Origin of the sequence: Pseudomonas anatoliensis (assembly GCF_017976235.1) — a bacterium.
GTDB classification, from domain to species: domain Bacteria; phylum Pseudomonadota; class Gammaproteobacteria; order Pseudomonadales; family Pseudomonadaceae; genus Aquipseudomonas; species Aquipseudomonas anatoliensis.
This window is the reverse complement of sequence record NZ_JACVHC010000001.1, coordinates 1-57,671: the sequence shown is the minus strand read 5'-3', so window position 1 is coordinate 57,671 and position 57,671 is coordinate 1. Positions and strand designations below refer to the sequence as shown.

Sequence of the window (57,671 nt, the reverse complement as noted above, 5' to 3'; positions counted from 1 at the left end):
TTGAACACCTGCTCAAAACCCATCGATTGCAGCAGACGGGTGATGTCATCGTGGGTGGTGACGACAGTCGGCAGCAAACCAACCTTCTGCCGCGACAGGATCGACAGCTTGGCCAACAGGCCCAACGTCGTGCTGTCGATGCTGCGGGTTTCGGTCAAATCGATCACGATCGCGTTGAAATTCAGCGCGGTGAAGATTTTCTCAATAGTCGCATCCAACGCCGAACACAGGGTCAGGCGAACTTCACCGACGAACTTCAGGACGAAGGTGCCATCCTGCTCGGCGAACTGGATTCTACCGGTACTCATTAAAGATTCCTGCTCAACACCAACAGGGCGATATCATCCGGCATCTCCCCCAGCGTGGCCAATCCAAATACTTGCCGCAGACCATCCAGGCTGCCGCCCGCCGACTTCACCCGTTCAGGCAAAGCGGCTTCTTTTTCCTTGAGCGTAGGTTCTGGCAAAAGATCCAGAATGCCGTCAGACATCAGCGTCAGGCTGAACGTCGGTGGCAGCTCAAGCACGTGATCTTCGTAGGTGGCTTCGTTGAAGAGGCCCACCGGCAGACCGCGCCCTTCAAGATATCGAACACTGTCAGGCGTGTACAACACAGGCAACGGCAGATGGCCGCCGATGCTATAGGTCAACAAACCGGTCTCCTCGTCGATGACTCCACCGACCATTGTGACGTGTTTACCCAGCTTACAACTGATCAGCCCCCGGTTGATATGACCAAGGACTTCCGAAGGCTTGAATTCCGGCAAAGTGCCGTTGCGCTTGGATTCGAACAGCAAGCGCGTGGTCATGAACTTCAGCAGCACGGTGACGAAAGCTGAAGAGGCGCCATGACCCGATACATCCGCCAGATAGAACGCAACCCGGCGCTCGTCGACACGGAAATAGTCGACGAAATCACCCGACAGGTACAACGACGGGATGATCTGGTGGGCAAACTTGAACTCGTCGATGCTCCACGGGCTTTCCGGCAGCATGTTCATCTGCACTTGGCGACCGGCGTTCTGGTCTTCCTGGAGCAGGTTCAGGCTGGCTTCGAGCTCGCGGTTGGCCTTTTCGAGCTTCTCGCGGTAGCGCTGGTTTTCCAGCAGCAGGCGCGCACGATCCAGGGCCCGGCGCACAGAGTGCTCGAGCACAGCCAGATCTTCGAGAGGCTTGATCAGGTAATCCGCCGCGCCCAAGCGCAGCGCCTCGACCGCGTCGTTCATCACGCCGGCACCGGAAACCACGATCACCGGCGTTTGCGGTGACAGCTCGGTGACCTGACGGATGAGTTCGAGACCGCCCATCTGCGGCATGCGCAGATCGCAGATGACCAAGTCGGGCTTGTCTTGCTCGAATACCTGAAGACCCTGTTGGCCGTTGCTGGCCTGCAGGACGCTGAAACCACTGTCTTCCAAATAGGCCGCGAGGCTCGCGCGCACTACTTCGTCATCATCGATTATCAGCAGCGTGGCACTGGTTTTTGGCATGTGGGCAAACGGCGCCAGAATTAGGTTGGCGTAGTTGGCGGGGCAACGGCCCTGCGCAGACTACTGGATTCGCTTTCTAGCCTCTCTGCTGCACCGCTTTCGAGCGTTGGCTCCGTACACGGTTGCACCAGAGGTGCCCTTCTAAGGCGCAGACGGTACTCCCATCCGCGGGGCGTTTCAAGCATGCGCCGATGGTCGCTTGACGACTTTACTTGTCAAATCACCGAGAGTTATAAGAACTGCTCAAACCGTAACCCAATTGAAGGTCAGAACCATGAGTCAAACCGGTCGGGACTACAGCGAAAAGCGCGATTTCATCCGCATGCGTGTCGATGCCGATGTCGTGTTGATTCATGAAGGGGATCAGGTCTCGGCCGTGTGCATCGACCTCTCCAGCAGTGGCATGCAGGTTGAAGCACCGCGTAGCTTCAAGGTCGGTGATCGTTTATACGTGAGCATCGACTCCGAGCATTCGGCACTCAGCGGCCTTGAAGCCGAGACCGAAGTGGTTTGGGTCAAGGCTCAGGAAGGTGACAGCCAAAAGCTTGGCCTGAGCATCCTGAAGATGAAATAAGCGCTCACAAAAAAGGCGACCCGAGGGTCGCCTTCTTTTTTCACCGGTCGAAATCAAAAATCGTCTTCAACCTCGCCATCCTTCACCTTGAACTCGCGATTCTGCAAGTAGGCGTTGCGGATGAAGGTGTACTTGTCGCCGCTGATCAGCTTCTCGCTGGACAGCAGGCTGGCGCGGGTGTCGACGATGTTCAGGCCGAATATCGAGTTACGCACGGGCACATCGTTGATGTAGCGGTACATGCCGGTGAAGCCGTCGACATACTTGGACGGTGCGTCACGCAGGGTGCTCGGGCCCATCAGCGGCAGCATCACGTACGGGCCGCTGCCCACGCCCCAGTAACCGAGGGTCTGACCGAAATCTTCGTCGCTGCGGGTCAGGCCCATTTGGGTGCCGACGTCGAAGAAGCCGAGCAGGCCGAATGTGGTGTTGAAGATCAGGCGCGCTGTGTCGACGCCAGCCGCGGCAGGTTTGGCCTGCAGAATGTTGTTCGCCAGGTTGGTGACGTCACCGACGTTGCGGAACATGTTGTGGATGCCGTCTTCGACAAATTGCGGCGTCACGAACTCATAGCCCTGCGCCAAAGGCTTCAGTGCATAGGTGTCGACGAAGTCGTTGAACTGGAAGATCGGACGGTTGACGCTTTCCCAAGGGTCTTCTTCCGTTGCCGCTTGAGTGGCGAACGGCGCCAGCACCAGGCCGGCATATACACAAAGCTGAGCGAGCGAAGGGCTCCAGCGCATAGAAAAACTCCTTGGATTGGTACTGGCACAGGCATCTCGACCTGAGCGGTAAGGCGGCTAGTATAAGCGCAAAAGTCCTTTTGAGCAGTCCGGGAATGAAGCGACTTGTAGGAGTTTTCCGAGCCCTCGATTCACACCGCTGTCATCCAACTGTCATCGGCAAGTTTTAGCCTGATGGGTATTTCAGGGACGTAGCCATGTCACACGCCGAAACCTTGCCCTTCGCCCCGCCCGGCCTGAACGCCATACTGTTCGGACTCAGTGGTTGCCTGGTGGATTTCGGTGCCCGCGCCCGACAACAGAGCACCGCCCTGCCCGAACATGCCGCGACCACACCGGGCGCGCTCGAAAGTCTGCAAAGCTTGCAGCGTCAGCAAATTCCTTGCGCGTGGCTCGATGACCTGCCCCCTGCCCTTGCGCAACCGCTATCGACGGCCTTACCGGCGTGGATCAAACCTGCGCAACATTCGGCAACAATCAATCCATGGCCCGCCCCCAATGCCTGCTGGCAGGCGCTAATGGACTTGAACGTTGGCAGCCTGGACGGTTGCGTACTGGTCAGCGGCGAGCCGCGATTGCTGCAATCTGGCCTCAATGCCGGGTTATGGACAATCGGCCTGGCATCCTGCGGTTCGCTGTGCGGTCTGGCGCCGGGGGAGTGGCAAGACTTGAGCCAGAACGAACGCGAACAGTTGCGCGGCAAAGCGACGATGCAGCTGTTCGGCCTCGGCGTGCACTCGGTGATCGATCATCTGGGCGAGCTGGAAACTTGCCTTGCGGACATCAGCCTGCGCCGCCTCAAAGGCGAAAAGCCCTGATCGGGATCATGCAGGGTGATCGAGAGTGGATTAATCTAAAGGTCAGCCATAGACCTTTGGCGCGTGGCTGCGGTCAATGCCAGTGCCTCTCGATAAAAAGGAAACCACCATGCCCGCTCAAGAACTTCAAAAACAGCTCGATACCCTGCGCGAGCAGCTGGATCAGAATCCGCCGCTGTCGGAAGCCGAACGGGAAGATCTGCGTGCTCTGATGGTGCAGGTTGAATCTCAAATCCAGCTGGAGGCTGCAACCCAGGACGCCAGCATCGTCGATGGGGTGAATCTGGCAGTCGAGCGTTTCGAAGTCGATCACCCGACCATCGCCGGCACCCTGCGCAACATCGTCAATACGTTGGGCAGCATGGGGATCTGATTCCCCGACGGACAAAAAAGCCCTGCCAGCGATGGCAGGGCTTTTTCATTTTTACAATCCAAAGATCGCAGCCTTCGGCAGCTCCTACAGGTGATCCCATGCAGGAGCTGCCGAAGACTGCGATCTTTTGATCTTTATTGACGAACCAGACGATGGTTCGGCAACTGCACGCTCTCGGTGCTGCGATACGGGTTGATATCCAGCCCACCACGACGCACATACCGCGCAAACACCGTCAACTTCGCAGGTTTCAGCAACCGTTGCAGGTCGAGGAAAATCCGCTCGACGCACTGCTCATGAAAGTCCGAGTGCTGGCGGAAGCTGACGATGTATTCCAGCAGACTGGCGTGATCAAGCGCCGCGCCGCGATACTCCACCACCACACTGCCCCAGTCCGGCTGACTGGTCACCGGGCAATTGGACTTGAGCAGGTGGCTGTGCACGCTCTCCTCGACGACGCGCGAATCATCGCAACGCAGCAGTTCCGGACGCGGATGCTCATAGTTGCTGACGCTGATCTCCAGGTCATCAATGCACACACCCGGCAACGCCACCACACCTTCGGCTTCGACCTCTTTGAGGCTGCGAACCCGCACGCCGACCGGTTTGCCGGCCGCGGCCGACAGATCCTTGACCAACGTCGCTTCCAGCGTGGCGCTATCGGCGAACGGCGTCTGGTTCAGCGAGTTCAGATACAGCTTGAACGACTTGGATTCGATGATATTCGGCGAGTCCGCCGGAATGCTGAATTCGCCGATGGCCACCACCGGTTTGCCCGACGGCAACAGCCACGACAGCTCGAAGCAGTTCCAGAAATCCACGCCTTTATACGGCAGGGTTTCGGCGGTCAGGCCCAGCTCCGCCCATTTCGCGGTGCGCGGAATCGGGAACAGCAAGGACGGCGTGTAGGTGGCGATGTATTCGCTGGATTTGCCCAGCGGCGAGTGTTCGGCTGCGGGATGCATGGCGGAAACCTGACTGAAGAATCAGCGGATTCTACCAGTCTTTGCGCCCGCCTTTGAGTGCTTACTGACTGACAGTCAGTTTGCCGACCATACCGGCCTGATAATGGCCAGGGATGTTGCAGGCAAACTCAAGCCCCGTAGCCTTGCTGAAGGTCCAGGTCAACTCAGCGGTTTTACCCGGTTCGACCAGCACACTGTTCGGGTCGTCATGCTTCATGCCATGGCCCATCGCCGCGTGATCCATACCCGCCATGTCGTGGGACATTTCCTTGATGGCGGTAGGCGTGAGCATCCCGCTCTGCTGCATCTGCAACATTTCCTTCTGGTGACTGGCATGCATCGCCGCGTCACCGAGGTTGAATTCGTGCAGTAACTGGCCTTTATTCACCAGCACAAAGCGAACGGTCTCACCGGCCTCGACCTTGATAGCCTTCGGTTCGAACGACATATCGCCCATCACCACTTCAATACTGCGGGTGGCTTTGCTTGCCGCGGCCGGTTGACCGAAATCGTAGGTGTGCCCTGGCGCGGCCGACACTGGCGCGCTCAATGCCAATAAACAGGCGGTCAACACCAGGGATTTACGCAAAAACATGGTCGTACTCCAACAAGATAAGGTTCAGCTTGTGGGAAACTCTAACCGGCCTGCGCTGGCATCTACCTGACAGGCAGATTACAACTTTGTCAGGTTGGCGGATGCCGCCTGCTGTCACGGTATAAAGCTTTCGTTGCTACACACCGAATCACATTGAATCAGCCCGAGTCGCCCATGAAACTGTTGATCGTCGAAGACCAAGCGAAAACCGGCCAATACCTGCGTCAGGGCCTGACCGAGGCCGGCTTCAACACCGAACTGGTGGCCGACGGCGACAGCGGTCAGCAACTGGCCTTGAGCGGTGATTACGCATTGCTGATCCTCGACGTGATGCTGCCCGGGCGCAATGGCTGGCAGATCCTGCAAGCAGTGCGCAGTGCTGGCCTGGATACGCCGGTACTTTTTCTGACGGCCAAAGATGCGGTGGAGGACAGAGTCCACGGCCTCGAACTTGGTGCCGACGACTACCTGGTCAAACCGTTCGCCTTCTCCGAACTTCTGGCCCGGGTGCGTAGCCTGTTGCGTCGGGGCAGTGCCACACCGCAGGAAACCAGCCTGCAATTGGCCGATCTGCGCCTGGACCTGATCCGCCGCCGAGTCGAACGCCAAGGCCAGCGCATCGACCTGACCGCCAAGGAATTCGCCCTGCTGGAAATGCTTCTGCGCCGCCAGGGGGAAGTGCTGCCCAAATCGCTGATCGCCTCGCAGGTCTGGGACATGAATTTCGACAGCGACACCAACGTCATCGAAGTGGCGATCCGGCGCCTGCGCCTTAAGGTCGACGACGAATTCCCCAACAAACTGATCCACACCGTGCGCGGCATGGGTTATGTGCTTGAAGAGCGCCCAGCCTGATGCGCCGGTTGTCGTTGAGTTCACGCCTGGCATTGTTGTTTGCTGCCTGCACCGCTGTGGTCTCACTGTTTGCCGGGGTGCTGTTCAACCGCGCCAGTGAGGCGCATTTCATTGAGCTCGACCAGCAATTGCTCGACGGCAAACTGATCGGTCTGCGCCGCGCCTTGCAGGATGTTCAGGCCGGTGAAAGTGAGGCGCGACTCGCGGATGAACTCAGCCGTCAGGCCGATCTGTCGTTGCGCATCACCGGCGGTGACGGAAAACGCTGGTACGACAGCTCGATCAAGGTGCCAGATGTCTTGCCGCAACAATCCGGCCTGTCGACCGTGAGCAATAACGACACCGAGTACCGAGTGCTCAATGCCCCGCTCTACCCGGATAAACCCGATTCGCCACAATTGACGCTGTTGTTGGACATCACCCATCACCAGCACTTTCTGCAACGCATGCAACATCTGATCTGGCTGACCGTCGGGCTTTCGGCGCTGGCTACTGCGTTACTCGGTGCCTGGGCAGCGCGCAGCGGCTTGCGTCCATTGCGGCGCATGAGTGCGGTGGCGCGTGGGATTTCGGCGCAATCGCTCAATGCCCGACTGTCGGAAGCGCAAATGCCTCCAGAGCTCGCGGAAATGGCCCACAGCTTCAACGCCATGCTCGCACGCCTCGACGACTCGTTTCAGCGGCTCTCGGCGTTTTCGGCCGACATCGCCCATGAACTGCGCACGCCACTGTCGAACCTGCTGACCCACACCCAGGTCACCCTCACCCGCCCGCGACCGATCGAGGATTACCGCGAAGCGCTGCACAGCAACCTCGAAGAACTGCAATGGATGGCGCAACTGGTCAATGACATGTTGTATCTGGCCAAGGCTGATCACGGTTTGCTGATACCCAAGCGTGAACCACTGGCGTTGGCGGATGAGGCGGATGCGCTGCTGGAGTTTTTTGCGCCACTGGCCGAGGACTGCGCAGTGACGCTGAGCCGTGAAGGCACTGCGCAAATCGAAGGTGACCGCAGTATGTTGCGCCGAGCGCTGTCGAATCTGCTGGATAACGCGCTGCGATTTACACCAGCCTCGGGAGAGGTTCGCTTGGTGATCCAGGACCTGCCGAATGCTGTGCGTGTATCGGTCGAGAACACCGGCGAAGGGATTTCAGCGGAACTGTTGCCGCGATTGTTTGATCGTTTCTATCGGGCCGATCCGGCGCGGCAGGAAGGTAGCAGCGAACATGCGGGCTTGGGATTGGCGATTACTCAATCGATCGTTCGGGCCCATGGTGGGACGATTCATTGCGAATCGGATCGGGGTTGGACGCGGTTTGTGATTGAGTTGCGTAAAGAAGATTGAAACTGTAGGAGCTGCGGCACGCTGCGATCTTTTGATCCTAAAGATCAAGATCAAAAGATCGCAGCGTGCCGCAGCTCCTACAGTATTTCGCGTCAGTGCTTACGAATATCTAAGCGCATGCGCCGGCTCGATCTTCGCCGCCCGCCACGCCGGATACAGGGTCGCCAAAAAGCTCAAGACAAACCCGGCGGAGCAGATCAGCAGCACATCGCCGCCCTGCAATTCAGACGGCAGATTGCTGACGAAATACACATCGGAGCTGAAGATGTGCTGCCCGCTCACTCGCTCGAACCAGCCCACCAGCTCACTGACATTCAGCGCCGCGATCACGCCCAGCACACCACCAATCAGCGTGCCGACAATGCCGATCACCGTGCCCTGCACCATGAAGATCGCCATGATCTGCCGGGGCGTGGCGCCGATGGTGCGCAGGATCGCAATGTCCGCGCCCTTGTCGTTCACCACCATGATCAATGTGGCGATGATGTTGAACGCCGCCACCGCGACGATCATCAGCAGCAACAGGCCGATCATGGTTTTTTCCATCTTCATCGCACTGAACAGACTGCCCTGAGTGTGGGTCCAGTCGTCCGCCTTGAACTCGGCGCCAAGACTGGCGGCGATGTCGGAAGACACTTTCGGCGCGGCGTACAAGTCTTTGACTGCCAGACGCACGCTCTGCACCTGATTCGGCTCCCAGTGCTGCATGGTCGCGGCATCGGCGACGTGGATCAGGCCCATCGAGCCGTCCAGCTCGGCACCTACCTTGAACACGCCGACCACGTTGAGTCGCTGCATGCGCGGGGTAATGCCGCCCGGCGCGGTGCTGACTTCCGGCACGATCAGGGTGATTTTGTCGCCGACATTCAGGCGGAAACGGCGAGCGGTGATTTCACCAATGACCACGCCGAACTCGCCAGGTTTGAGTGCGTCGAGACGGCCCTGCACGATGTGCTGGGCGACGATCGACACTTTGCCTTCCTGGGCCGGATCGACGCCGCTGATCTGGATAGGCTGCATCAACCCCTTGTAGGAGAGCATGCCTTCCATCTCGGTGAACGGCACGGCGGCGGTCACTTCGGGATTTTTCATGGCCGCGGCGGCTACCGGCTGCCAGTCGTCAATCGGCTTCACGCCAACGATGGTCGCGTGCGGCACCATGCCGAGGATGCGCGAGCTCATTTCACGCTGGAAGCCATTCATTACCGACAACACCACGATCATCGCCAGCACGCCAAGGGCGAGGCCGATCATCGAGGTCATCGAAATGAACGAAACGAAGCGATTGCGGCGCTTGGCGCGGGTATAGCGCGTGCCGATAAAGATCGATAACGGTCTGAACATTCGCTGGGGCACCGTATAAAAATAAAAGACCCGACGCCTTTTCAGACGTCGGGTTTCAGCCAATCAGATGGGCGTCAGGCAGCCATTTTGCAAATGCAGAACGCGATCCATCTGGCGAGCCAGGTTCATGTCGTGAGTCACCACCAGGAACGCCGTGCGCATCGAGGTGCTGAGTTCCAGCATCAAATCCTGAATGCCCTGGGCGGTGTGGGAGTCGAGGTTGCCGGTCGGCTCATCGAGCATTACCAGCCCCGGCTTGTTCACCAGTGCCCGGGCAATTGCCACACGCTGGCGTTCACCGCCGGACAGCTCGGAGGGTTTGTGTTCCAGGCGATGGCCCAGCCCCACTCGCTCCAGCAACGCAGTGGCACGCTGACGCGCCTCAGGGATCGACGTCTTGCCGATGAGCAGCGGCATGCAGACGTTTTCCAGTGCGGTGAATTCCGGCAGCAAGTGGTGGAACTGGTAGACGAAGCCCAGCGAACGGTTACGCAGCAGACCGCGTTTCTTCTCGCTCAGCGCCGACAATTCTTCGCCATCGAGCCAGACACTGCCCTTTGTTGGCGTGTCGAGGCCGCCCAGCAGGTTGAGCAAAGTACTTTTGCCCGAGCCCGAGGTGCCGACAATCGCCACACGCTCGCCCGGGTTCAACTCCAGTTGCAGACCGGCCAGCACTTCTACCGATTCCGGGCCTTCCTCGTAGGATTTGCCCAGGTTGCGGCAGCTCAAGATTGCTTTTTCACTCATGCCCGACTCACTCATAACGTAGCGCCTCCGCCGGCTGGGTGCGCGCGGCACGCCAGGCGGGATACAGGGTGGCGAGGAAACTCAAAACCAATGCAGCGGCGCAGACCATGACCACGTCCTGGCTCTGCACCTGCGACGGAAGATAATCAATGAAATACACGTCAGCATTAAGGAACTTGTGCCCGAGCAGCCCTTCGAGGGCCGAGATCGCAGCGCTGACGTTGAGCGCGGCGAGAATCCCGAGCACCGCGCCGATCGCTGTGCCGACCACGCCAATGACCGTGCCTTGCACCATGAATGTGCGCATGATCGTCCCCGGCGTGGCGCCGAGGGTGCGCAGAATGGCGATGTCGCCCTTCTTGTCGTTCACCACCATCACCAGCGTGGAAATGATGTTGAACGCGGCCACCGCAACGATCAGCAGCAACAGCAGACCGATCATGGCTTTTTCCATGCGGATCGCCTGATACAGATTGCCGTGTGTGCGGGTCCAGTCACGGGCGTAGAAACGGTCTTCGCCAAGTTGCTGGGCGATGTTCCATGCCTCACGCGGTGCCTGAAACAAGTCGTCGAACTTCAGACGCAGGCCCTGCACCTGATCAGGCTTCCAGCGATGCATTTTCGCCAGATCCTGCAGATTGGTGACGCCCAGATAACCGTCGAGCTCGCCGGCGCCGACATGGAAAATGCCGACCACGGTGAAGCGCTTCATGCGCGGAAACATACCGGCCGGGGTCACGCTGACCTCCGGGGCGACGAAGGTGACCTTGTCACCCAGACCCACGCCGAGCTTGGTCGCGGCCTTGTCGCCGATGACGATGCCGAAGCTGCCCGGCGTCAGGTCGTCGAGTTTGCCCTGCTTCATGAAGTTGTCGATGATCGACACATTGCGTTCAAGCGCAGGGTCAATGGCGTTGAGCAACACCTTGGAGACCTGACCGTTATTGGTCAGCAGGCCCTGCATCTGGGTGAACGGCGCGACGGCGGCCACCTGCGGGTTCTGCTTGACCTTGGTGGCCAGGCTTTGCCAATCGTTGATCGGATCAGTGGATTCAATGGTCGCGTGGGGCACCATGCCCAGCACGCGGGTGCGCATCTCATGATCGAAGCCATTCATCACCGAGAGCACCACGATCATCACGACTACGCCAAGGGCGAGCCCGATCATCGAAGTCAGGGAAATGAATGACACAAAATGATTGCGACGCTTTGCACGGGTATAACGCGTGCCGATAAATACGAAGAGAGGTCTGAACATGTCGGGGCTTGTTCGGAGGGAAAAGGAACGTCCTTGTGGCGGGGGTCGATAACCAGCTTTACACTCAGACCACCGCCGCTACCATGGGTTCGCCATGTCGACATTAGATGAAGAAGATCGCCGCGAATACTACCGTATCGAGGACACGATCGCACTGGAAATTCGGCCCCTGTCCGCTCCCGAAGCCGCAGGCCAGGAAGTGTTGCAGGATGCTTCCCCTCTATTCAACCTGCTCAGCGAACTGCACCTGAGCGAATTCGAGTCGCAGCACCTGTTGCGCCAGATCAGCGAACGCGATCGGGCCATCGCCGCGTTCCTGAAATCCCAGAACAAGCGCATCGACTTGCTCAGCCAGGTGGTCGCCCTCACCGTGCTCGGCCAGATCGGCGAGCCGCAACCGGTGATCATTTCCGAGGGCGGCATCGACTTCCAGCACCCGACGCCCATCGCCACGGGGGCACACCTGTCGATCAAGCTGGTGCTGATGCCCCAGGCGCTCGGCCTGTTGCTGCGTGCCCGCGTCACCCATTGCGACCGCAAGGGTGAGGGTTATGACGTCGGCACCGAGTTCGAACACTTGACCGATGCCCAGCGCCAGTTGCTTGCCCGCTACATATTGCAGAAGCAGGCCCAGGAACGTCGTCTGGCCCGCGAACAAAACGAATCAGGCATTTAAATTAAGGAAGAACCGTGACCCTCATCTACGGCCACCGCGGCGCCAAGGGCGAAGCACCGGAAAACACCCTGACCAGTTTTCAGGAATGTCTCAAGCACGGCGTGCGCCGCTGCGAACTGGATCTGCACCTGTCAAAGGACGGCGAGCTGATGGTCATCCACGACCCGACCCTCAAGCGCACCACCGACCGTCGCGGCAAGGTCGTCGAGCAGACTGCCGCCGATCTGGTGACGTTTGACGCGCGCAAGGGTGGCCCGGGCTGGATCAAGCCGTGCCCGATTCCGACGCTGGAAGAGTTGTTCGAGAAGTGCGATTTCGAGCACTGGCAGCTTGAAGTCAAAAGCGCTTCACGCACTCGCGCTGCCACCACCGTGTTGGCAATTCGGGAAATGGCGCAACGCCACGGCTTGCTCGACAAGGTGACCATCACCTCGAGCTCGCGGGAAGTGTTGAAGGCGGCGCTGGATCTGGTGCCGGACGTGTCGCGCGGTCTGGTCGCCGAGTATGCCTGGCTCGACCCGTTGAAGGTCGCGCAAAGCTACGGCTGCGAGATTCTGGCGTTGAACTGGACGCTGTGTACGCCTGAGCGCCTGCAAAAAGCCCAGCGTCAGGGCCTGCATGTGTCGGTGTGGACCGTCAACGAGCCTGCGCTGATGCGCAGACTCGCCGACTTCGGCGTTGACAGCCTGATTACAGACTTTCCCGGTTTGGCCACTGCCACCCTCGAGAATTGCTGAAATCGGTCTCCCCGGCCGGCTCAGGCCACCGGCCGGAGCCCGTCAAAAAAGCCGGTTGAGGCCGTCGTACGCCGCTACCCGATAGGCTTCAGCCATGGTCGGGTAGTTGAACGTAGTGTTGACGAAGTACTTCAGCGTGTTCAGCTCGCCCGGCTGGCTCATGATCGCCTGACCGATGTGAACGATCTCCGACGCCTGATAACCGAAGCAGTGAACGCCCAGCACTTCCAGGGTTTCACGGTGGAACAGGATCTTCAGCATGCCTTGCGGTTCGCCGGCAATCTGCGCTCGCGCCATGCTCTTGAAGAATGCCTTGCCGACTTCGTATGGCACTTTGGCCTGAGTCAGCTCCTGCTCGTTCTTGCCGATCGAGCTGATCTCCGGAATGGTGTAGATGCCGGTCGGCACGTCGTTGACGAAGCGCCAGCTATTGTTATCAACAATGCTGCCAGCGGCCGAACGGCCCTGGTCGTGAGCAGCACTGGCCAGGCTCGGCCAGCCGATCACGTCGCCCGCGCCATAGATGTTCGGCACGCAGGTGCGGTAAGCCTCATCGACTTCGATCTGGCCACGGCTGTTGACCTTGACGCCGATGTTTTCCAGACCCAACTGATCAGTGTTGCCGGTACGACCGTTGCACCAGAGCAAGGCATCGGCCTTGATCTTCTTGCCGGACTTCAGATGCAGGATCACGCCGTTGTCGACGCCTTCAACGCGATCGTAATCTTCGTTGTGGCGCACGGTGATGTTGTTGTTGCTGAAGTGGTAGCTCAACGCCTGGGAGATTTCCGAGTCGAGGAAGCTCAGCAACTGACCGCGGTTATCCACCAGTTCAACCAGCACGCCCAGACCACTGAAGATCGACGCGTATTCGCAACCGATCACGCCGGCGCCGTAAACGATCAGTTTGCGCGGGGTGTGGCCGAGGCTGAGGATGGTGTCGCTATCGTAGATACGCGGGTGGTGGAAATCGATGTCCGCCGGGCGATACGGGCGCGAACCGGTAGCGATGATGATGTGCTTGGCCACCAGTTTCTCGACCACGCCATTGGCGCAGACCACTTCGATGGTTTGCTCGTCGGCGAAGCTGCCGGTGCCGAAGAACACGTCGACACGGTTACGGGCGTAGTAGCCAGTACGCGAGGCTACTTGTTTGGAAATGACTTTCTCGGCGCTTTTCAACACGTCCGGGAAGGAGAACCAGCGCGGCTCGCCGATGGCCCGGAACATAGGGTTGGTGTTGAACTGCATGATCTGCCGCACCGAGTGACGCAGTGCCTTGGACGGGATGGTGCCGAGGTGGGTGCAGTTGCCGCCGACCTGGCGACGGCTGTCGACCATCGCGACCTTGCGCCCTGCTTTGGCGGCGTTCATTGCCGCGCCTTCTCCCGCCGGGCCGGAACCCAGCACCACCACGTCGTAGTTGTAGACAGCCATGCATACTCCTCAGAACAGGCCGCAGTGCCAGCAGCACCGGCGGCTAAATCACGCCGAACGGCGGCGTGAAGGAACAATTGGGGGTCAGTAAAGAACCCGGACACAGTCTATAGAAGCGTCAACGCCGCGCACATTAACCCTTGGTCGCGTCGTAGGCTACTTTTGCCTGCACTACAACGCCAGCTTTCGTATTGCTCTCAGTCAATTTTTTGCGCCAGCGAGTCGATCGAAAGCCTTGCTGGTGCGGATGACAAAACCTGTATCGGCACGAATGACAAAGAATGCACCAATGTCATGTTTTTCGGCATAGGCCCACGCCCTTTCAGGCCCGAGAATCAGCAACAGCGTCGATAGTCCATCGGCCATCAACGCTGAAGGATGAATGACCGTGACCGACGCCAGGTCGTGTAGGACGGGCGCGCCACTGCGTGCATCGAAGGTGTGGGAATAACGCCGACCGTCCTGCAGGAAATAGTTGCGGTAGTCACCCGAAGTGGAAACGCCGTAGCCGTCGACATTAATGATGCGCTCGGCGACCTGCTGATCATCGCGAGGCGCTTCCAACGCGATGCGCCATGGCGAACCGTCGAGTTTTTTGCCCTTGGCCTTCAGTTCGCCTGTGGCTTCAACGAGGTAATCGTCGATGCCCATGGCCTCGAGCCGGGTGGCAATCGTGTCGACGGCATAACCGGCGGCGATGCTGTTGAAGTCGACTTCGACGGCGGCGTCCTTGCACAACTGCTCGCCATCGATGCGCAGATGCTGGTGACCGACCCTGCGCAACACCTCAGCCAACGCAGCGGCGCCCGGGACCTTTTCTTCGCGACCTTGCGGGCCGAAACCCCAAAGATTCAGCAGCGGCTCCACGGTCAGGTCGTAGGAACCTTCGCTTTGCTCTGACAGCTGTTCGCCCACGCGGACCAATTCGAGGATAGGCGCGGGCATTCTCTGACACGTATTGGCGGGCAATGCGTTGAAGCGTTCGATGTCCGAGTCACTGCGATACGTGGACATTTGCCGCTCGATTTCACCGAGGATGCCCTCCACTTCGCTGCGCAATCGCGTGGCATCCGCCTGACCTGCATGGCGCACGTACTTGATCGAATACGTGCTGCCCATGGTCGCGCCGCCAAAGTTTTCAAGGCTGTCGCCGTTGCCGCAGCCGGACAAAACAGCGACCAGCACCACAAGCCCTCTGCACCGTCCAGTTAACAAATCTTCATCTCCCTGCAAAACCACGGCGGCCATTATGGGCTACAGAGCGCGATCGCTCCGAAACGGATGCAACGCCTTCATACAAATTCAATAGTGAGTATCTGCAAATGTCCTCGACCACGGGCAACGGCAAAGCGATTTTTCGCGTTGTCAGCGGCAATTTCCTCGAAATGTTCGACTTCATGGTCTACGGCTTCTACGCCACGGCCATCGCCAAAACCTTCTTCCCGGCCGACAGCGCCTTCGCATCCCTGATGCTGTCGCTGGCCACGTTCGGCGCCGGCTTCCTGATGCGTCCATTGGGGGCGATTTTCCTCGGCGCTTACATCGACCGTCATGGCCGGCGCAAAGGCCTGATCATTACCTTGGCAATGATGGCCGCCGGCACCGTGCTGATCGCCTGCGTCCCCGGCTATGCAACGCTTGGCGTGGCAGCACCGTTGCTGGTGCTGTTTGGTCGCCTGTTGCAGGGTTTCTCCGCTGGCGTCGAATTGGGCGGCGTGTCGGTCTACCTGGCCGAAATCTCCACCCCCGGCCGCAAGGGCTTTTTCGTCAGTTGGCAATCTGCCAGCCAGCAGGCTGCCGTGGTATTCGCCGGCCTGCTCGGTGTCGGTCTCAATCACTGGCTGAGCCCGGAGGAGATGGGAGAATGGGGCTGGCGCGTGCCGTTTCTGATCGGCTGCATGATCGTACCGGTGATCTTCGTCATCCGTCGTTCGCTGGAGGAAACCCCGGAATTCCAGGCGCGTAAACATCGCCCTACCCTGCGCGAAATCGTCCGTTCGATCGGTCAGAACTTTGGCATTGTCATCGCCGGCATGGCGCTGGTTGTGATGACCACCGTGTCGTTCTACCTGATCACCGCCTACACCCCGACTTTCGGCAAATCCGAACTGCATCTGTCGGATCTGGACGCCTTGCTGGTGACGGTCTGTATCGGCCTGTCGAACTTCTTCTGGTTGCCGGTAATGGGTGCGGTGTCCGACAAGATCGGACGTAAACCCCTACTGCTCGCGGCGACAATTCTGGCGATTCTGACGGCTTATCCGGCGCTGTCGTGGCTGGTGGCCAATCCGAGTTTCAGCCATCTGCTCATCGTCGAACTGTGGTTGTCGTTCCTGTATGGCTCTTATAACGGTGCGATGGTGGTGGCGCTCACGGAGATCATGCCGGTGGAAGTGCGTACGACAGGATTCTCGCTGGCCTACAGCCTGGCGACGGCAACGTTCGGTGGTTTTACGCCAGCTGCGTGTACTTATTTGATTCATGTGCTGGGTAACAAAGCTGCGCCGGGGCTCTGGCTCACGGGTGCGGCTGCACTTGGGTTGATTGCGACGCTGGTGCTGTTTCGTGGCAACAGGCATGAGCTGCGTACTGCGCAAGCGGCTGTGGTCGGCGGAGCCTGACAGGACGCCATCGCTGGCAAGCCAGCGATGAGGGCATAAAGCAAAGATCGCAGCCTGCGGCAGCTCCTACAGAAATCAAATGCGATCTCCTGTAGGAGCTGCCGCAGGCTGCGATCTTTTGATCTTCCCCAAACAAAAACGCCCCGACACAAGTCGGGGCGTTTTCATGTGCAGCTAAGGCTTAGCGCGGGAACGCTGGCGGGTTTACACCGGCCATGTCTTCCATCACGCGAACCACCTGGCAGCTATAACCGAACTCGTTGTCGTACCAGACGTACAGAACAACGCGGTTGTCCTGAACGATGGTCGCTTCAGCGTCGACCACACCGGCGTGGCGCGAGCCAACGAAGTCGGTCGAAACCACTTCCTGCGAATTGACGAAGTCGATTTGCTTATGCAGATCGGAGTGCAGCGCCATGTAGCGCAGGTACTCGTTCATCTCTTCACGGGTGGCGGCTTTCTCAAGGTTGAGGTTGAGAATGGCCATCGACACGTTCGGCGTTGGCACACGGATCGCGTTACCGGTCAGCTTGCCGGCCAGTTCAGGCAGGGCCTTGGCAGCAGCGGTGGCAGCACCGGTCTCGGTGATAACCATGTTCAGCGCGGCGCTACGGCCACGGCGATCGCCCTTGTGGAAGTTGTCGATCAGGTTCTGGTCGTTGGTGTACGAGTGAACGGTTTCGACGTGACCATTGATGATGCCGAACTTGTCATTCACAGCTTTCAGCACCGGCACGATGGCGTTGGTGGTGCAGGAAGCGGCGGACACGATCTTGTCTTCAGCGGTGATTTCACCGTGGTTGATGCCGTGAACGATGTTCTTCAGCTTGCCTTTACCCGGCGCGGTCAGAACAACGCGGTCGATACCCGGGCACGCAAGGTGTTGACCCAGGCCATCAGCGTCACGCCATACACCAGTGTTGTCCACCAGCAGCGCGTCTTTGATGCCGTACTGGGTGTAATCCACCTCAGTCGGGTTCTTCGCGTAGATCACCTGGATCAGGTTACCGTTGGCGGTGATGGTGTTGTTTTCTTCGTCAATGGTGATGGTGCCGTTGAACGAACCATGGACCGAATCGCGACGCAGCAGGCTGGCGCGTTTGGTCAGGTCGTTGTCGGCGCCTTTACGCACGACGATGGCACGCAGACGCAGACCGTCGCCACCACCGGTTTTTTCGATCAGGATGCGCGCCAGCAGACGGCCGATACGACCGAAGCCGTACAGCACAACGTCAGTGCCTTTGCGGGCCGAGGCGTTTTGCTGGCCAACCACATCAGCCATTTCTTCACGAACGAACTGCTCGGCGCTGCGGCCATTGCCTTCGTTGCGGAATTTGAACGCCAACTTGCCCAGGTCTACTGAAGCCGCGCCGAGCTTGAGCTCGCTCATGGTTTTGAGCAGGGGGAATGTTTCGTGGACGGAGAGTTCGCTGTCGTCGGAAGAACGGTGGCGCGCAAAGCGGTGAGCTTTGAGAATCGCGATGACAGACTGGTTGATCAGGCTGCGGCCATAGATCGAGCTCACCACGTTGTTATTGCGGTAGAGCTGACCGATAAGCGGGATCATCGCTTCTGCGAGTGCTTCACGGTCGATCCATTCACCAAGACACTGGTCGGGCTTCTGAGTCACGGTAACCTTCCACATGTAGGGGCAGAAAAAAGGGGCTACATTATGCCGCTCAGAACCTCTTGTAGCAATGCGCGCTTGTCGCGCAAACGCTAACAAATTTCCGTTCAAAAAAATTACGCCCTTCTCCAGCCCAGTAAATACGCGGCCTCCAGCACAGTCAATTTTTCGACGACTGTTAGACGATGTCTGTAACCCTCCGAAACACCACGCGGTTTCGGCACTACATAACCGCTAAAAAAGTGCTGGTTTTTATGGTTACCACTACATTTCACCCAAACATCGAAGATAGACACAGTCTGCAACTGACAGGCAGCATCGGACGCCGCTACAATTACCGACTTTGTCGCAACGCCTGGAGCTCAACCTTCCGTGCCTGTTCTGCGTCTACCGCAACTCCCTGCCGAGGCAGGTAAACAGCATTGGGGCAATTTGCCCGGTGCCGCCCTGAGCCTGGCGATTGCCGAGGCTGCCAGCGCTGCCAAGCGCTTCACCCTGCTCCTGACCGCCGACAGCCAAAGTGCCGAACGGCTGGAACAGGAGCTGAGTTTCTTCGCCCCGGATTTGCCCGTCCTGCATTTCCCCGACTGGGAAACCCTGCCCTACGATCTGTTCTCGCCGCACCAAGACATCATTTCCCAGCGCATTGCCGCCTTATACAGGTTGCCGGAGCTGGCGCATGGCGTGTTGGTGGTGCCGATCACCACGGCTCTGCATCGTCTGGCGCCGACCAAGTTCCTGCTCGGCAGCAGCCTGGTGCTGGATGTCGGCCAGAAGCTCGACGTCGAGCAAATGCGCTCGCGGCTCGAAGCCAGCGGCTATCGCTATGTAGACACCGTCTACGAGCACGGCGAGTTCACCGTGCGCGGCGCGTTGATCGATTTGTTCCCGATGGGCAGCAAACTGCCCTATCGCATCGACCTGTTCGACGACGAAATCGAAACCCTGCGCACCTTCGATCCGGAAAACCAGCGTTCCATCGACAAGGTCGATTCGGTCAAGCTGCTGCCGGCCCGTGAGTTCCCACTGCAGAAAGACGCGGTCACCCGCTTCAAGGCGCGCTTCCGCGAGCGCTTTGACGTTGATTTCCGTCGCTGCCCGATCTTTCAGGATTTGAGCAGCGGCATCACACCGGCCGGTATCGAGTACTACTTGCCACTGTTCTTTGACGAAACCTCGACCCTGTTCGATTACCTGCCCCAGGACACCCAAGTGTTCTCGCTGCCGGGCATCGAGCAAGCGGCGGAGAATTTCTGGAACGACGTACGCAATCGTTATGAAGAGCGCCGCGTCGATCCTGCTCGTCCTTTATTGCCACCTGCCGAATTGTTCCTGCCGGTGGAAGATTGCTTTGCCAGGCTGAAGAGCTGGCCGCGCGTAGTTGCCAGTCAACAGGACGTGGAAGTCGGTGCCGGTCGCGAGCGCTTCCCGGCACAAGCGCTGCCGAATCTGGCGATCGAAGCCAAGGCCACGCAACCGCTGGCAGCGCTGGCAGGTTTCCTCGATGAATTCCCCGGACGCGTGCTGTTCACGGCAGAATCGGCGGGCCGTCGCGAAGTCCTGCTGGAGTTGCTCGAACGCCTGAAGCTGCGACCGAAAACCGTCGACAGCTGGCCGGATTTCGTCGCAAGCAAGGATCGCCTGGCGATCACCATTGCGCCGCTCGACGAAGGCCTGATGCTCGACGACCCGGCGCTGGCATTGGTCGCCGAAAGTCCGCTGTTCGGTCAGCGAGTCATGCAGCGTCGCCGTCGCGAGAAGCGCGCCGACGGCAACCACGACGCGGTGATCAAGAACCTCACCGAGCTGCGCGAAGGCGCGCCGGTGGTGCACATCGATCACGGTGTCGGCCGCTATCTGGGCCTGACGATTCTGGAAATTGACGATCAGGCTGCCGAATTCCTCACCCTCGAATACGCCGAGAACGCCAAGCTCTACGTGCCGGTGGCCAACCTGCACTTGATCGCCCGCTACACCGGCAGCGACGATGCACTGGCCCCGCTGCATCGCCTCGGCTCGGAAACCTGGCAGAAAGCCAAACGCAAAGCGGCAGAGCAGGTGCGCGACGTTGCCGCCGAATTGCTCGACATCTATGCCCGTCGCGCCGCTCGCGAAGGTTATGCATTCGCCGATCCGAAAGCCGATTACGCGACCTTCAGCGCCGGCTTCCCGTTCGAAGAAACGCCCGACCAGCAAACCACCATCGAAGCAGTGCGCGCCGACATGCTCGCGCCGAAACCGATGGATCGCCTGGTCTGCGGCGACGTGGGTTTCGGCAAGACCGAAGTGGCCATGCGCGCGGCGTTCATCGCCGTGCACGGCGGCCGCCAGGTTGCGATCCTGGTACCGACCACCCTGCTCGCCCAGCAGCATTACAACAGCTTCCGCGACCGCTTCGCCGACTGGCCAGTAAGCGTGGAAGTGATGAGCCGTTTCAAGTCCGCCAAGGAAGTGAACGCGGCGATTGCCGATCTGGCGGAAGGCAAGATCGACATCGTCATCGGCACGCACAAATTGCTGTCCGACGACGTGAAAATCAAAAACCTCGGGCTGGTAATCATCGACGAAGAGCACCGTTTTGGTGTGCGTCAGAAAGAACAGCTCAAGGCCTTGCGCAGCGAAGTCGACATTCTGACCCTGACGGCCACGCCGATTCCGCGCACGCTGAACATGGCGGTGTCGGGCATGCGCGACCTGTCGATCATTGCCACGCCGCCGGCGCGACGCCTGTCGGTGCGCACCTTCGTCATGGAGCAGAACAAGAGCACGGTCAAAGAGGCCCTGCTCCGCGAACTGCTGCGTGGCGGACAGGTTTATTACCTGCACAACGATGTGAAGACCATCGAGAAGTGCGCCGCCGATCTGGCCGAACTGGTGCCGGAAGCACGAATCGCCATCGGCCACGGGCAGATGCGCGAGCGCGAACTCGAACAAGTGATGAGCGACTTCTATCACAAGCGTTTCAACGTGCTGATCGCTTCGACCATCATCGAGACCGGCATCGACGTGCCGAGCGCCAACACCATCATCATCGAGCGCGCCGACAAGTTCGGTCTGGCGCAACTGCATCAGTTGCGCGGACGTGTCGGTCGCAGTCACCACCAGGCTTACGCCTACCTGCTGACGCCGCCGCGCCAGCAAATCACCTCAGACGCAGAAAAGCGTCTGGAGGCGATCGCCAATACTCAGGATCTCGGCGCCGGTTTCGTACTGGCCACCAACGACCTGGAAATCCGCGGCGCCGGCGAACTGCTCGGCGATGGCCAGAGTGGCCAGATTCAAGCCGTGGGCTTCACGCTGTACATGGAAATGCTTGAGCGCGCGGTTAAATCGATCCGCAAGGGCGAGCAACCGAATCTCGATCAACCGCTTGGCGGTGGCCCGGAAGTCAATCTGCGGGTACCGGCGCTGATTCCGGAAGACTATCTGCCGGACGTCCACGCCCGCCTGATCCTGTACAAGCGCATCGCGTCGGCCACCGACGAGGAAGGTTTGAAGGATCTGCAAGTCGAGATGATCGATCGTTTCGGCCTGCTGCCGGAGCCGACCAAGAATCTGGTGCGCATCACAGCCCTGAAGTTGCAAGCTGAAAAGCTGGGCATCAAGAAGGTCGACGGTGGCCCGCAGGGTGGACGCATTGAGTTTGAAGCGCAGACCCCGGTCGACCCGATGACCCTGATCAAACTGATTCAGAGCCAGCCAAAACGCTACAAATTCGAAGGCGCCACGATGTTCAAGTTCCAGGTGCCGATGGAGCGTCCGGAAGAGCGCTTTAATACTGTAGAGGCGCTGTTTGAGCGCCTCATCCCGAAAACTGCTTGAAGGACGCCGCATGCGCCTGTTTCGCTCACTGACTTTGCTACTCACTTTCGTAGCACCCATGGCGTTTGCCGATGACCTGTACCAGGTCGAAATGATCCTGGTGCGCCAGAACGCTGTGCCGGCAATCGTCAGCCGCGCCGCGCCGGAAGACTGGGCGGCCGGCGCCCAGCGTTTGGGCGACGACAGCAAACGTACGCCGGCGCTGAATGACGTCGTCACCAAACTCACTGCCAGCGGCGAGTACAGCGTAGTGATGCACAAGGCCTGGCAGCAAACCCTCGGTGAATCGTCGGTAAAAGTCGCGGTCAGCGAAGGCAACGAGCAATTCGGTCAGTTCCCGATCGAGGGTACGCTTGAGATGAAACTCGGGCGCTTTACCGACGTGGCTGCGGATTTTTGGGTCAATCAGATCGACGCCAATGGCCTGGTCACCGCCAGTGAGCGCCTGAAACAGGACAGCCACACCAAAAACGGCCAGCTCAATTATCTCGACAACGGCCATCTGGCCCTGCTGATCAAGATCACTTCCCTGACCGCGCCTGCGCCACGGGAAGCGCCTGAAGTCGTTCCGGACTGATCGAAGTCCTTATGTCCCCGCCCCTGAGTAAACCGTTGGCACCCTCCTGGGTCAGCCGATTCAAGGAACAGAGCCTGGAGCGTGGTCGCCGCTACGCCCTGGAAAACCGGGTACGCATTGCCCAGGTCGGCGATGCGACCATTACCGCCAGTTGCGAAGGCTCTGGCGGTAACGTCTACCGTCAGACCATTCACCTGCGCGAGTCAGCCAAAGGCACTTTGCTGTTGGTCGACGCCGCGTGCACCTGCCCGGTTCGCAGCAACTGCAAGCATTGCGCAGCGGTGCTGCTGAAAATCCAGGAAACCCTCGAGTACCCCGCCGCCGCAAAAGACGCCGAGCTGCTGGAAAAACTCCAGGCAGTGCTGGAAAACCGTGGCCCGAAGGCGCCACCGCAAGTGCTGGTCGACAACGTGCAACCAATGCCTCGCCTATGGCTGGCCAGCGTCGAGTTCAGCGCATTTGAACCGCGCAACGGCAAGATGCAGCGCTACATTCAGCATCGCGCGGCGTTGTCGTTCAGCTATCTGGACGAATACGTCAGCGGGCAGAAAAACAGCGACATCCTGATCCGCCAGGAAACCCAGACGCTGCGGATAAAACGTCACCCGGAAGTCGAACAGTCCTACCGCGAACAGTTAAGAATTCTCGGCTTTCGTATCGCCACCCGGCAGAGCAAAGCCCTGCCGGAAAGCGCTGGCGAACTGTATGAAATGGTCAATGACAGCGCCTGGCTGACCTTCACCCTCAACGAACTGCCAAAGCTGCGCACCCAAGGCTGGGAATTGCAGATCGATGAAGAGTTCGGCTTCGACCTGACCGCCGTGGATGACTGGTACGCCACGGTTGAACAGGCGCCGGAGCGCGACTGGTTTGACCTGGAACTGGGGATCATCGTCAACGGTGAGCGCCTGAGCTTGCTGCCAATCCTGCTCAACCTGATGCGCTCGCACGCGGAAATCCTCAATCCGGAGCGCCTCGCGCGGCGCCGTGACGACGAGCTGATTCTGGTCAACATTCCACAGCGCAACCTCGAGCACGGACCGTTGCAGGTGGCGCTGCCGCTGGGCCGGCTGAAACCGGTGCTGGCCACGCTCGGCGAGTTTTACTTGCAGGAACCGGGCGAAACCACCCTGCGCCTGAGCAAGGCTGACGCCACGCGACTTAATTCGCTGGAGGGTCTGCCGCTGCTGTGGGAGGGCGGCGAGCAGATCCGCACGTTTGCCCAGCGCCTGCGCGATATCCGTGATTTCAGCATCGAGGCCCCCGAAGGCCTGAACGCAACATTGCGTCCGTACCAACTCGAAGGCTTGAGCTGGATGCAGTCGCTGCGGCAGCTGGAAGTGGGCGGGATACTCGCGGATGACATGGGTTTGGGTAAAACCCTACAGACGCTGGCGCATATTCTCAGCGAAAAAATCGCCGGGCGCCTGGATCGTCCGTGCATGGTGGTGATGCCTACCAGCCTAATCCCGAACTGGCTCGATGAGGCGGCGCATTTCACGCCGCAACTGAAAGTGCTCGCGCTTTATGGCGCCAGTCGCAAAAAGCACTTCGACAACCTGGCTGACTTCGACCTGATCCTCACCACTTATGCGCTGCTGCCCAAGGACATCGAACGTCTGGTGCAACAGCCTTTGCATGTCTTGGTGCTGGACGAGGCGCAGTACATCAAGAACCCCAACAGCAAAGCGGCGCAAGCGGCGCGCGAGTTGAATGCTCGTCAACGCCTGTGCCTGAGCGGTACACCGCTGGAAAACCACCTGGGCGAGCTGTGGTCGCTGTTCCATTTCCTGCTGCCGGGCTGGCTTGGCGACGTCAAAAGCTTCAACGCCGACTACCGTGTGCCGATCGAAAAGCGTGGCAGCGAAGTCAGACTTCAGCACCTCAATGGTCGGATAAAACCGTTTCTGCTGCGTCGTACCAAAGAACAAGTGGCCACCGAGTTGCCGCCCAAAACTGAAATCATTCACTGGGTCGATCTCAACGAAGCACAGCGCGACGTGTACGAAACCATGCGCCTGGCCATGGATAAAAAAGTCCGCGACGAGATCACCCGCAAAGGCGTGGCGCGCAGCCAGATCATCATTCTTGAAGCATTGCTCAAGCTGCGTCAGGTTTGCTGTGATTTGCGCCTGGTCAACGGCGCCACCCTGCCCGCCCGCGGCAGCACTTCCGGCAAGCTCGACAGCCTGATGGAAATGCTCGAAGAGCTATTCGAAGAAGGTCGGCGGATTCTGCTGTTCTCGCAGTTCACTTCGATGCTGTCACTGATCGAGGATGAACTGAAGAAACGTAAAATCTCCTATGCCCTGCTGACCGGCCAGACCCGTGATCGGCGTACACCAGTGAAGGAATTCCAGAGCGGCAATCGTCAGATCTTTCTGATCAGCCTGAAGGCCGGTGGTGTTGGCTTGAACCTGACCGAAGCGGATACGGTGATTCACTACGACCCGTGGTGGAACCCCGCGACCGAAAATCAGGCGACCGATCGCGCGTACCGCATCGGTCAGGAGAAACCGGTGTTCGTTTACAAGATGATTGCCCGAGGCACGGTGGAAGAGAAGATTCAGCACTTGCAGAAAGAGAAGTCTGATCTGGCAGCGGGTGTGCTGGATGGGCGCAAGGCTGGAGACTGGAAGCTGCAGAATGACGATATTGAAGCGTTGTTTGCGCCGTTGCCGGATAAGCTCGACAAGCGTTGAGATCTTCAGCGCCAGTTAGATCGTCATCGCTGGCAAGCCAGCTCCCACAGTGATTTGGGATTGAACACTATTTTGTGAACAATACAAAAACCTGTGGGAGCTGGCTTGCCAGCGATGGAGTCAACTCGCAGGCCTGATCAGCCTTTGAGCACCCGCGCCAACGTCGATTTCACCTTGCCCATGCCGTCATGCAACGCCTGCTCAATCTCGGCCATGGTGATCACTTGCGTGGTCTTGCCCGCCGCCGGGTTCACCACCAGCGCCAGACACGCGTAATCAAGATCCAGCTCGCGAGCCAGCGCTGCTTCCGGCATGCCAGTCATGCCAACAATGTCGCAACCATCTCGCTCCAGACGTACGATCTCGGCGACCGTTTCCAAACGCGGGCCTTGGGTGCAGGCATAAACACCCTGATCGCTGTACTCGCAACCTTCGGCAGCCACTGCCGCAATCAATTGCTGACGCAGCGGCTCGCTGTAGGGAAAGCTGAAATCGATGTGAGTGACCTGTTCCAGGTCATCGGCGAAAAAGGTGTGCTCACGACCGCTGGTGTAGTCGACGATTTGATGTGGTACGCAGAAATGCCCGGTGCCCATCGCCGGATGAATCCCGCCCACGGCGTTGACTGCGATGATCGCTTCGGCGCCGGCCTGCTTCAACGCCCACAGGTTGGCGCGGTAGTTGACCTTGTGCGGTGGAAAGCGATGCGGGTGCCCGTGACGCGCGAGGAACAGCACTTCCTTACCGGCGTATTCGCCAATCTGCACGTCGGCCGAAGGCGCACCATATGGCGTGTCCACTGCCAGCGACTGGCGAATGCTCAAGCCCTCGAGCTGGGTCAGGCCCGTGCCACCGATGATTGCGTAAACCGTCATAACGAAAAATCCTTAGTCGATCAGCTGGGCATCTTTGAGCGCGCCGATAGCGGTGAGCCAGCGCGGATTCTGGCGATAATCGGTACTGGCAAATGCCTGACCGCGCATACGGGCGATCCGGGCGGACGGTTTGACCTTCAGGCGTTGCGCGGCGCTCAAAGCGAGTTCGGCAGCGGCGCGGTCGTTGCACACCAGGCCCATGTCGCAACCGGCAGTCAGCGCAGCTTCGATGCGGCTGGCGGCGTCGCCGACCACGTGAGCGCCGGCCATCGACAGGTCGTCGCTGAAGATCACGCCGTCGAACTGCAACTCGCCGCGCAGGATGTCCTGCAACCAGCGTCGCGAGAATCCTGCGGGCTGCGAATCCACCTGCGGATAGATAACGTGCGCCGGCATGATCGCGGCCAGTTGTTTGCTGAGTTTGGCGAACGGCACGAGATCGTTGGCGCGGATCTCGTCAAGGCTGCGCTCGTCGTTGGGGATCGCAACGTGGGAGTCGGCTTCGGCCCAACCGTGACCGGGGAAATGCTTGCCAGTGGCGGCCATACCGGCACTGTTCATGCCGCGAATAAAGGCGCCAGCGAGCAACGCGGCACGCTGCGGATCACCTTCAAACGAACGAGTGCCGACCACGGCGCTGCGCTGATAATCCAGATCAAGCACCGGCGCGAAGCTCAGGTCGAGGCCCACGGCCAGCACTTCGGTGGCCATGATCCAGCCACATTGCTCAGCCAGGTATTCGGCATTCGGGTTGTCAGCGATGGCGCGCATGGCCGGCAGGCGTACGAAGCCCTGACGCAGACGCTGCACGCGACCGCCCTCTTGATCCACCGCCAGCAGCAAATCCGGGCGAATCGCACGGATCGCCGCGCTGAGCTCACGCACTTGGCGCGGATGCTCGATATTGCGCGCGAAAATGATCAGGCCGCCCACTTCGGGCTGACGCAACAATTGGCGATCTTCGGCCGTCAGCCAGGTACCGGCGACGTCCACCATCAACGAGCCTTGCAGGCCAGCAGTCATAGAGATTCCTTGAAAACGAAAAACCCGATCCGCAACAAATCGCTACCGTGAGCAATGCTCGGCAGGTCAGCAATTTCTTTTAGGATCGGGTTCAGAACGAGAGTCGGCATGGGCGGCTAGCTTAGCGGATACAAGCTGCCGCGCCCACCCGTGCGCGGTTAAACCTTGGCGGCGACCGGCGTTGATTTGCTGCGCGGGCGCAATTGCGCAGTGGCCATGGCAGCGTCGGTGACACCGGAATCGGCGCGCATGCCCGCCGCGAGGAACGGCACCATCAGGCGCATGACCTGCTCGATGGAGGTATTGACGCCGAAATCTGTCTCGGCAATCGCGCGCAACGCCTTGATGCCGGACATGCTGAACGCGGCGGCGCCGAGCATGAAGTGCACGCGCCAGAACAATTCAATCGGGGGAATGTTAGGTGCTGCTTCGTTGACCAGCAGCATGTAGCGACGAAACACCTTGCCGTACATGTCTTCCAGGTAACGGCGCAGGTGACCCTGGCTTTGACTGAACGCGAGACCGAGCAGGCGCATGAAGATCGACAGGTCGTTACCGCTGCGAGGCTGAACCACGAGGGCTTGTTCGACGAGGATTTCCAACAACTCTTCAAGGGTCGGCTTGTTTTCAGGTTTGGCCTGACGGCGTTCCAGCTCTTTATCGAGACTGGCGCAGAAAGGTCCGAGGAAGCGCGAGAACACCGCCTGAATCAGCGCTTTCTTGGAGCCGAAATGATAGTTGACCGCAGCCAGGTTGACGCAAGCCTTGCTGGTGATCAAACGCAACGAGGTTTCAGCGAAACCTTTCTCCGCGAACAACTGCTCGGCAGCATCAAGAATGCGTTCAACGGTTTCCGACTGGGCCATGGCTACTCCGCCTGACAAACACTTGTTTGAAACATACGTTTCAGCCTGTGTCTTGTCAAGCCTGTCGGTTCTTTTTGGGAATGGTCAGTCATCTATTTAACCACACAAGGGCGACGCATTAATAAGCACGTCCACTGACCGTCTGGCGGCAGGTAAAAAAACGGGCATTGCCAAGACCGATTCACTGTATATAATCCCAGTCACTGTATAAAAAGACAGAGCGATCATTATGCTAAAGCTGACGCCACGCCAAGCCGAGATTCTGGCCTTTATCAAACGTTGCCTCGAAGACAACGGTTATCCGCCAACACGTGCGGAGATCGCTCAGGAACTGGGCTTCAAGTCGCCCAACGCGGCAGAAGAACACCTCAAAGCGCTGGCCCGCAAAGGCGCCATCGAGATGACTCCGGGTGCCTCACGCGGTATTCGCATCCCTGGCTTCGAAGCCAAGGCGGATGACTCTACCCTGCCGATCATCGGCCGTGTCGCTGCCGGCGCGCCGATCCTCGCCCAGCAGCACATCGAAGAATCCTGCAACATCAATCCGACCTTCTTCCATCCACGCGCCGATTATTTGCTGCGTGTACACGGCATGAGCATGAAGGACATCGGCATTTTCGACGGTGACCTCCTCGCAGTCCACACCACCCGCGAAGCGCGTAACGGCCAGGTCGTTGTCGCCCGTATCGGCGATGAAGTGACGGTCAAACGCTTCAAGCGCGAAGGCAGCAAGGTCTGGCTGATTGCCGAAAACCCCGAGTTCGCCCCTATCGAAGTCGACCTGAAAGATCAGGAACTGGTGATCGAAGGCTTGAGTGTCGGCGTAATCCGCCGCTAAAGGAGGCTCTATGCAGTTCCCACACACACCTCAGCAAACACAACTGCCTTTATTCGAAGCGTTTCTGGCGCAACCGATGGCGCCGATCCTCAAAGAAGTGGTCGAGCGCGAATGGAATGCCGAACCTGAAGTATTCAGTGAGCTGTCTCTGCGCGGTGCGGCCGGGAACTGCCTGAATCTGCTGGCTCCGATCCTTCGCGAATTGAGCGAGGATCAGGACGCTCGCTGGCTGACGTTGATCGCACCGCCCGCAAGCCTCACGCAGACTTGGCTGCGCGATGCCGGCCTGAACCGCGAACGCATTCTCCTGCTGCAACCGCGCGGCACTCAAAGCGCTCAGCAATTGGCGTGCGAGGCATTACGTCTGGGCCGCAGCCACACAGTCGTTACCTGGCTCAACCCGTTGAACACAAGTTCACGGCAGCAGTTGGTCAGCGCTGCGCGCACGGGCGACGCTCAGAGCCTGAACATTCGATTGGGTTGATTTGCAAGTTACACGCGCTGTGTGAAGCGCAGGGCTTCTCCAAGGATAGAGAAGCCGATCTGAAGCGGTAGTGACAAAAACCAAAAGCCGTCGGGAATCAATGAAGAACCCGCGACCCTTCATCTTTATCAAACTCACCTTCGATCATTCGGCCTGCCATCTGCACGCCAACGCTCAACATCGCTTTTGCGATTTCCACGTGCTGGCCCTGCAGGAATGTCTTGGCGTCCTCGGAGAAATCCAGAGTCACCAGAGACCCCTCGTCCTCAGCCCTGCGCAGTTCGATTCGGCCGTCGGGTAACTCGACAATTTCTAGAAAGGACGTTGGCATATAGGTCTGTTCTCCACGAAAGGCAGGCATTATATAGACATCATTCAGGCTTCGCTCATGATCTTGACCAGCAGCATGTTTCAGATTGCCACCGTGTCAATCATCGTCAGCACTCGTTCAAACCCTCGCGAAAACGAATAGCCAGGCTCTTGAGGTTCTGCCGCCAATCCTCAAGCTCCTCTCGGCTCAACTCTTGCGGCGCCTCTTCTTCATCCAGATTAACGGCCTGAATCAACGGCTGTGTCACATCGCCCTTGGGCTTATGTGGCACGCGAGGCGGTTGGAACAATGCCGAATGCGCTGCCAGCAGTTTTGCCAACCAGGTTTGCGGATTGCCTGCCAGCTCAACCATTTCCGCCAGCTCGGGAATCGCGATCGACTCGAGCACTTCACGCGTCAACAGCATCTCGGCCCGTGGTGCGCTAGCCTGAGGCAGGCGATAGAACCCGGCAATTTCATGGCACAGCCCCAATAGCGCGCCATAGAGGTGGAACAACGCCGACTCACGTCCAGCCTGAATCAGCGCCAGAGAGTTCATCGCCCGCCCTTCTTCAGCTCGAGCCAGGGCTTCCAGCGACAGGCCAGCGAAATAGATTTTCTGATTGGTGCGGGTATAGAGCTCGTGGGCCATGACGGCAGCCTCCACAACGAAATAATTGCTTCACACAGACCGGACAGTGTCGTGGATCAACTGATCACACCGCAAGCACAAAACAAAAAGGCCGCATGAAAACCCGAGGGTTCTCATGCGGCCTTTCAGTATCAGACTAACGCTTACTCAGCCTTGGCCTTCGTAGAGCGCTTGTCTTCAACAGTCCACTTGCCGCCGTCGTAGTAAGCCTTCCAACCGGTAGGCTTGCCATCGACTTCGGTCTGCACGTACTGTTCCTTGGTCTTGCGGCTGTAGCGGATAACCGCTGGCAGACCATCAGGATCCTTCTTCGGCGCTTCACAGAGGAAGTGGTACTTCGGATCGATCTCATCCTTGTGCGGCACAATCTCGATCACCAGCGGAGCGCGAGTCTCGCGGTTTTTCGGGAACTGACTGGCCGCCAGGAACAGACCGGACGCACCGTCGCGCAGGATGTAGGTGTCGTTGACCTTTTCGCATTTCAGCTCAGGCATCTTCACCGGATCCATCTTCGGCGGCGCCGCGTCACCGCTCTTCAGCAGTTTGCGGGTGTTCTTGCACTCCGGGTTGGTGCACCCGAAGAACTTGCCGAAACGGCCGGTCTTGAGCTGCATCTCGCTGCCGCACTTGTCGCACTCCAGGCTCGGACCTTCGTAGCCCTTGATGCGATAACTGCCCTCTTCGATTTCGTAGCCGGCGCAATCCGGGTTGTTACCGCAGATGTGCAGCTTGCGCTTCTCGTCGAGCAGGTAAGCGTCCATCGCCGTGCTGCAGATCGGGCAGCGATGCTTGCCACGCAACACCAGCGACTCCGACTCACCCTCATCGTCCGCAGCGATCTCGTCGCCCGGCACGAGGTTGACGGTGGCCTTGCAGCGCTCTTTCGGCGGCAGGCTGTAGCCCGAGCAACCGAGGAACACGCCGGTCGATGCGGTACGGATCTGCATCGGACGGCCGCAAGTGGTGCACGGAATGTCGGTCATGACCGGCTGGTTGGCACGCATGCCGCTTTCAGGATTCTCGGCTACTTCGAGTTTCTTTTTGAAGTCGCCGTAGAACTCGTCCAGCACGTTCTTCCAGTCGCGCTCGCCTTGGGCCACGTCATCGAGGTTCTCTTCCATGCCGGCTGTGAAGCCGTAGTCCATGAGGTTCGAGAAGCTCTCCGAGAGACGCTCGGTAACGATATCGCCCATCTTTTCCGAATAGAAACGACGGTTGTGCAGGGTCACGTAACCGCGATCCTGGATGGTCGAAATGATCGCAGCGTAAGTCGAAGGACGACCAATGCCGCGTTTTTCCATTTCTTTAACCAGGCTGGCTTCCGAATAACGCGCCGGCGGCTTGGTGAAGTGCTGGGTCGGATCAAGCTTGATCAGCTTCATCACGTCGCCCTGCGCCATATCGGGAAGAACGTCGTCATCGCCAGGTTTGGCAATCTGCGGCATTACACGGGTGTAACCGTCAAACTTCAGGATACGACCCTTGGCGCGCAGCTCGAAATCACCAGCGCCGACACTGACAGTCGTCGACAGGTATTGCGCCGGCAGCATCTGGCAAGCCAGGAACTGACGCCAGATCAGCTCATAGAGACGCTCGGCATCACGCTCCATGCCCGCCAGCTTGCTCGGAATGGTGTTGGCATCGGAGGGACGAATGGCTTCGTGAGCCTCTTGTGCGCCTTCCTTGCTGCTGTAGACGTTCGGCGTTTCCGGCAGGTACTTCTTGCCGAATTCGTCTTCGATGTAAGCACGCGCCATCGTCACGGCGTCTGCCGAGAGGTTGGTCGAGTCGGTACGCATATAAGTGATGTAGCCGGCTTCATACAGACGCTGGGCCATCATCATGGTTTTCTTCACGCCGAAGCCCAGACGGTTGCTCGCCGCCTGCTGCAGGGTGGACGTGATGAACGGCGCCGACGGCTTGCTGCTGGTCGGTTTGTCTTCGCGCTTGACGATGCTGTAGCTGGAGGACTTGAGCTTCTCCAGTGCAGCCATGGCCTGAGCTTCGTTGAGCGGTTTGAAGGCTTCGCCCTTTTCACGCGCTACTTCGAAACGTACGGTCGAGCCTTTGGCGCTGCCAAGATCAGCATGCACTTCCCAGTACTCTTCCGGGTTGAACGCGCGAATTTCACGCTCACGCTCAACCACCAGTTTCACGGCAACCGATTGCACACGACCGGCGGACAGGCCACGGGCGATCTTGGCCCACAGCAGCGGCGAGACCATGTAGCCCACAACGCGGTCGAGGAAGCGGCGCGCCTGCTGAGCGTTGACGCGATCGATGTCCAGCTCACCCGGCTTGGAGAAGGCTTCCTGAATCGCCTTCTTGGTGATTTCGTTGAACACCACGCGCTTGTAGCGGCTGTCGTCACCACCGATGGCTTCGCGCAGGTGCCATGCAATGGCTTCCCCCTCGCGATCCAAGTCGGTTGCGAGATAGATGGTGTCAGCATCCTTGGCGAGCCGGCGCAGCTCTTCGATGACCTTTTCCTTGCCCGGGAGGATCTCGTACTTGGCTTTCCAGCCATGATCGGGATCGACACCCATACGCGAGACCAGCTGCTTGCGCGCTTTCTCTTTCGGCGTGAGCACCGGACCTTCGCCTGCGGCAGCCTTGCCGCGCTTGGCGGCTGGCTCTTTGCTGGCGCTAGCCGAACCGCTGGTGGGCAGGTCTCGGATATGGCCGATACTCGACTTCACCACGTATTGGTTGCCCAGATACTTGTTGATGGTCTTGGCCTTAGCCGGGGATTCCACAATGACCAGCGATTTGCCCATGGATCAGAAAATTCCTGAATTCTAGAAGTGAAAGGCGGTTGGCGCCTGACGCGGCACCGCTATATATAGTTGATACAAGGTGAGGTCAAGCGCAGGGTATTGCGCGCACTCCCCTTATGCCTTGGAAAACAGGCTCGGTTCGGCTTGCACCAAAGCAAAGCGTGGGACCTGCTCGCCGTCAACCTCGACGGACTCCAGAAACATGCTCAAGGGACGCACCCAAAAGCCGTAATCGCCATACAGGGCTTGGTAAAACACCACTTCTTCTTCCGTCTCGGAATGCCGCGCAACATTGAAAACGCGGTACTGCGGACCTTTGTAATGCTGGTAGAGCCCAGGTTGTATCGGCATGGTTTGGCCCTCCCTCAATTTTTTTCAAAATAAAAACAAAATAAATCCGCAAAAACAAAAACCGGGGCACTTGGCCCCGGCTTCCATCGACGAGACGCTTAGACGCGTTCGAAGACGGTGGAGATGCCTTGGCCGAGACCAATGCACATAGTGGCCACCCCGAAGGTGCCGCTATTCTGCTTCATCACGTTCAGCAAAGTGCCGGAAATCCGAGCACCGGAGCAACCGAACGGGTGACCCAGGGCGATCGCGCCGCCGTGCAGGTTAACCTTCTCGTTCATCTTGTCGAGCACTTTCAGATCTTTCAGCACTGGCAGAGCCTGTGCGGCGAAAGCTTCGTTGAGCTCGAAGAAGTCGATATCGTTGATGCCAAGGCCCGCACGCTTCAGGGCTTTTTGTGTTGCCGGAACTGGACCATAGCCCATGATTGCCGGATCCACACCCGCCACTGCCATCGAACGGATCACTGCCATAGGCTGAATGCCCAGGTCCTGAGCACGCTGCGCCGACATCACGATCATGCACGAGGCACCATCGGTGATCTGCGACGAAGTACCGGCTGTCACGGTGCCGCCCTTTGGATTGAAGGCCGGCTTGAGGGCCGCCAGACTTTCCAGGGTGGTTTCCGGACGAATGGTTTCGTCGTAGTCGAACAGTTTCAGGAAACCGTTCTCGTCATAACCCTGCATCGGGATGATTTCGTCTTTGAACTTGCCTTCCAGAGTCGCCTTGTGGGCGAGCTGGTGGGAGCGCACGCCAAAAGCGTCCTGCTGTTCGCGAGTGATGCCGTGCATCTTGCCAAGCATTTCAGCGGTCAGGCCCATCATGCCCGAGGCTTTCGCCGCGTACAGCGACATGTGCGGGTTCGGATCGACACCGTGCATCATGCTCACGTGGCCCATATGCTCGACGCCACCGACGACGAACACGTCACCGTTACCGGTCATGATCGCTTGCGCAGCAGTGTGCAGCGCGCTCATCGACGAGCCACACAGGCGGCTGACAGTCTGACCGGCAGCCGTGTGCGGGATCTGGGTCATCAGCGACGCCATGCGCGCGATGTTCCAGCCCTGCTCCAGGGTCTGGTTGACGCAGCCCCAGATCACGTCTTCGACTTCGTTCGGATCAACCTTGACGTTGCGTTCCAGCAATTTGCTGATCAGGTGCGCCGACATGTCTTCGGCGCGGGTGTTGCGGTGCATGCCGCCCTTGGAGCGGCCCATCGGAGTACGACCGAAGTCGACAATCACGACGTCTCTTGGATTCAAGCTCATAAAATTTCACTCTCGCTCAAAAGTTGGGACGCTTAACCGAAGAACCGTTGGCCGGTTTTGGCCATTTCACGCAGTTTCGCGGTCGGGTGGTACAGCGCGCCCAAATCAGCGTACTGGTCAGCCAGGGCAACGAACTCGGCAACACCGATCGAATCGATGTAGCGCAGCGCACCGCCACGGAATGGAGGGAAACCGATACCGTAGACCAGACCCATGTCGGCTTCGGCGGCGGTTTCAACAATGCCGTCTTCCAGGCAACGCACGGTTTCCAGGCAGAGCGGGATCATCATCCAGTTGATGATGTCTTCGTCAGTGACTTCGCGCTGCTCGTAAACGATCGGCTTGAGCACTTCCAGTACCGACGGGTCGGCAACTTTCTTCTGCTTGCCCTTCTTGTCGGTCTCGTAGGCGTAGAAACCCTTGCCGTTCTTCTGGCCCAGACGCTTGGCTTCGTAAAGCACGTCAATGGCCGAGCGGCGGTCATCTTTCATGCGGTCCGGGAAGCCTTCAGCCATGACGTCACGACCGTGGTGACCGGTGTCGATGCCGACCACGTCCATCAGGTATGCCGGGCCCATCGGCCAGCCGAATTTTTCCATGACCTTGTCAATACGGACGAAGTCCACACCGGCGCTGACCAGTTTGGCGAAACCACCGAAGTACGGGAACAGTACGCGGTTGACCAGGAAGCCCGGGCAGTCGTTGACGACGATCGGGTTCTTGCCCATTTTCTTGGCGTAGGCAACGGTGGTGGCAACAGCCAGCTCGCTGGACTTCTCGCCACGGATCACTTCCACCAGCGGCATCATGTGCACCGGGTTGAAGAAGTGCATGCCGACGAAGTTTTCCGGACGCTTGAGGGCCTTGGCCAACAGGCTGATGGAAATGGTCGAAGTGTTGGACGCGAGGATGGTGTCCTCTTTGACCTTGTCTTCAACTTCAGCCAGCACGGCTTGCTTGACCTTCGGGTTCTCGACCACGGCTTCAACAACCAGATCGACGTGACCGAAATCACCGTAGGACAGGGTCGGACGAATGCCGTTGAGCACCTCAGCCATTTTTGCAGGGGTCATGCGACCTTTATCAACGCGGCCAACCAGCAGTTTGGCGGCTTCGGCCAGACCCTGCTCGATACCGTGCTCGTTGATGTCCTTCATCAGGATCGGCGTGCCTTTGGAGGCCGACTGATAAGCGATACCGCCACCCATGATGCCGGCGCCCAGTACAGCGGCCTGCTTCACGTCTTTGGCGATTTCGTCGTAGGCCTTGGCCTTTTTCTTCAGTTCCTGATCGTTCAGGAACAAACCGATCAAGCTCTGCGCGGCAGAGGTCTTGGCCAGTTTGACGAAACCGGCGGCTTCAACTTCCAGCGCCTTGTCGCGACCGAAGTTCGCAGCTTTCTGGATAGTCTTGATGGCTTCAACCGGCGCCGGATAGTTCGGGCCAGCCTGACCGGCCACGAAACCTTTGGCGGTTTCGAAAGCCATCATTTGTTCGATAGCGTTCAGCTTGAGCTTTTCCAGCTTCGGCTGGCGCTTGGCCTTGTAGTCGAACTCGCCGGAAATGGCGCGTTTGATCAGCTCAAGGGCAGCTTCCTGCAGCTTCTCTGGAGCAACCACGGCATCGACGGCGCTGACTTTCAGCGCGTCTTCCGGGCGGTTTTCCTTGCCGGAGGCAATCCACTCGATGGCGTTGTCGGCACCGATCAGGCGCGGCAGACGTACGGTGCCGCCGAAGCCTGGGTAGATGCCCAGTTTGACTTCCGGCAAACCGATCTTGGCCTTGGTGGACATGACGCGATAGTCAGCCGCCAGACACATTTCCAGACCGCCACCCAGGGCGATGCCATTGATCGCGGCGACAGTCGGAACGTTGAGGTCTTCGAAATCGCTGAAGATCTTGTTGGCTTCGAGATTGCCAGCAACCAGCTCCGCATCCGGCAGCTTGAAGTTCTCGACAAATTCGGTGATGTCGGCGCCGACGATGAACACGTCCTTGCCACTGCTGACGATCACGCCTTTGATCGAAGCATCTGCCTTGATGGTGTCTACGGCCTGACGCAGTTCGTTCAGGGTTAGACGGTTGAACTTGTTGACGGACTCACCCTTGAGGTCGAATTTCAATTCGACGATGCCACTTTCAAGAGCTTTAACCGTGATGGCTTTACCTTCGTAAATCATCAACTGATCTCCACGATATGGAAGCTGAACAGTACACGTCGGACGCAGGCGAATGGCTAGGCAGGACGCTTTTTCGTCGATGCTGACACCAATTCACCCGGCACACCCGCCAACGCGATAGTCGGGATTCTGTAGGAGCGGTCTGTAAGACAAACGCTCAATTCATACGCCCGTTTGATTTGGGTACGTCACCTTCACGGAATTTCCAACAATTGTCAATCGCCCAAAATGCGGGTTGAAATGCGACTTTGCGGTCATTTCCGTACCACACAGATCCACAACACGCGCCTGCATGTGGAGCTATTCATAGAATCAATAGTTAGAAAAGTCGCCCTAATTCGCAGCGAGCCCTGTTTAAAAGTCTACGCTCACGGGACGATAGATAAATGCGCTGCCCGTTTGAAGCCGGGGTCAGTGGTAAAAAAGTTTCCGGCCTGCCTGGCCAACCCCGCCCGATGAATCATGTCGGGCTTTTTATTGCTCGTCTGCCGGACGTTTCGCACCGTTGCAGTGCGAAAAATCCCTGAGTTACGCCAGCGCTTTCAGAGTGGCGTCGATATCCAGCAAAACCGTGGCTTCGCCCTTCTCGCCCCAGTACAAGGCGATCATCTGCTTATCCGCCTCAATCTTGTAGACGTTGCCTGGCAACTTTTCGAAATGATTGAGCAGCGCCCGATCCTCGCAGACTTCCTGCCACTGATTGACCCACACGCCTGGCGATTTTTGCCAGTACGTCCAGCATGCCGGCTGACTACCGCGACGCGGCCGATGGTACTGCGCACACGGATTCGGCGGCTCTTGAGACAGCCAGTGCGGCCACTCCTGAGGCGCCAGCTGCATGGCCAGGCCAATACGACGCGCCTCCATACGCAGAGCGATTCGACCGCTCTGCGCGCGCGATGGGCGCAACCATGCCAGTGGGCTCAATACCACCAACAGGATTGACACCACTATCCAGACCGTCATATCTGTACTCCCGTTTTCTGATGAGCCCATTGCGTCACTTTGGAACCAATGCGCTTGAAACCAGCCATACTTACCAATATTGAAACCTTACGAGGAGCGCCTCATGCCCTACCACCACATCCTGGTCGCCGTAGATCTGACTGAAGAGTGCGACCCCGTCATCCACCGCGCCCGCGAGCTGTCGGTGAGCAACGGCGCCAAGCTGTCGCTGGTGCATATTGTCGAACCGATGGCTATGGCTTTTGGCGGCGACGTGCCGATGGACCTGTCACAACTGCAACAGCAGCAGTTCGATCAGGCCAAGGAACGCCTTGAGCGCCTGAAGCTCAAGTACACCGAACTTGAAGGCGCCAACTGCCACTTGACCTACGGCCAGCCGCGTCAGGAAATCCATCACTTCGCCAAGGAACAGCAATGCGATCTGATCGTGGTCGGCAGCCATGGCCGTCATGGTCTGGCGCTGTTACTGGGCTCGACAGCCAATGATGTGCTGCACGGCGCGCCTTGCGATGTGCTGGCGGTGCATCTGGTCAAACGCTGATAACACCGACCCATGTAGGAGTGAGCCTGCTACACATGAAAAGCCCGGCGCTCATCACTGAGCGCCGGGCTTTTTATTGGCTCAAGCAATCAGGCATCCAGCTCGGCCCAACGCTCCACCAACGCTTCCAGTTCCGCCTGCAATTGCTCGAGCGAGGCGATGACCTTGGCAGTCTCTGCCGCAGGACGCTGATAGAAACCGCTGTCGGCCATTTCAGCCTCAACGGCAGCGATCTGCTGTTCCTTGGCATCGATATCGCCCGGCAACGCTTCCAGCTCGCGCTGCAGCTTGTAGCTCAGCTTCTTCTTGGCAGCTGGAGCAGCAACTGGCGCAGCAGCGGCCGGCGCAGCCGTAACCACGGCCGAGTTCAGGTCAGCCTTGCCCGACTTGCTCTCGGTCACGCCCAACAGACGCGGCGAGCCGCCCTGACGGATCCAGTCCTGATAACCGCCGACGTATTCACGCACCTTGCCTTCACCTTCGAAGACCAGGGTGCTGGTGACCACGTTGTCGAGGAAGGCCCGGTCGTGGCTGACCATCAGCACAGTGCCGTTGAATGTCAGCAGCACTTCTTCGAGCAGCTCGAGGGTTTCCACGTCGAGGTCGTTGGTCGGTTCGTCGAGTACCAGCAGGTTCGCCGGCTTGCTGAACAGTTTGGCCAGCAACAGACGCGCACGCTCACCACCCGACAGCGCCTTGACCGGCGTGCGAGCACGCTGCGGGCTGAACAGGAAGTCACCGAGGTAGCTCAGCACGTGGCGGCTCTGACCGTCGATGTCGATAAAGTCGCGACCTTCGGCGACGTTGTCGATCACGGTTTTTTCCAGATCCAGCTGATGGCGCAACTGGTCGAAGTACGCCACGTCGATCCGCGTGCCCTCTTCCACTTTGCCGCTGGTTGGCTGCAAGCCGTTGAGCATCAGCTTCAACAGGGTGGTCTTGCCGGTACCGTTGGCGCCAAGCAGACCGATACGGTCGCCGCGCTGCAGAACCATCGAGAAATCCTTGATCAGGAACGGGCCGCCCGGATGAGCAAAGCTCACGTTCTCGAGCACCATCACCTGCTTGCCGGACTTGTCGGCGGTGTCCAGCTGAATATTGGCCTTGCCGGTACGTTCACGACGCTCGCTGCGCTCAACGCGCAAAGCTTTCAAGGCGCGCACGCGGCCTTCGTTACGGGTACGACGGGCCTTGATGCCCTGACGGATCCACACTTCTTCCTGGGCCAGACGCTTGTCGAACAGCGCGTTGGCAGTGGCTTCGGCAGCGAGCTCGGCTTCTTTGTGCACGAGGAAGCTGGCGTAGTCGCCGTTCCAGTCGATCAGGCCGCCGCGATCCAGTTCCAGGATGCGCGTGGCGAGGTTTTGCAGGAAGGAACGGTCGTGCGTGATGAACAGCACGGCGCCCTGGAAATCTTTCAGCGCTTCTTCAAGCCAGGCAATCGCACCGATGTCCAGGTGGTTGGTTGGCTCGTCGAGCAGCAGCAGATCTGGCTCGGACACCAGCGCCTGCGCCAGCAGCACGCGACGACGCCAGCCGCCGGACAACTCGGCGAGGGTCTTGTCGGCCGGCAGTTGCAGGCGGCTGAGGGTGCTGTCGACCAGCGTCTGCAAGCGCCAGCCATCACGGGCTTCGAGGTCGTGCTGAACGTGCATGAGCTTGTCCAGATCGGCATCGGTGACGATGTTCTGGCTCAGGTGATGGTATTCGGCGAGCAACGCGCCAACGCCGTCGAGGCCTTCAGCCACGACGTCGAAGACTGTCCGCTCGTCGGCCACGGGCAATTCTTGCGGCAGTTCGCCGATTTTCAGACCGGGGGCACGCCACACCGAGCCGTCATCAGGCTTCTGGTCGCCCTTGACCAGTTTCATCATGCTGGACTTGCCAGTGCCGTTGCGGCCGATGATGCACACCCGCTCACCACGGGCGATCTGCCAGGACACCTTGTCCAACAACGGCATAGCGCCGAACGCAAGGGACACATCGCTGAATTTGAGCAGGGTCATGAGCTTCTCCAAAAACCGGGGGCGCATTCTACCTGACTTGAGGCTTCAGCAGGCCGGCAATTTGTCTGTCGAAGCACTCTGCACAACATTTGTTGCGAACTTGTGCCACACGGCTTGCAAAGCTTTCGCCGCTTGCTGGCAAAAGGCTAAGCTACAGACAATTCAGTGCTGATCGATGTCGGCACTTGTCATGATTTCTCTGCCCGGATGTCTCATGCGCAGTCGCCTCTTCAGTGTTTTGTCCTGTTTGCTACTCTCCGCCGCTGCCGTTCAATCCGCCCAGGCGGTGGACCTGTCCACCCAGCGTCAGTATTACGATGAAGCCAAACGCGCGTTGGCCAAGGGCGATACCGGCCCCTATATGCGCTACAGCCAGGCGCTGGCCGATTACCCGCTGGAACCGTATCTGGCTTACGACGAGCTGACCGCACGCCTGAAAAGTGCGAGTAATGCGGAAATAGAGAAATTCCTCGCCGAGCACGGTGACCTGCCCCAGGCCAACTGGATGAAGCTGCGCTGGTTGCGCTGGCTGGCCGATCGCGGCGACTGGGCGACCTTCGTCAAGTATTACGATCCCAAGCTCAATTTCACCGAACTGGACTGCCTCAACGCGCAGTATCAGATCAGCCACAACAAAAAGACCGAAGGTTACGCCGCCACCGAAAAACTTTGGCTGACCGGCAAGTCGCAGCCCGCCGCGTGCGATGCGCTCTTCGGCATGTGGGCCGCCGAGGGTCAGCTGACAGAACAGAAACGCTGGGAACGCACCAAGCTCGCCGCCCAGGCGCGCAACTATCCGCTGGCCAACAGCCTGATCAATGGCCTGACTACCCTCGCCCCCCGTGGTCGCCTGTTGGTGGATGTGGCGCAGAAACCAGAACTGCTCAACCAGCCGTCGCGCTTTACTCCGGCCGATGAGCCGATGTCCGATGTGGTCAGCCTCGGCCTGCGCCGTCTCGCCCGCCAGGATCCGGACAAAGCCATGGCGCTGCTCGACGGTTACGCCAGCAGTATGCATTTCTCCCGAGATGAGAAAGTCGCGATTGCCCGGGAAATCGGCCTGACGCTGGCCCGCCGCTTCGACAGCCGCGCACTGGACGTGATGACCAAATACGACCCGGAACTGCGTGACAACACCGTTTCCGAATGGCGTCTGCGTCTGCTACTGCGCCTGGCGCGCTGGGACGATGCTTATCAACTGACCCGCCGTCTGCCGCAGGATCTGGCCACCACCAACCGCTGGCGCTACTGGCAGGCACGCAGTCTCGAGCTGGCGCAACCGCAGAACCCGGAAGCGCAGGCCCTGTACAAAAATCTGTCCCGCGAGCGTGACTTCTACGGCTTCCTCGCCGCTGACCGTTCGCAATCTCCGTACTCGTTGAACAATAAACCGCTGGTGCTTAGCCAGGCGCTGATCAACAAGGTACGCAACACGCCCGGCGTGCGCCGCGCACTTGAGTTCCATGCACGCGGGCAAATCGTCGACGGACGCCGCGAGTGGTACCACGTCAGCCGTCACTTCAACCGCGACGAAATGGTTGCCCAGGCCAAACTCGCCTACGACCTGAAGTGGTATTTCCCGGCGATCCGCACCATCAGTCAGGCGCAATACTGGGACGATCTGGACATCCGCTTCCCGATGGCCCACCGCGATACCCTTGTGCGTGAAGCCAAGGTTCGCGGTCTGCATTCGAGCTGGGTGTTCGCCATCACCCGTCAGGAAAGCGCGTTCATGGACGACGCCCGCTCCGGCGTTGGCGCCAGCGGCCTGATGCAACTGATGCCCGGCACCGCCAAGGAAACTTCGCGCAAGTTCAACATCCCCCTGGCCTCGCCGCAGCAAGTGCTGAACCCGGACAAGAACATCCAGCTCGGCGCCGCGTACCTGAGCCAGGTGCACAGTCAGTTCAATGGCAACCGTGTCCTCGCCTCCGCCGCCTACAACGCCGGCCCCGGACGCGTGCGTCAATGGCTGCGCGGCGCCGATCACCTGAGCTTCGACGTGTGGGTGGAAAGCATCCCGTTCGACGAAACCCGCCAGTACGTGCAAAACGTGCTGTCCTATTCGGTGATCTACGGCCAGAAACTCAACTCACCGCAGCCGCTGGTGGATTGGCATGAACGTTACTTCGATGATCAGTGAACAACAGGGCTGACGCCGAGTAATAAAAAATGCCCGTATCGCGAGATACGGGCATTTTTTTGAACGAGCCGATCAGTGTTTACGTTTTGCCAGTAGCCTCGCTACTAGGCCGGTTACTGGGTCGGTTACTAGGTCGGTCACCTGTAGGAGCTGCCGCAGGCTGCGATCTTTTGACCTTGATCCTCGACAATAAAAAATGCGCGCATCCAGGAGTGCGGGCATTTTTTGTAACGTGCAAAGATCAACAGATCGCAGCCTGCGGCAGCTCCTACACAACGACCGCGTGTCCATCACTGAACTGCAACGCCGCCAGCCGCGCGTACAACGGATTGCTCGCAATCAATTCCTGATGTGTACCCACCGCGACCAATTTGCCCTGATCCATCACCGCGATCCGGTCGGCGTTTTTCACTGTGGCCAGGCGATGGGCGATCACCAGTGTGGTGCGGTTTTGCATCAGGTTCGGCAAGGCTTGCTGGATCAGATGTTCGCTTTGCGCATCGAGGGCGCTGGTGGCTTCGTCCAGCAACAGGATCGGCGCGTCGACCAGCAACGCCCGAGCGATGGCCAGACGCTGACGCTGGCCGCCGGAGAGTCCCAGTCCGCCGTCACCCAAATGTGTCTGGTAGCCGTCAGGCATTTGCTCGATGAAGTCGTGGGCGTGGGCGATTCTCGCCGCCTCCTTGACCTGCTCAAGCGTGGCCGTTGGGCAGCCATAGCGAATGTTCTCCTCCACGCTGCCGAAAAACAGTGCTGGCGTTTGTGAAACCAGGGCAAAACAACGGCGCAGATCCAGCGGGTCGAGGCTGGTCAGTGGCACGCCATCCAGCAGAATCCGGCCCTCGCGAGGATCGTAAAAGCGCAGCAGCAAGTCATACACCGTGGATTTACCCGCGCCGGACGGTCCTACCAGCGCCAGGGTTTCGCCGGCCCTGACCGTGAGATTCAAGCCATCAACGGCGAAGCTTTCTGGACGCGAGGGGTAGGAAAAGCGCACATCCTGCAACTCCAGCTCACCGCGCACGCGCGCAGGCAATGTCACTAATCCAGTCTTCGGTGGCTGGATGATGTTTTCCGAACGCAGCAATTCAGCAATCCGCTCGGCGGCACCCGCAGCGCGCTGAAGCTCGCCGATCACCTCACTCAGCGTGCCAAACGCGCTGCCGACGATCAGGCTGTAGAATACAAATGCCGCCAGCTCACCGGCAGAAATCCGCCCGGCGATCACGTCCATGCCACCGACCCACAACATCACCGCGACAGCGCCAAGCACCAGCACGATCACCAATGTAATCAGCCACGCACGCTGGAAGATCCGTTTGCGTGCGGTCTCGAAAGCCTGCTCGACCGTTGAGGCAAAACGTTGCTCGTCCTGTATTTGATGGTTGTACGCCTGCACGGTTTTGATCTGGCCGAGGGTTTCGGACACATAGCTGCCAATGTCGGCGATCCGGTCCTGGCTCTGTCGCGACAGATTGCGTACGCGTCGACCGAAAATCAGGATCGGCGCAATCACCAGCGGTAGCGCGATCACCACGATGCTGGTGAGTTTGGGATTGGTGATGAACAGCAGAACGATGCCGCCGATCACCATCAACAGATTGCGTAGAAACAGCGAAAGCGACGAGCCGATCACCGATTGCAGCAATGTCGTATCCGCTGTCAGGCGCGACTGGATTTCCGAGCTGCGGTTGTCTTCGTAAAACCCGGGATGCAGGTACACCAGGTGGTTGAACACCTGTCGGCGGATGTCGGCGACGACACGTTCGCCGATCCAGGAGACCAGGTAAAACCGGGCGAAGGTGCCGACCGCGAGGCCCAGGACCAAGAACATGAACAGCCCGATGGATTGGTTGAGCAAGTCCGCCGACTGGGTCATGAAGCCCTGATCAACCAACAACTTGATGCCCTGCCCCATCGATAAGGTGATGCCGGCAGTGACAATCAATGCGAGCAACGCACCGAAGGCCTGCCAGCGATAAGGCACGAGGAAATGACTGGTCAGGCGCAAGGCGCGTCGGTGTCGCGAGGAAAGCATCGAGATCATTCGGATTCACATTTGCGCTGATGGATAGGGCCAGCCTACACACTCAAATGGGGGGGAACTCTGTAAATCACAATGAGTCAGGTTAAATATGCCCGTGACGACTAGACCCTAGAGGCTATTGGTCTAAAGTCCCGGTTGAGACGAGCGGTCATTTCTGTTTGAGTAGAGATGCCGCCGCCGACAGACCGCAGGGAGTTGTCATAGCCCGGTCACGTGGCGGTTTTAATCTAGGCGTACAACCTGATGAGGAGACAGGCCATGTCCTTGCAACACAGCAGCGAAGACAAGATTGAAGTGATCCGCACCAAGCCCGGCCAGACTCTGGGTTGCTCGATTATTGATGCACAAGGGCGCGAAGTACCGATCACTGAAGACATGATCCAGGACGCTTGCCGCGAACTGGAGAAGCGATTGGTCAAGCCTGCCGAACAAGAGTGATATAGCCACCGTCTTCCTGACCCGGCCCATTGGCCGGGTTTTTTATGCCTGTTTCCCCACGTAGGAGCTGCCGCAGGCTGCGATCTTTTGATCTTGATCTGCTTAAAAGCCAGATCAAAAGATCGCAGCCTGCGGCAGCTCCTACAGGGGGATTGACTACGTAGCTACTGCTCCGAGCGCTGTCACGATCTGGCGCAACTTTGGCGAATGCCCTTCGATCCGTACTTTCAACCCTTCGATCTCGCGCCGAACCGGATACTGCTTACGCAACACATCGAACGCCGCACGCTGCTCGCCGACATTACCTACAAGGCTGCGGCGAAAATCCGCGTCATCCCGGCGCGGGTCATACACGCCACGGCACATCATCGCCAAAGCCCAGGCCGGATCACTGTCGGCATGCAAGGTTACTTCCGACAACCACGGCGCCGGCAGCAGATCACTGAGCTGGATGTTCGCAGGCTGATCGATGAACTCGCAGTACGCCTGATAAATCTGCGCCGTACCGCGCTGTTTGCCATCAAGGCTGTAACCGGCAATGTGCGGCGTGGCCAGCACGCAGAGTTCGGCCAGGGCTACATCGACCTCGGGTTCGGCCTCCCAGACGTCGAGTACTGCTTGCAGGTCTTCGCGTTCCAGAAGCACTTCGCGCAGCGCGGCGTTATCCACCACCGGCCCCCGCGCTGCGTTGATCAGCCAGGCGCCGGGTTTGAGTTGCTGCAAACGTTGTTGATCGAACAGATGCCAGGTCGCACCGTCACCGCTGCGGGTCAACGGTGTGTGCAGGCTGATCACGTCGCACTGTTCGATGATTTGCTCAAGGCTGAGGTAATCACCGCCCTCTGCACTTTGGCGTGGCGGATCGCAGACTTTCACGTTCCAGCCCAAGCCCTTCAGAACAGTGATCAGGCGTCCACCGACCTCTCCGGCGCCGACGACACCATAAGTACGCTGAGTCAGATCAACACCCTCGATCTCGGCGAGGGTCATCAGGCTGCCGAGCACATAGTCGACCACACCACGGGCATTGCAGCCGGGTGCGCTCGACCAGGCGATGCCCGCCTCGTTGAAATACTCGAGATCCAGATGGTCAGTACCGATAGTGCAGGTGCCGACGAAGCGAACCTTGCTGCCCTCGAGCAGCGCGCGGTTGACGCTGGTCACCGAACGCACCAGTAACACGTCGGCCTGCTCGACCGTCGCACGGTCGATGGAACGGCCAGGCACTCGGCGGATCTCGCCAAAACCGGCAAAAAAAGCATCGAGCAGCGGGATATTTTCGTCAGCAACAATCAGCATGGCGGGCTCCTTGGGCGGATCGGCAGTTTAACTGTAGGAGCTGCCGCAGGTTGCGATCTTTTGATTTGGATCTTGATAAAGCCGGATCAAGAGATCGCAACCTGCGCCAGCTCCTGCAAATTACAAATCCGCAACACAGGATTTTTCCTGACCAACACGTCAGCGGCGTAGAATGCGCCGCCTTGCGCATCAACATCTGTGGACGCTTTGCCTGTGAATCCTGTAACTGACCAACCTGTCGCCGTCTCCCTCACCCGCCCCGCGCGGATTCGCCTGGAGTTCAAGACTCTGCTCGCCCTGGCGGTGCCGATCATCATCGCGCAACTGGCAACCACGGCCATGGGCTTTGTCGATGCGGTGATGGCCGGGCGCGTCGGCCCCAATGATCTGGCGGCGGTAGCGTTGGGCAACTCGATCTGGGTGCCGGTTTTTCTGTTGATGACCGGTACTCTGCTGGCCACCACACCTAAAGTTGCCCAGCGCTACGGCGCCGGCACCCACAGCGAAATCGGTCCGATCGTGCGCCAGGCGTTGTGGCTGGCACTCGTAGTGGGTTTGATCGCTACCGCGATGCTGGTTGCCGCCGAGCCGATTCTGCACCTGATGAAAGTCGACCCCGAACTGATCGGCCCGTGCATGCAGTACTTGCATGGCATCGCCAGCGGTTTGCCGGCGGTGGCGTTCTATCATGTGCTGCGTTGTTTCAGTGACGGCCTCGGCCGTACCCGCCCGGCGATGGTGCTGGGCCTGTGCGGGCTGGCGCTGAATATCCCGCTGAACTACATCTTCATCTATGGCCACTTAGGCGTGCCGGCCATGGGCGGCGTCGGTTGCGGCTGGGCCACGGCGATTGTGATGTGGGTAATGGCGCTGGGACTGGCCGGTTATGAGCGCTGGGCTCCGGCGTATCGTTCGAGCGAGTTGTTCAGCCGTTTCGATTGGCCGCAGTGGGCGGTGATCAAGCGTCTGCTGGCCATCGGTTTGCCGATCGGCATTGCGGTGTTTGCCGAGTCGAGCATCTTCGCAGTGATCGCGCTGTTGATCGGCAGCCTTGGCGCGACCGTGGTCGCCGGGCACCAGATTGCGCTGAACGTCAGCTCACTGGTGTTCATGATTCCTTATTCGCTGGGCATGGCCGTGACCGTGCGCGTCGGTCAAGCACTAGGCCGTGAGGAACCACGCGAGGCGCGTTTTGCCGCTGGCGTCGGCATGGGCACTGCACTGGCCTACGCGTGCCTGTCGGCGAGCATGATGTTGCTGCTGCGCGAGCCGATTGCAGCGATTTACACGGCTGACCCGACGGTGATTCACATCGCGGCGATGCTGATTGTGTACTCGGCGCTGTTCCAGTTCTCCGACGCGATCCAGGTGACCGCTGCCGGTGCGTTGCGCGGTTATCAGGACACGCGAGTGACGATGATCCTGACACTGTTCGCCTATTGGGGCATCGGCCTGCCAGTGGGTTACGCGCTCGGCCTGACCGACTGGCTCGGCGAGCCGCGTGGCCCGAGCGGGTTGTGGCAGGGTCTGATCGTCGGCCTGAGCTGCGCCGCGCTTATGCTGTCTATCCGCCTGACTCGCAGCGCGCGCAAGCGCATTCGGATCAGCCGTTCGCTGGGCTGAAACTCTTTACGCAAGACAAAAAAATGTGGGAGCCAGCCTGCTGGCGATTACGGTGAGTCAGTCATGATTCATCGTTATCGTCAGCAGGCTGGCTCCCACAGTTGTTTTTGCGCTTGCCTGAGGCTCAGGCCTGTTTCTTGCGAATCCAGTACAGGTAAGTACCGGCCTCTTCGTGCTGGCCGACCAGTTCGTGGTCGAGAAACACGCAGAACTTGGGAATGTCGCGGCGGGTCGAGGGATCCGTGGCGATCACCTTGAGCAGGCCACCCGGCACCAGGTCACGGATGTGCTGGTGCAACATCATCACCGGTTCCGGGCAATTGAGTCCGGTAGCGTCGAGGGTGCCGTCGACCGGGGTATCGATCATTTCACTCATGATTAACTCCTGAAACTGGCCGGCATTGTCGCGCATTGCCGGGTGCTCGGTCATCTGTGGCTTTACACCAATTCCCTGTAGGAGCTGCCGAAGGCTGCGATCTTTGCTTTTTGAAAGATCAAAAAATTGCAGCCTGCGGCAGCTAGCACAGGGAGGACGTGTGCATTTAGCGGGATCTGGGTTTCTTCACGTCGTGCCGGCGCAGATGGCAGGTCACTTCCTCGCGGTCGTGATACAGCTGCTTGCAGCCGATATCGACCTTGATGCCGCGGGCCTTGAACCCATCGGCAATGCGCTCAAGCAAACGCTTCACTTCGGCATAACGCTGCTTCATCGGCAGTTTCAGGTTGACCACCGCCTCGCGGCAATGCCCTTCGCCGATCCACTCTTCGAGCATTGCCGCGTTACGCGCCGGTTTCTCGACGATGTCGCAGACCATCCAGTCCACCGGCTGCTTGGGCTTGAAGGTAAAACCGTCCGCCATCAAGTGCTGCACCAGGCCGGTGTCCATCAGACTTTCGGCCATCGGGCCGTTGTCGATAGCGGTCACGAGCATGCCGCGGTTGACCAGTTGCCAGGTCCAGCCACCCGGCGCTGCGCCAAGGTCAACGCCGGTCATGTCGCTGTGCAAACGATCTTCCCACTGATCACGCGGGATGAAGTGGTGCCAGGCCTCTTCCAGCTTCAACGTCGACCGGCTCGGGGCCTCACGCGGAAACTTCAGGCGCGGAATGCCCATCGGCCACATCGCCGAGTTACCGGCATCAGCCATACCCAGAAATACTTCGCGGCCGCTTTTGAACGTCAGCAACAGACGCGGTTTGCTCGCGTCTTCCACCAGTTTGCCGGCGCCCGTCAGCGCCTTGCGCAGCGGGCCTTCGAATTTTTTGCAAAAGTTCGACAGCTCTTTGCCGTCGTTGGTGTCGACGACTTCCAGCCACAGACTGCCGCACACCGGGAATTCGGCCATGTGCGCGAGGATCACGCTGATGCGGTCGGTTTCCGGCAGATCAATGAAAACACCGCGCGCCCATTGGCGCGGGAAGATCAGCTCGGCGAAACGCTGACCGCGCATCAGGCGCTCGGCGCCGTCTTCTTCGGTGCAGACAAACTCGGCGCACGCAGTGGCGGTTTTCGCCTTGGCGTAACCGGACACGTTCAACTGGGCAGCGAGGTCGGAAATCTCCGAGCAGACTTCGCCTTCGAAGCCTGGCCGACAATGCATGAATAGGGTGTTCATTCTTACTCCTGAGCAGCGGGCGATCATTCGGCCCCTGCGCGATGCTCAGGCCTTGCTTTGAAGCAAAGCCTGTCACGAAAACCGGCGCATGATAGCCGATGTCGGAACCTTGGTTCTCTCCATAGAGTCCAGTTATTAGCCAGCTAATGAAAACAGGGCTACGTTGATAGCTCTGCCCGTCCCCTCAATCCGTAGCAGTGCGGATTCAAAGGAGTGATTGCAATGCCGTCCCTAGATAGCCTGAAGACCCTTAAAACACTAAAAATCGACGACAAAACCTACCACTATTTCAGTTTGCCGGATGCTGCCAAAAGCCTGGGTAATATCGACAAACTGCCAATGTCGCTGAAAGTCCTGCTGGAAAACCTGCTGCGCTGGGAAGATGAAAAAACTGTCACCGGCGCCGACCTCAAGGCAATTGCTGCGTGGCTCAAGGAGCGTCGCTCCGACCGGGAAATCCAGTACCGCCCTGCCCGCGTATTGATGCAGGATTTTACCGGCGTCCCCGCCGTGGTCGACCTCGCGGCGATGCGCGCCGCCATGGCCAAGGCCGGCGGCGATCCACAGCGAATCAATCCGCTATCCCCGGTCGATCTGGTGATCGACCACTCGGTGATGGTCGACAAGTTCGCCACGCCCAGCGCATTTGAGCAGAACGTCGACATCGAGATGCAGCGCAACGGCGAACGCTACGCCTTCCTGCGCTGGGGCCAAAGTGCCTTTGACAACTTCAGCGTAGTACCGCCGGGCACCGGGATCTGCCACCAGGTCAACCTCGAATACCTCGGCCGCACCGTGTGGACCAAGGATGAAGACGGCCGCACCTACGCCTTTCCCGACACGCTGGTTGGCACCGACTCCCACACCACCATGATCAACGGCCTCGGCGTACTCGGCTGGGGTGTCGGCGGGATCGAGGCGGAAGCGGCGATGCTCGGGCAACCGGTGTCGATGCTGATTCCGGAAGTGATTGGCTTCAAACTCAGCGGCAAACTCAAGGAAGGCATCACCGCCACCGACCTGGTGCTGACCGTTACGCAGATGCTGCGCAAGAAAGGCGTGGTCGGCAAATTTGTCGAATTTTACGGTGATGGCCTCGCCGACCTGCCGCTGGCTGACCGCGCGACCATCGCCAACATGGCCCCGGAATACGGCGCGACGTGCGGCTTCTTCCCGGTCGATGACGTGACGCTGGAGTACCTGCGTCTGTCCGGACGGCCGACGGAAGTGGTGAAACTGGTCGAGGCGTATACCAAGGCCCAGGGGTTGTGGCGCCTGCCCGGTCAGGAACCGGTGTTCACCGACAGTCTGGCGCTGGACATGGGCAGCGTCGAGGCCAGTCTTGCCGGGCCAAAACGCCCGCAAGACCGAGTTTCGCTGCCGAATGTCGCGCAAGCCTTCAGCGACTTCCTCGACTTGCAATTCAAACCGACGAGCAAGGAAGAAGGCCGTCTGGAAAGCGAGGGCGGTGGCGGCGTCGCGGTGGGCAACGCCGATCTGGTCGGAGAAACGGAATATGAATACGACGGCCACACCTATCGCCTGAAAAACGGTGCGGTGGTCATCGCTGCAATTACGTCGTGTACCAACACTTCCAACCCGAGCGTGATGATGGCCGCCGGGCTCTTGGCGAAAAAAGCCGTGGAGAAAGGCCTGACGCGCAAACCGTGGGTAAAGAGTTCGTTGGCGCCGGGTTCGAAAGTAGTCACCGATTACTACAAGGCGGCGGGGCTGACGCAATACCTCGACCAGCTCGGTTTTTCGCTGGTCGGCTATGGCTGCACGACCTGCATCGGCAACTCCGGGCCATTGCCGGAACCGATCGAAAAAGCCATCCAGAAAGCTGACCTCGCCGTCGCCTCGGTGCTGTCCGGCAACCGCAACTTTGAAGGTCGCGTGCACCCACTGGTGAAAACCAACTGGCTGGCCTCGCCACCGCTGGTAGTGGCTTATGCCTTGGCTGGCACGGTTCGTACCGACATCAGTAGCGAACCGCTGGGCAGTGACCAACAGGGCAATCCGGTTTACCTGCGTGACATCTGGCCAAGCAGCCAGGAAATCGCCGACGCGGTGAGTCAGGTCAGCACTGCCATGTTCCACAAGGAATACGCCGAAGTGTTCGCCGGTGACGAACAGTGGCAAGCCATCGAGGTGCCACAAGCCGCCACCTACGTGTGGCAGGACGATTCGACTTACATCCAACATCCACCGTTTTTCGACGACATTTCCGGCCCGTTGCCAGAGATCAAGGATGTAAAGGGCGCGCGGGTGTTGGCGCTGCTCGGCGACTCGGTGACCACTGACCATATTTCCCCTGCCGGCAACATCAAGACTGACAGTCCGGCCGGGCGTTATCTGCGCGAAAAAGGTGTCGAGCCGAGGGACTTCAACTCTTACGGTTCGCGTCGCGGCAACCACGAAGTGATGATGCGCGGCACCTTTGCCAATATTCGTATACGCAACGAGATGCTCAGCGGTGAAGAAGGTGGCAACACGATCTACATTCCGACCGGTGAGAAACTGCCGATTTACGATGCGGCCATGCGCTATCAAGCGTCCGGAACACCGCTGGTGGTGATTGCCGGCCAAGAATACGGCACCGGCTCCAGTCGCGATTGGGCGGCCAAAGGCACCAACCTGCTGGGCGTCAAAGCAGTGATCGCCGAGAGCTTCGAGCGCATTCACCGTTCCAATCTGGTGGGCATGGGCGTGTTGCCGCTGCAATTCAAACTCGATCAGAACCGCAAGAGTCTGAATCTTACCGGTAAGGAAACCTTCGAGATTCAAGGCCTGACCGGCGTATCCCTGTCACCGCGCATGAACCTGCCTCTGGTGATCACCCGTGAAGACGGGCGACAGGAGAAAATCGAAGTGCTGTGCCGGATCGACACCGTGAACGAGGTTGAGTACTTCAAGTCGGGGGGGATTCTGCATTATGTGTTGCGGCAGTTGATCGCTTCATAAACGCACAACCGTGTAGGAGCTGCCGAAGGCTGCGATCTTTTGATCTTGTTTTGTAAGATCAGGATCAAAGATCGCAACCTTCGGCAGCTCCTACAGGATTTTGTACTTTTCTCCGGGCAAAAAAAAACCCGCCGAAGCGGGTTTTTCCCAAGACCATTATCGACTCCCTGTCGGCAGCGATCCTTGCAATGGTCGATCATCCGTGATCCTGAAGTACTCCCTGTGCTTCAGTTGATGGGTGTAGATTACGTGGTGGATCCAATCGGCAATAGTCGTAAAAGCTACCATCGCGTGTAAGACATTCGCCATAGAGGCACTTCCGAAAACCCTTAGAAGGGTCAGGCGTTGAGCATGCCAGCCGCGATTTGCGCGACTTTCAACTGCCCTGAGTCCTGCGTCTGCGGGTCAACCTGCAGAGCCTATCAGCCCCGATCAAGCTCACGCGCCCTGGCGCTTTCCGCGAGAAACTGCTCAAGCCTGCTCAACTGTTCTTCCCAGCCACGACTGTCCATGTAATAGGCCTCTTTCTGGCGGATGTCGGGAATGTGCGCGAAACCGGACTCAGACACCTTGAGCAACGTCCCACCCTCGAAATCTTCCAGCTCGAACCTGACCAGCGTTGTCGGCTCCTGGGAATAGTCGATCTTCGGATTGACCGCATACGGATGCCAACGGAACGAGAACAATTGCTGCGGCTCGACCCGCTCGATCAGCACGTTCCACAACACATGTTCATAACCCGGATACGTGACCTGCCCTTGCGTCCATTCTCCGGCAATAAAACGCCTTCCCTCCAGCGCCACGCCAAACCACTGGCCAAACGCCTCGGCATCGACCAATGCACGCCAGACATGTGAACGCGACGCCTTGAGCGTGATTTTTCGTTCGAAACTATTGGGTACTGGTTTCATACGTCACCTCCTGTTCTGAACAGTAGGCTTGTATGACCACATGTCCAAGGTGAAGTTGTATCAAAGCGGTTCCTCTGTGCAAAAGGCAGGAAACATCCGGCTGCATTTTCCGTTGATGATTCGAGCTATTTACAGCACAACCCAGCGAATGAACCTGCTACCTTTTCCATCGATGCTGAACCGGACAAGGACGAATCATGCAGCCATCCCTCCCCGAACGTTATCGCGGCGCCCTGCTAGGTCTGGCTTGCGGCGACGCGGTCGGCACCACGGTAGAGTTCAAGCCACGCAACTCATTCCAACCATTGACTGACATGGTCGGCGGCGGCCCTTTCCACCTCAAGCCTGGACAGTGGACGGATGACACCTCAATGGCCCTGTGCCTGGCGGAAAGCCTGCTGATCAAGAACGGCTTCGACGCCACAGACCAAATGGGGCGCTACCTCAACTGGTGGAAATGGGGTTACCTGAGTGCGACCGGCGAATGCTTCGATATCGGCATGACCGTCAGTCAGGCGCTGTCGCAATACCAGCAAACAGGTGAGCCCTTTGCGGGGTCGACCGAGCCGGATACCGCTGGCAACGGTTCTCTGATGCGACTGGCACCGGTGGTGCTGTTTTACTTTCCAGACGCCCGGAAAGTCAGACATTTCTCCAGCGAAAGCTCGCGAACTACCCACGCAGCACCCGAGGCAATCGAATGCTGCCAACTGTTGGCTGAGCTGATCAACAAAGCTCTGCTTGGAGCGTCCAAAACAGAACTGCGCTTTTTGCCAGCCTCAACCTTCAGCCAACCGAAAGTCGCGGAGATAGCTCGATGTGACTATTTCACGAAATCAATAGATGAAATCCGTGGTAGCGGCTACTGCGTCCAATCGCTGGAAGCAGCGCTTTGGTGTTTTCAGCACACCGACAGTTTTGCAGCGGCAATCCTGCAAGCCGCCAATCTGGGTGATGACGCCGATACCACGGCAGCGATTGTCGGCCAGCTGGCCGGCGCCCACTATGGCGTGCGAGCCATTCCCGCCAACTGGCTGGACCTGCTGCATGATGGTGAAGAGATTGCGGCTACAGCGGATCGCTTGCTGGAAGCCTCAAGACAACAAGTACCTGAATAGAATCTGTGCAATCACTACACTGCCTGCACTTTCATTCGACACAGCGAGTATCTCCATGTCCCCACGTCTGCTACTGGCCCTGACGCCTTTGCTATTCACCACCCTCAGCCACGCCGCCGTTGACTGCGCCAACGCCAGCGATCAGGCGACGATGAATCAGTGTGCCGGGCAGGATTACAAAGCTGCCGACAAAGAGTTGAACGCGGTGTATCAGCAGGTCACCGGGCGTTTGAAGGGCAACCCTGATGGCAAGAAGCTGTTGGTCAGTGCGCAACGCGCATGGATCGGTTTTCGTGATGCCGAGTGCAAGTTTTCGTCTTCGGGCGTGACGGGCGGGAGTGTGTATCCGCTGATCTATAGCAACTGCATGACCGCTGTGACCAAGGTGCGGGTTGAAACGCTGAAGCAGTACTTGAAGTGTGAAGAAGGTGACATGAGTTGCCCGGTGCCGGGGGCCTGATTGCTCAAGGCCATATCGCTGGCAAGCCAGCGCTCACAGGTATTTCATTGCGATCACTTCAGGTGTGAACACTCAATAACCTTGTGAGAGCTGGCTTGCCAGCAATGGCGGCAGTGCGGTTGCTGCATGAAACTGTGACGTTCAACAACTTCAGGCACGCTCAGCCCCGCGTAAGACCGTGCTGTGAAGCTGTTATCGGTTACACGTGCGGATCACCCGGCGCTTTCGACGGCGCCGCATACTGCGGCTTGAGATGGCCGTCCTGATCGAGTAGCCAGGCGTCCATAATCTGCCGCACCACCGGCCCGGCGACACGACCACCGGCCTCACCGTTTTCTATCATCACCGAAATCGCAATTTTCGGGTGCTCAGCCGGAGCGAAGCCGACGAACAAGGCGTTATCACGGTGGCGCTCAAGCGTCTTCGCGCGGTTGTAGCGTTCACCCTGCTTGATCGCCACCACTTGCGCCGTACCACTTTTACCAGCGATACGGTATTGCGCCCCCGCCGCTGCCGCACGGGCAATGCCGCGGGCATCGTGCATAACCATCTGCATGCCATGGTTGACCTGCTCCCAATCGCGCGGATCCTTAAGCAGGATGTTCGGCATCGGATGCTCGTCGACCGGCGCCATGCCATCAACAGTCTTGGCCAGGTGTGGGCGGTTCCACACTCCTTTGTTGGCGATCAGTGCGGTGGCCTGAGCCAGTTGCAGCGGCGTTACCTGCATGTAGCCCTGACCAATACCGAGAATCACCGTTTCCCCCGGGAACCACGCTTGTCGACGTGTGGTGCGTTTCCAGGCTTGAGATGGCATCAGGCCGGGAGACTCTTCAAACATGTCCAGCGAGACTTTTTCGCCGAGACCGAACATGGCCATGTAGTCGTGCAGGCGATCAATGCCAAGCTTGTGCGCCAGGTCATAGAAGTAGGTGTCATTGGAACGCATGATCGCAGCGTCCATATCCACCCAGCCGTCGCCGCTGTGGTTCCAGTTACGGTACTTGTGATCGAAGTCCGGGAGTTGGTAGTAACCCGGATCGAAGACTCGGGTCTGCGGTGTGACAACGCCTGCGTCGAGGCCCGCAATCGCCACCTCTGGCTTGATGGTCGAGCCCGGTGCGTACAAGCCGCGCAGCACGCGGTTGAACAGTGGCCGGTCGATAGAATCACGCAGCGCCGAATACTCTTTGGAGCTGATACCAGTGACGAACAGATTGGGATCGAAACTCGGGTTGCTGACCATCGCCAGCACTTCCCCAGTGGACGGATCCAGCGCCACGACCGAACCACGACGACCACCCAAGGCAGCTTCGGCGGCCTCTTGCAGTTTCACGTCGAGGCTCAGAACGATGTTTTTGCCGGGTACAGGGTCAGTGTGCTTCAGCACACGCAGTACTCTGCCCTGGGCATTGGTTTCAACCTCCTCGTAACCGACATGGCCGTGCAACTGCGCTTCGTAGAAGCGTTCGATGCCAGTCTTGCCGACGGACTGAGTGCCGCGGTACTCCACCGAGTCGAGGGTTTTGGATTCTTTTTCGTTGATCCGACCGACATAGCCGATCGAGTGAGCGAAGTGCATGCCAAGCGGATAATGTCGAACGAACTGTGGCTCGACATCCAGCCCAGGCAAACGGAACTCGTTGACCGCCAAGACCGCAATCTGCTCTTCGGTCAATTCATAAAACAGCGTTACCGGCGTGAATGGATGACGGGACTGTTTCATGGCTTTGTCGAACACTGTTCGGTCTTCGACGGGGAGGTGCAGGAGATCTATGACCTCGTCCAGTTCCTGATTGACATCGGTGGCGCGCTCGCGGGTGATGGTCAGGTTGTAGCTGGGACGATTATCTGCCAGCAGCACACCGTTGCGGTCGTAGATCAGTCCGCGTGTTGGCGGGATCGGCAGGACATGGACACGGTTGTTTTCGGAAATGGTCGAGTGGTAGTCGAACTCCACCACTTGCAGAATGTAAAGACGTGCTACCAGGGCGCAGCTCACTGCGAAGACGAACAAAGCGCAGGCGATCAACCGCTTGTTGACCAGACGCGTCTCTTTCTCGTGATCCTTGATAGGGATAGGTTCAGGCATTTCTGCAGCAACTCTTTGGCATAAGTGAGCGCCTATCCTTTGGCGTGACATCAGTCCATGAAAAAACGAGCTGCACCATACCAAAAACTACGCGGTCACTTAAGAAGGTTTTTACCCAGTGGCGATTCTTGCGAAAGTTGGGGTTCGATTCGCCTGAAAACTTTTTCGCGGGCAAAACAAAACCCCAACTGCTTTCGCAATTGGGGTTTCGGAATTTAATCTTGACGATGACCTACTCTCACATGGGGAAACCCCACACTACCATCGGCGATGCATCGTTTCACTGCTGAGTTCGGGATGGGATCAGGTGGTTCCAACGCTCTATGGTCGTCAAGAAATTCGGGTACTGAGTCGTGACCAGTTGGTCTCGCTTCAGCAAATTGGGTATGTGATAGCTTTCGGTGTTTTGTGAACATCGAACTTTCGGTTCGTTTCGTCTTCACACACCGCAATCTGATGCTCTTTCGAGTAGTCAAATTGCTTGGGTGTTATATGGTCAAGCCTCACG

48 protein-coding genes and 1 rRNA gene (1 of these 49 running past the window's edge) are annotated in these 57,671 nt (G+C 58.8%); 20 read left to right on the top strand and 29 right to left on the bottom strand.

Going from position 1 to position 57,671, the window contains the following annotated elements:
* Together rssC and rssB are read right to left on the bottom strand one after the other, a co-directional pair.
* On the bottom strand, positions 1-308 hold the 5' portion of the coding sequence (gene rssC / locus ICA16_RS00245; RefSeq protein WP_042560140.1) for an anti-sigma factor antagonist RssC. It extends 175 nt beyond the left edge of the window; 308 of the gene's 483 nt are visible here — the first part of the coding sequence; it begins with the start codon at positions 306-308; its stop codon lies beyond the left edge, outside the window.
* On the bottom strand, positions 308-1,489 hold the full coding sequence (gene rssB / locus ICA16_RS00240; RefSeq protein ID WP_150604487.1) for a two-component system response regulator RssB: 1,182 nt from the start codon (positions 1,487-1,489) through the stop codon (positions 308-310). Before rssB ends, rssC begins: the two co-directional genes overlap by 1 nt.
* A 274-nt stretch (positions 1,490-1,763) precedes the next feature.
* On the opposite strand from rssB, the gene ICA16_RS00235 reads away from it, so the two are divergent.
* Entirely contained in the window at positions 1,764-2,063 is a 300-nt protein-coding gene (locus tag ICA16_RS00235; protein WP_042560142.1) for a PilZ domain-containing protein, read from the top strand.
* Between the two features lie 53 nt (positions 2,064-2,116).
* On the opposite strand, the gene ICA16_RS00230 is transcribed toward ICA16_RS00235, so the two are convergent.
* The gene (locus ICA16_RS00230) at positions 2,117-2,806 is read right to left on the bottom strand and encodes an MlaA family lipoprotein (RefSeq protein WP_150604489.1); all 690 of its coding nucleotides are present in this window, start codon (positions 2,804-2,806) and stop codon (positions 2,117-2,119) included.
* A 197-nt stretch (positions 2,807-3,003) separates the two neighbouring features.
* Here ICA16_RS00230 and ICA16_RS00225 point away from each other — a divergent pair, with 197 nt between their 5' ends.
* Both ICA16_RS00225 and ICA16_RS00220 read left to right on the top strand, forming a co-directional pair.
* A complete protein-coding gene (locus ICA16_RS00225) occupies positions 3,004-3,624 on the top strand; it encodes an HAD superfamily inactivated hydrolase PcrP (protein WP_210699613.1) in 621 nt (206 codons plus the stop codon).
* 109 nt (positions 3,625-3,733) lie between these two features.
* Positions 3,734-3,997 (top strand): DUF4404 family protein, encoded by a 264-nt coding sequence (locus ICA16_RS00220; RefSeq protein WP_150592516.1) that lies wholly within the window; start codon positions 3,734-3,736, stop codon positions 3,995-3,997.
* A 134-nt stretch (positions 3,998-4,131) separates the two neighbouring features.
* Here ICA16_RS00220 and queF read toward each other — a convergent pair whose 3' ends face one another.
* Entirely contained in the window at positions 4,132-4,962 is an 831-nt protein-coding gene (gene queF / locus ICA16_RS00215; protein WP_210699612.1) for an NADPH-dependent 7-cyano-7-deazaguanine reductase QueF, read from the bottom strand.
* A 61-nt stretch (positions 4,963-5,023) separates the two neighbouring features.
* Entirely contained in the window at positions 5,024-5,557 is a 534-nt protein-coding gene (gene copI, locus ICA16_RS00210) for a copper-resistant cuproprotein CopI (RefSeq protein ID WP_150604492.1), read from the bottom strand.
* A 174-nt stretch (positions 5,558-5,731) separates the two neighbouring features.
* On the opposite strand from copI, the gene ICA16_RS00205 reads away from it, so the two are divergent.
* Together ICA16_RS00205 and ICA16_RS00200 are read left to right on the top strand one after the other, a co-directional pair.
* The gene (locus ICA16_RS00205; protein WP_150598069.1) at positions 5,732-6,412 is read left to right on the top strand and encodes a heavy metal response regulator transcription factor; all 681 of its coding nucleotides are present in this window, start codon (positions 5,732-5,734) and stop codon (positions 6,410-6,412) included.
* Complete coding sequence (locus ICA16_RS00200) at positions 6,412-7,761, top strand: heavy metal sensor histidine kinase (protein WP_210553169.1); 1,350 nt, start codon at positions 6,412-6,414, stop codon at positions 7,759-7,761. The genes ICA16_RS00205 and ICA16_RS00200 overlap by 1 nt, the downstream gene beginning before the upstream one ends.
* 99 nt (positions 7,762-7,860) lie before the next feature.
* Here the strand turns inward: ICA16_RS00200 and ICA16_RS00195 are convergent, their stop codons facing one another.
* From ICA16_RS00195 to ICA16_RS00185, 3 genes are all read right to left on the bottom strand, one after another.
* Entirely contained in the window at positions 7,861-9,105 is a 1,245-nt protein-coding gene (locus ICA16_RS00195; RefSeq protein WP_210553170.1) for a lipoprotein-releasing ABC transporter permease subunit, read from the bottom strand.
* A 63-nt stretch (positions 9,106-9,168) separates the two neighbouring features.
* Positions 9,169-9,852, bottom strand: a complete 684-nt coding sequence (lolD, locus tag ICA16_RS00190) for a lipoprotein-releasing ABC transporter ATP-binding protein LolD (protein WP_191626485.1) — start codon at positions 9,850-9,852, stop codon at positions 9,169-9,171.
* A 7-nt stretch (positions 9,853-9,859) separates the two neighbouring features.
* The gene (locus ICA16_RS00185; RefSeq protein WP_150604496.1) at positions 9,860-11,110 is read right to left on the bottom strand and encodes a lipoprotein-releasing ABC transporter permease subunit; all 1,251 of its coding nucleotides are present in this window, start codon (positions 11,108-11,110) and stop codon (positions 9,860-9,862) included.
* Between the two features lie 94 nt (positions 11,111-11,204).
* On the opposite strand from ICA16_RS00185, the gene ICA16_RS00180 reads away from it, so the two are divergent.
* Complete coding sequence (locus ICA16_RS00180; RefSeq protein WP_150604497.1) at positions 11,205-11,786, top strand: PilZ domain-containing protein; 582 nt, start codon at positions 11,205-11,207, stop codon at positions 11,784-11,786.
* Positions 11,787-11,800: 14 nt separating this feature from the next.
* Positions 11,801-12,523, top strand: coding sequence for a glycerophosphodiester phosphodiesterase (locus ICA16_RS00175; RefSeq protein ID WP_042560155.1), 723 nt, complete (start codon positions 11,801-11,803; stop codon positions 12,521-12,523).
* Between the two features lie 42 nt (positions 12,524-12,565).
* Here the strand turns inward: ICA16_RS00175 and sthA are convergent, their stop codons facing one another.
* Positions 12,566-13,960: a Si-specific NAD(P)(+) transhydrogenase gene (gene sthA / locus ICA16_RS00170; protein ID WP_007907752.1), complete on the bottom strand. Its 1,395-nt coding sequence runs from the start codon at positions 13,958-13,960 to the stop codon at positions 12,566-12,568.
* Positions 13,961-14,161: 201 nt separating this feature from the next.
* Positions 14,162-15,208 (bottom strand): FAD:protein FMN transferase, encoded by a 1,047-nt coding sequence (locus tag ICA16_RS00165; protein WP_210699611.1) that lies wholly within the window; start codon positions 15,206-15,208, stop codon positions 14,162-14,164.
* Between the two features lie 74 nt (positions 15,209-15,282).
* Between ICA16_RS00165 and tcuC the strand changes: the two genes are divergently transcribed.
* A complete protein-coding gene (tcuC, locus tag ICA16_RS00160; RefSeq protein ID WP_210699610.1) occupies positions 15,283-16,581 on the top strand; it encodes an MFS transporter in 1,299 nt (432 codons plus the stop codon).
* Between the two features lie 181 nt (positions 16,582-16,762).
* On the opposite strand, the gene ICA16_RS00155 is transcribed toward tcuC, so the two are convergent.
* Complete coding sequence (locus ICA16_RS00155) at positions 16,763-18,226, bottom strand: glyceraldehyde-3-phosphate dehydrogenase (protein ID WP_210699609.1); 1,464 nt, start codon at positions 18,224-18,226, stop codon at positions 16,763-16,765.
* A gap of 354 nt (positions 18,227-18,580) precedes the next feature.
* Between ICA16_RS00155 and mfd the strand changes: the two genes are divergently transcribed.
* Genes mfd through ICA16_RS00140 form a run of 3 tightly spaced genes read left to right on the top strand, consistent with a single transcriptional unit; the run spans position 18,581 to position 25,309 of the window.
* Positions 18,581-22,030 (top strand): transcription-repair coupling factor, encoded by a 3,450-nt coding sequence (mfd, locus tag ICA16_RS00150; RefSeq protein ID WP_150604501.1) that lies wholly within the window; start codon positions 18,581-18,583, stop codon positions 22,028-22,030.
* Between the two features lie 10 nt (positions 22,031-22,040).
* On the top strand, positions 22,041-22,607 hold the full coding sequence (locus ICA16_RS00145; protein WP_210699608.1) for a CsiV family protein: 567 nt from the start codon (positions 22,041-22,043) through the stop codon (positions 22,605-22,607).
* An 11-nt stretch (positions 22,608-22,618) separates the two neighbouring features.
* Positions 22,619-25,309, top strand: a complete 2,691-nt coding sequence (locus tag ICA16_RS00140; protein WP_210699607.1) for a DEAD/DEAH box helicase — start codon at positions 22,619-22,621, stop codon at positions 25,307-25,309.
* Between the two features lie 137 nt (positions 25,310-25,446).
* On the opposite strand, the gene ICA16_RS00135 is transcribed toward ICA16_RS00140, so the two are convergent.
* The 3 genes from ICA16_RS00135 to ICA16_RS00125 all read right to left on the bottom strand — a co-directional run bounded on the left by ICA16_RS00135 (position 25,447) and on the right by ICA16_RS00125 (position 28,073).
* Entirely contained in the window at positions 25,447-26,184 is a 738-nt protein-coding gene (locus tag ICA16_RS00135) for an S-methyl-5'-thioinosine phosphorylase (protein ID WP_210553177.1), read from the bottom strand.
* A gap of 12 nt (positions 26,185-26,196) precedes the next feature.
* Positions 26,197-27,207 carry a beta-N-acetylhexosaminidase gene (nagZ, locus tag ICA16_RS00130; protein ID WP_150604505.1) on the bottom strand — a complete coding sequence of 337 codons (1,011 nt, stop codon included), beginning with the start codon at positions 27,205-27,207 and terminating at the stop codon, positions 26,197-26,199.
* A gap of 158 nt (positions 27,208-27,365) precedes the next feature.
* A complete protein-coding gene (locus ICA16_RS00125; protein ID WP_150604506.1) occupies positions 27,366-28,073 on the bottom strand; it encodes a TetR/AcrR family transcriptional regulator in 708 nt (235 codons plus the stop codon).
* Between the two features lie 229 nt (positions 28,074-28,302).
* On the opposite strand from ICA16_RS00125, the gene lexA reads away from it, so the two are divergent.
* Complete coding sequence (gene lexA, locus ICA16_RS00120; protein ID WP_016775490.1) at positions 28,303-28,911, top strand: transcriptional repressor LexA; 609 nt, start codon at positions 28,303-28,305, stop codon at positions 28,909-28,911.
* A gap of 10 nt (positions 28,912-28,921) precedes the next feature.
* On the top strand, positions 28,922-29,395 hold the full coding sequence (gene sulA / locus ICA16_RS00115) for an SOS-induced cell division inhibitor SulA (protein ID WP_150604507.1): 474 nt from the start codon (positions 28,922-28,924) through the stop codon (positions 29,393-29,395).
* 97 nt (positions 29,396-29,492) lie between these two features.
* Here the strand turns inward: sulA and ICA16_RS00110 are convergent, their stop codons facing one another.
* The 7 genes from ICA16_RS00110 to ICA16_RS00080 all read right to left on the bottom strand — a co-directional run bounded on the left by ICA16_RS00110 (position 29,493) and on the right by ICA16_RS00080 (position 37,905).
* Entirely contained in the window at positions 29,493-29,726 is a 234-nt protein-coding gene (locus ICA16_RS00110; RefSeq protein WP_150592597.1) for a hypothetical protein, read from the bottom strand.
* Positions 29,727-29,832: 106 nt separating this feature from the next.
* A complete protein-coding gene (locus tag ICA16_RS00105) occupies positions 29,833-30,357 on the bottom strand; it encodes a DUF6586 family protein (RefSeq protein WP_210553178.1) in 525 nt (174 codons plus the stop codon).
* Positions 30,358-30,500: 143 nt separating this feature from the next.
* The gene (gene topA / locus ICA16_RS00100; protein WP_150617570.1) at positions 30,501-33,134 is read right to left on the bottom strand and encodes a type I DNA topoisomerase; all 2,634 of its coding nucleotides are present in this window, start codon (positions 33,132-33,134) and stop codon (positions 30,501-30,503) included.
* Between the two features lie 114 nt (positions 33,135-33,248).
* On the bottom strand, positions 33,249-33,485 hold the full coding sequence (locus ICA16_RS00095; protein WP_042560169.1) for a DUF1653 domain-containing protein: 237 nt from the start codon (positions 33,483-33,485) through the stop codon (positions 33,249-33,251).
* A 98-nt stretch (positions 33,486-33,583) separates the two neighbouring features.
* A complete protein-coding gene (fadA, locus tag ICA16_RS00090; protein ID WP_042560170.1) occupies positions 33,584-34,759 on the bottom strand; it encodes an acetyl-CoA C-acyltransferase FadA in 1,176 nt (391 codons plus the stop codon).
* Between the two features lie 32 nt (positions 34,760-34,791).
* Positions 34,792-36,939 carry a fatty acid oxidation complex subunit alpha FadB gene (gene fadB / locus ICA16_RS00085; protein ID WP_150598230.1) on the bottom strand — a complete coding sequence of 716 codons (2,148 nt, stop codon included), beginning with the start codon at positions 36,937-36,939 and terminating at the stop codon, positions 34,792-34,794.
* Positions 36,940-37,467: 528 nt separating this feature from the next.
* Positions 37,468-37,905, bottom strand: coding sequence for a hypothetical protein (locus ICA16_RS00080; protein ID WP_210699606.1), 438 nt, complete (start codon positions 37,903-37,905; stop codon positions 37,468-37,470).
* A 103-nt stretch (positions 37,906-38,008) separates the two neighbouring features.
* On the opposite strand from ICA16_RS00080, the gene ICA16_RS00075 reads away from it, so the two are divergent.
* The gene (locus tag ICA16_RS00075) at positions 38,009-38,446 is read left to right on the top strand and encodes a universal stress protein (RefSeq protein ID WP_042560173.1); all 438 of its coding nucleotides are present in this window, start codon (positions 38,009-38,011) and stop codon (positions 38,444-38,446) included.
* An 89-nt stretch (positions 38,447-38,535) separates the two neighbouring features.
* On the opposite strand, the gene ICA16_RS00070 is transcribed toward ICA16_RS00075, so the two are convergent.
* A complete protein-coding gene (locus tag ICA16_RS00070) occupies positions 38,536-40,452 on the bottom strand; it encodes an ATP-binding cassette domain-containing protein (protein ID WP_150617568.1) in 1,917 nt (638 codons plus the stop codon).
* 214 nt (positions 40,453-40,666) lie between these two features.
* On the opposite strand from ICA16_RS00070, the gene ICA16_RS00065 reads away from it, so the two are divergent.
* Positions 40,667-42,595, top strand: a complete 1,929-nt coding sequence (locus ICA16_RS00065; protein WP_150617567.1) for a transglycosylase SLT domain-containing protein — start codon at positions 40,667-40,669, stop codon at positions 42,593-42,595.
* Between the two features lie 268 nt (positions 42,596-42,863).
* Here ICA16_RS00065 and ICA16_RS00060 read toward each other — a convergent pair whose 3' ends face one another.
* Positions 42,864-44,642 (bottom strand): ABC transporter transmembrane domain-containing protein, encoded by a 1,779-nt coding sequence (locus ICA16_RS00060; RefSeq protein WP_210699605.1) that lies wholly within the window; start codon positions 44,640-44,642, stop codon positions 42,864-42,866.
* 258 nt (positions 44,643-44,900) lie between these two features.
* Here ICA16_RS00060 and ICA16_RS00055 point away from each other — a divergent pair, with 258 nt between their 5' ends.
* Entirely contained in the window at positions 44,901-45,080 is a 180-nt protein-coding gene (locus tag ICA16_RS00055) for a PA1571 family protein (RefSeq protein ID WP_150604513.1), read from the top strand.
* A gap of 156 nt (positions 45,081-45,236) precedes the next feature.
* On the opposite strand, the gene pdxB is transcribed toward ICA16_RS00055, so the two are convergent.
* Positions 45,237-46,379 carry a 4-phosphoerythronate dehydrogenase PdxB gene (pdxB, locus tag ICA16_RS00050; protein ID WP_210699604.1) on the bottom strand — a complete coding sequence of 381 codons (1,143 nt, stop codon included), beginning with the start codon at positions 46,377-46,379 and terminating at the stop codon, positions 45,237-45,239.
* Positions 46,380-46,592: 213 nt separating this feature from the next.
* Between pdxB and ICA16_RS00045 the strand changes: the two genes are divergently transcribed.
* Positions 46,593-48,002, top strand: coding sequence for an MATE family efflux transporter (locus ICA16_RS00045; protein ID WP_210699603.1), 1,410 nt, complete (start codon positions 46,593-46,595; stop codon positions 48,000-48,002).
* Positions 48,003-48,126: 124 nt separating this feature from the next.
* Here ICA16_RS00045 and tusA read toward each other — a convergent pair whose 3' ends face one another.
* Both tusA and rlmM read right to left on the bottom strand, forming a co-directional pair.
* Positions 48,127-48,378 carry a sulfurtransferase TusA gene (tusA, locus tag ICA16_RS00040; protein ID WP_003226616.1) on the bottom strand — a complete coding sequence of 84 codons (252 nt, stop codon included), beginning with the start codon at positions 48,376-48,378 and terminating at the stop codon, positions 48,127-48,129.
* 166 nt (positions 48,379-48,544) lie between these two features.
* Positions 48,545-49,618, bottom strand: coding sequence for a 23S rRNA (cytidine(2498)-2'-O)-methyltransferase RlmM (gene rlmM, locus ICA16_RS00035; RefSeq protein WP_150617565.1), 1,074 nt, complete (start codon positions 49,616-49,618; stop codon positions 48,545-48,547).
* Positions 49,619-49,840: 222 nt separating this feature from the next.
* Between rlmM and acnA the strand changes: the two genes are divergently transcribed.
* Positions 49,841-52,582 (top strand): aconitate hydratase AcnA, encoded by a 2,742-nt coding sequence (gene acnA, locus ICA16_RS00030; RefSeq protein WP_210699602.1) that lies wholly within the window; start codon positions 49,841-49,843, stop codon positions 52,580-52,582.
* 422 nt (positions 52,583-53,004) lie between these two features.
* Here the strand turns inward: acnA and ICA16_RS00025 are convergent, their stop codons facing one another.
* Positions 53,005-53,493, bottom strand: a complete 489-nt coding sequence (locus ICA16_RS00025; protein WP_150592545.1) for an SRPBCC family protein — start codon at positions 53,491-53,493, stop codon at positions 53,005-53,007.
* 197 nt (positions 53,494-53,690) lie between these two features.
* On the opposite strand from ICA16_RS00025, the gene ICA16_RS00020 reads away from it, so the two are divergent.
* Together ICA16_RS00020 and ICA16_RS00015 are read left to right on the top strand one after the other, a co-directional pair.
* Positions 53,691-54,611 carry an ADP-ribosylglycohydrolase family protein gene (locus ICA16_RS00020; RefSeq protein WP_210553184.1) on the top strand — a complete coding sequence of 307 codons (921 nt, stop codon included), beginning with the start codon at positions 53,691-53,693 and terminating at the stop codon, positions 54,609-54,611.
* A 55-nt stretch (positions 54,612-54,666) separates the two neighbouring features.
* Positions 54,667-55,071, top strand: coding sequence for a lysozyme inhibitor LprI family protein (locus ICA16_RS00015; RefSeq protein WP_150604519.1), 405 nt, complete (start codon positions 54,667-54,669; stop codon positions 55,069-55,071).
* 199 nt (positions 55,072-55,270) lie between these two features.
* On the opposite strand, the gene mrdA is transcribed toward ICA16_RS00015, so the two are convergent.
* Both mrdA and rrf read right to left on the bottom strand, forming a co-directional pair.
* Positions 55,271-57,163 carry a penicillin-binding protein 2 gene (mrdA, locus tag ICA16_RS00010; RefSeq protein ID WP_150617562.1) on the bottom strand — a complete coding sequence of 631 codons (1,893 nt, stop codon included), beginning with the start codon at positions 57,161-57,163 and terminating at the stop codon, positions 55,271-55,273.
* A gap of 219 nt (positions 57,164-57,382) precedes the next feature.
* Positions 57,383-57,498, bottom strand: a 5S ribosomal RNA gene (gene rrf / locus ICA16_RS00005).
* Positions 57,499-57,671 lie beyond the last annotated feature (173 nt).

Excerpts from the sequence above, each read along its gene's own strand:
- rssB (WP_150604487.1), bottom strand. The coding sequence starts at position 1,489 with ATGCCAAAAACCAGTGCCACGCTGCTGATAATCGATGATGACGAAGTA.
- ICA16_RS00235 (WP_042560142.1), top strand. The coding sequence starts at position 1,764 with ATGAGTCAAACCGGTCGGGACTACAGCGAAAAGCGCGATTTCATCCGC.
- ICA16_RS00230 (WP_150604489.1), bottom strand. The coding sequence starts at position 2,806 with ATGCGCTGGAGCCCTTCGCTCGCTCAGCTTTGTGTATATGCCGGCCTG.
- ICA16_RS00225 (WP_210699613.1), top strand. The coding sequence starts at position 3,004 with ATGTCACACGCCGAAACCTTGCCCTTCGCCCCGCCCGGCCTGAACGCC.
- ICA16_RS00220 (WP_150592516.1), top strand. The coding sequence starts at position 3,734 with ATGCCCGCTCAAGAACTTCAAAAACAGCTCGATACCCTGCGCGAGCAG.
- queF (WP_210699612.1), bottom strand. The coding sequence starts at position 4,962 with ATGCATCCCGCAGCCGAACACTCGCCGCTGGGCAAATCCAGCGAATAC.
- copI (WP_150604492.1), bottom strand. The coding sequence starts at position 5,557 with ATGTTTTTGCGTAAATCCCTGGTGTTGACCGCCTGTTTATTGGCATTG.
- ICA16_RS00205 (WP_150598069.1), top strand. The coding sequence starts at position 5,732 with ATGAAACTGTTGATCGTCGAAGACCAAGCGAAAACCGGCCAATACCTG.
- ICA16_RS00200 (WP_210553169.1), top strand. The coding sequence starts at position 6,412 with ATGCGCCGGTTGTCGTTGAGTTCACGCCTGGCATTGTTGTTTGCTGCC.
- ICA16_RS00195 (WP_210553170.1), bottom strand. The coding sequence starts at position 9,105 with ATGTTCAGACCGTTATCGATCTTTATCGGCACGCGCTATACCCGCGCC.
- lolD (WP_191626485.1), bottom strand. The coding sequence starts at position 9,852 with ATGAGTGAAAAAGCAATCTTGAGCTGCCGCAACCTGGGCAAATCCTAC.
- ICA16_RS00185 (WP_150604496.1), bottom strand. The coding sequence starts at position 11,110 with ATGTTCAGACCTCTCTTCGTATTTATCGGCACGCGTTATACCCGTGCA.
- ICA16_RS00180 (WP_150604497.1), top strand. The coding sequence starts at position 11,205 with ATGTCGACATTAGATGAAGAAGATCGCCGCGAATACTACCGTATCGAG.
- sthA (WP_007907752.1), bottom strand. The coding sequence starts at position 13,960 with ATGGCTGTCTACAACTACGACGTGGTGGTGCTGGGTTCCGGCCCGGCG.
- ICA16_RS00165 (WP_210699611.1), bottom strand. The coding sequence starts at position 15,208 with ATGGCCGCCGTGGTTTTGCAGGGAGATGAAGATTTGTTAACTGGACGG.
- tcuC (WP_210699610.1), top strand. The coding sequence starts at position 15,283 with ATGTCCTCGACCACGGGCAACGGCAAAGCGATTTTTCGCGTTGTCAGC.
- ICA16_RS00155 (WP_210699609.1), bottom strand. The coding sequence starts at position 18,226 with ATGTGGAAGGTTACCGTGACTCAGAAGCCCGACCAGTGTCTTGGTGAA.
- ICA16_RS00145 (WP_210699608.1), top strand. The coding sequence starts at position 22,041 with ATGCGCCTGTTTCGCTCACTGACTTTGCTACTCACTTTCGTAGCACCC.
- ICA16_RS00140 (WP_210699607.1), top strand. The coding sequence starts at position 22,619 with ATGTCCCCGCCCCTGAGTAAACCGTTGGCACCCTCCTGGGTCAGCCGA.
- ICA16_RS00135 (WP_210553177.1), bottom strand. The coding sequence starts at position 26,184 with ATGACGGTTTACGCAATCATCGGTGGCACGGGCCTGACCCAGCTCGAG.
- nagZ (WP_150604505.1), bottom strand. The coding sequence starts at position 27,207 with ATGACTGCTGGCCTGCAAGGCTCGTTGATGGTGGACGTCGCCGGTACC.
- ICA16_RS00125 (WP_150604506.1), bottom strand. The coding sequence starts at position 28,073 with ATGGCCCAGTCGGAAACCGTTGAACGCATTCTTGATGCTGCCGAGCAG.
- lexA (WP_016775490.1), top strand. The coding sequence starts at position 28,303 with ATGCTAAAGCTGACGCCACGCCAAGCCGAGATTCTGGCCTTTATCAAA.
- sulA (WP_150604507.1), top strand. The coding sequence starts at position 28,922 with ATGCAGTTCCCACACACACCTCAGCAAACACAACTGCCTTTATTCGAA.
- ICA16_RS00110 (WP_150592597.1), bottom strand. The coding sequence starts at position 29,726 with ATGCCAACGTCCTTTCTAGAAATTGTCGAGTTACCCGACGGCCGAATC.
- ICA16_RS00105 (WP_210553178.1), bottom strand. The coding sequence starts at position 30,357 with ATGGCCCACGAGCTCTATACCCGCACCAATCAGAAAATCTATTTCGCT.
- topA (WP_150617570.1), bottom strand. The coding sequence starts at position 33,134 with ATGGGCAAATCGCTGGTCATTGTGGAATCCCCGGCTAAGGCCAAGACC.
- ICA16_RS00095 (WP_042560169.1), bottom strand. The coding sequence starts at position 33,485 with ATGCCGATACAACCTGGGCTCTACCAGCATTACAAAGGTCCGCAGTAC.
- fadA (WP_042560170.1), bottom strand. The coding sequence starts at position 34,759 with ATGAGCTTGAATCCAAGAGACGTCGTGATTGTCGACTTCGGTCGTACT.
- fadB (WP_150598230.1), bottom strand. The coding sequence starts at position 36,939 with ATGATTTACGAAGGTAAAGCCATCACGGTTAAAGCTCTTGAAAGTGGC.
- ICA16_RS00080 (WP_210699606.1), bottom strand. The coding sequence starts at position 37,905 with ATGACGGTCTGGATAGTGGTGTCAATCCTGTTGGTGGTATTGAGCCCA.
- ICA16_RS00075 (WP_042560173.1), top strand. The coding sequence starts at position 38,009 with ATGCCCTACCACCACATCCTGGTCGCCGTAGATCTGACTGAAGAGTGC.
- ICA16_RS00070 (WP_150617568.1), bottom strand. The coding sequence starts at position 40,452 with ATGACCCTGCTCAAATTCAGCGATGTGTCCCTTGCGTTCGGCGCTATG.
- ICA16_RS00065 (WP_150617567.1), top strand. The coding sequence starts at position 40,667 with ATGCGCAGTCGCCTCTTCAGTGTTTTGTCCTGTTTGCTACTCTCCGCC.
- ICA16_RS00060 (WP_210699605.1), bottom strand. The coding sequence starts at position 44,642 with ATGATCTCGATGCTTTCCTCGCGACACCGACGCGCCTTGCGCCTGACC.
- ICA16_RS00055 (WP_150604513.1), top strand. The coding sequence starts at position 44,901 with ATGTCCTTGCAACACAGCAGCGAAGACAAGATTGAAGTGATCCGCACC.
- pdxB (WP_210699604.1), bottom strand. The coding sequence starts at position 46,379 with ATGCTGATTGTTGCTGACGAAAATATCCCGCTGCTCGATGCTTTTTTT.
- tusA (WP_003226616.1), bottom strand. The coding sequence starts at position 48,378 with ATGAGTGAAATGATCGATACCCCGGTCGACGGCACCCTCGACGCTACC.
- rlmM (WP_150617565.1), bottom strand. The coding sequence starts at position 49,618 with ATGAACACCCTATTCATGCATTGTCGGCCAGGCTTCGAAGGCGAAGTC.
- acnA (WP_210699602.1), top strand. The coding sequence starts at position 49,841 with ATGCCGTCCCTAGATAGCCTGAAGACCCTTAAAACACTAAAAATCGAC.
- ICA16_RS00025 (WP_150592545.1), bottom strand. The coding sequence starts at position 53,493 with ATGAAACCAGTACCCAATAGTTTCGAACGAAAAATCACGCTCAAGGCG.
- ICA16_RS00020 (WP_210553184.1), top strand. The coding sequence starts at position 53,691 with ATGCAGCCATCCCTCCCCGAACGTTATCGCGGCGCCCTGCTAGGTCTG.
- ICA16_RS00015 (WP_150604519.1), top strand. The coding sequence starts at position 54,667 with ATGTCCCCACGTCTGCTACTGGCCCTGACGCCTTTGCTATTCACCACC.
- mrdA (WP_150617562.1), bottom strand. The coding sequence starts at position 57,163 with ATGCCTGAACCTATCCCTATCAAGGATCACGAGAAAGAGACGCGTCTG.